Origin of the sequence: Streptomyces sp. NPDC052023, assembly GCF_044548465.1 — a bacterium.
Classification (GTDB): domain Bacteria; phylum Actinomycetota; class Actinomycetes; order Streptomycetales; family Streptomycetaceae; genus Streptomyces.
This window is the reverse complement of sequence record NZ_JBIUBW010000002.1, coordinates 589,458-647,128: the sequence shown is the minus strand read 5'-3', so window position 1 is coordinate 647,128 and position 57,671 is coordinate 589,458. Positions and strand designations below refer to the sequence as shown.

Genomic DNA, 57,671 nt, shown 5'->3' with positions numbered 1-57,671 from the left:
CGGCGGGCTTCCTCCTCGGCCTTGCGGCGCGCCTCCTCCCGGGCCTTCACCTCGGCCTCGGACAGCGGCAGCAGCTGGTCGAGCCGGTGCCGGATCACGGTGGTGACGGCCTCGGGCTCCTGCCCGGCGTCCACCACCAGATACCGCCCGGCGTCGGCCGCGGCCAGCGTGAGGAAACCGGACCGTACGCGCGCGTGGAACTCGGCCGGCTCCGACTCCAGCCGGTCCGGCGCCTCCGTGAACCGCTCGCGCGCGGCCTCCGGCGAGACGTCCAGCAGGACGGTCAGGTTCGGTACGAGGCCGTGGGTCGCCCAGCGGTTGATACGGGCGATCTCGGTCGGGGACAGGTCGCGACCCGCCCCCTGGTAGGCCACCGAGGAGTCGATGTAGCGGTCGGAGATCACGACCGCGCCGCGCTCGAGCGCGGGCCGCACCACGGTGTCCACGTGCTCGGCGCGGTCCGCCGCGTACAGCAGCGCCTCGGCGCGGTGCGACAGACCGGCGCTGGAGACGTCGAGGAGGATCGAGCGCAGCCGCTTGCCCACCGGCGTGGCCCCCGGCTCTCGGGTCAGCACGACCTCGTGGCCCTTGGCCCTGATCCACTCGGCGAGCGCCTCGGCCTGGGTGGACTTGCCGGCGCCGTCGCCGCCCTCCAGGGCGATGAAGAACCCGCTGGTGGCGGGCGTCGGCTCCGGGTCGTCGCCGCCGAGCAACGCGTGGCGCACGTCCTGCCGCAGCGGCACCCCGGAGCGGTCGTCGAGCTTGGCCAGCACCAGCGCGGCCACCGGCAGCAGCAGCGCACCGACCAGCATCAGCGTGAACGCGGCACCGCCGTGCGCGAACACGAACTTGCCGTTCTCCAGCCGGTGCGGCCCGATCAGCGCCGCGACCAGGGGCGCGATCAGCACGCCGAGCGCCACGAAGACCCGCACCACCGCGTGCAGGTGCTCGGTCGTGCGGGCCCGCCGGGAGTCCTCGGCCTCCTGGTCGAGCAGCGTGTGCCCCGTGTTGGCGGCCACACCCGCGCCCGCGCCCGCCAGCGCGACGATCAGCAGCACGGTGGCGACGTCCGGGACGAGCCCGGCGGCCAGCAGCGCGACGCCGGTGAAGGCGATCGCAAGCGCCAGCAGCCGGCGCCGCGACAGCGACACCATCACCTTCGGCGCCGTACGGATACCGGCGGCGACACCGCCGGTCAGCACGCACACCAGCAGCCCGTACGTCACCGGGCCGCCGCCCAGGTCCTTGGCATGCAGGACGGACACCGCCACGACAGCGGCGACCGCGCCGGCGACGGCCGCGCAGGCGAGCACGAGCAGCGGCATGGCGCCCGTACGGCCGTTGTCGGCGCCCCCGGCCGTGCGAGGACGGCGCAGCCCCTCCAGCGGGGACCGCGCGCGCGGCGTGCGCGTGCCGGGCACCTCCAGGAAGGTCAGGACCGACAGGGACGCGGCGAACAGGCCCGCCGCGACGTACGAGGCGAGGGCCGCCTGGTGCTCGCCGAACCAGTCGATCCCGGCACCGAGCAGGTTGTTGAACAATCCGGCGACGACCAGGGCGGCGGCCGCGAGGGGCACGGCCACGAAGGTCGTACGCAGGGACAGGCGGCGCAGCGCGTCCATGTGGTCCGGCAGCGGCCGTACCGTCGCGCCCTCCGGCGGTGGCTCGGGCAGCAGCGCGGGCGCCGCGCTCTCGCGGCACACCGTCCAGAACCGCTCGGCGACGCCCGTGACGAACACGGTCACCAGCAACAGGGCGAGCGCGTCGTCGGGCGTCCAGTCGATCCACAGCGGCGCGATGATCAGCAGCGCGGCACGCAGCCCGTCCGCCCCGACCATGGTCCAGCGGCGGTCGAGCGGGCCGTCCTGCGAGGTCAGCGAGGAGAGCGGGCCGAGAAGTACGGCGCCGAAGAGCAGGGTCGCGAGAACGCGCACCCCGAAGACGGCCGCCACCGCGAAGGCCACGCCCCGGTATCCGCCGCCGAACGACCCGTCGGCGATCGCCGCCTGGAGGACGAGGAGGACCAGCACCAGGAGCGCGAGCACGTCGCCGACGCCGCTGACCAGCTGCGCGCTCCACAACCTCTTCAGCTGTGGGCGGCGCAGCAGGGCGCGCACGGCCCGCTCGCGGGAGTCCGCGACCAGTGCTTCGTCGGGGGCCGGGTGATGGGCCGTTGGCTGCTCGGCTCGCGTCATGCGTTCAGCCTATCGGGCCGCACCGACACTCCAGTGCGTCCGCCCGAACGTCCGCACGCCCCGGCACCGATGTGGTGCCGGGGCGTGCGTCGCGCGAACGTCGTGTGAAGAAAAGGCCGTTGCCGAACGGGTGCGCCGACCCGCCCGGTACACCGACCCGGCCGGAAAAGGAGACGGCCGGGAGAACCGGAAAAGGAGACAGCCGGGAGAAGAGGCGTCCGCCTCAGTCCTCCGACGTGGTCTTGGAAGCGGTCGTCGTCTTCGCGGCCGTCTTCTTCGCGGCCGTCTTCTTCGCGGCCGTCGTCTTCTTCGCCGCCGTGGCCTTCTTGGCCGCGGTCTTCTTCGTGGCTGTCGCCTTCTTCGCCGGGGCCTTCTTGGCGGGGGCCTTCTTCGCCGTCTTCTTGGCGGGCCCCTTCGCGCGCTTCTCGGCGAGCAGTTCGAAGCCGCGCTCCGGCGTGATCGTCTCGACGCTGTCGCCGGACCTCAGGGTCGCGTTGGTCTCGCCGTCGGTGACGTACGGACCGAAGCGGCCGTCCTTGACGACCACCGGCTTGGCGCTGACCGGGTCCTCGCCCAGCTCCTTCAGCGGCGGCTTGGCGGCGGCGCGGCCACGCTGCTTCGGCTGGGCGTAGATCGCCTGCGCCTCCTCCAGCGTGATCGTGAAGAGCTGGTCCTCGGACTGCAACGACCGCGAGTCCGTCCCCTTCTTCAGGTACGGCCCGTAGCGCCCGTTCTGCGCGGTGATCTCGACACCCTCCGCGTCCGTGCCGACGACACGTGGCAGCGACATCAGCTTGAGGGCTTCCTCCAGCGTCACCGTGTCCAGCGACATCGTCTTGAACAGCGAGGCCGTCCGCGGCTTCACGGCGTTCTTGCCGGTCTTCGGCGTCCCCTCGGGCAGCACCTCGGTGACGTACGGACCGTAGCGGCCGTCCTTGGCGACGATCGTGTGGCCGGTCGACGGGTCGGTGCCCAGCTCGAAGTCGCCGCTCGGCTTGGCGAGAAGTTCCTCGGCGAGCTCGACGGACAGCTCGTCCGGCGCCAGATCGGCCGGGATGTCGGCACGCTGGTGCTGCTCGGTGTCCTTCTCACCACGCTCGATGTACGGGCCGTAACGCCCGACGCGCAGCACGATGTCGCTGCCCACCGGGAACGAGGACACCTCGCGCGCGTCGATCGCGCCCAGGTCGGTGACCAGTTCCTTGAGGCCGCCGAGGTGGTCCCCGTCGCCGTTGCCGGCGTCCGCGGCGACGCCCGCGCCGGTGCCCTCGCCGAAGTAGAACCGCTTCAGCCACGGCACCGCCTGCGCCTCACCGCGCGCGATGCGGTCGAGGTCGTCCTCCATCTTGGCGGTGAAGTCGTAGTCGACGAGCCGGCCGAAGTGCTTCTCCAGGAGGTTGACCACGGCGAAGCTCAGGAAGGACGGGACGAGTGCCGTGCCCTTCTTGAACACATAGCCGCGGTCGAGGATCGTGCCGATGATCGACGCGTACGTCGACGGGCGGCCGATCTCGCGCTCCTCGAGCTCCTTGACCAGCGAGGCCTCGGTGTAGCGGGCCGGGGGCTTGGTGGCGTGGCCGTCGACCGTGATCTCCTCGGCGGACAGCGGGTCACCCTCGCCGACCTGCGGCAGCCGGCGCTCGCGGTCGTCCAGCTCGGCGTTCGGGTCGTCGGCGCCCTCGACGTAGGCCTTGAGGAAGCCGTGGAACGTGATCGTCTTGCCGGACGCGCTGAACTCGACGTCCCGGCCGTCGGCCGCGGTGCCGCCGATCTTCACCGTCACGCTGTTTCCGGTGGCGTCCTTCATCTGGGAGGCGACGGTCCGCTTCCAGATCAGCTCGTAGAGCTTGAACTGGTCGCCGGTCAGGCCCGTCTCTGCGGGCGTGCGGAAACGATCACCCGAGGGCCGGATCGCCTCGTGCGCCTCCTGCGCGTTCTTGACCTTCCCGGCGTAGGTCCTGGGCTGCGGCGGCAGGTAGTCGGCGCCGTACAGCTGCGTGACCTGGGCGCGGGCGGCGGCGACCGCCGTGTCGCTCAGCGTCGTCGAGTCCGTACGCATGTAGGTGATGTAGCCGTTCTCGTACAGCTTCTGCGCGATCTGCATGGTCGCCTTGGCGCCGAAGCCGAGCTTGCGGCTGGCCTCCTGCTGCAGTGTCGTCGTACGGAACGGCGCGTACGGCGAGCGGCGGTACGGCTTGGACTCGACCGACCGGACGGAGAACCGGGTGTCCTCCAGGGCCGCGGCGAGGGCGCGGGCGTTCGCCTCGTCGAGGTGGAGGGTGTTCGCGCTCTTCAGTTGTCCCAGGGAGTCGAAGTCGCGGCCCTGCGCGACCCGCCTGCCGTCGACGGTCTGCAGGCGGGCGACCAGCGACGACGGGTCCGACGAGTCCCCCGCGCGGCCGGTCGCGAAGGTGCCCGTCAGGTCCCAGTACTCAGCCGAACGAAACGCGATGCGCTCGCGTTCCCGCTCGACCACGAGCCGGGTGGCGACCGACTGGACACGGCCCGCCGACAGCCGCGGCATGACCTTCTTCCACAGCACCGGCGAGACCTCGTAGCCGTACAGGCGGTCGAGGATGCGGCGGGTCTCCTGGGCGTCGACGAGCTTCTGGTTGAGCTGGCGCGGGTTGGCCACGGCGGCCTGGATCGCGGCCTTGGTGATCTCGTGGAAGACCATCCGCTTGACCGGGACCTTGGGCTTGAGCACCTCCTGGAGGTGCCAGGCGATCGCCTCGCCCTCCCGGTCCTCATCGGTGGCGAGGAAGAGCTCGTCGGAATCCTTCAGCAGGTCCTTGAGCTTCTTGACCTGCGCCTTCTTGTCGGCGTTGATCACATAGATGGGCTGGAAGTCGTGTTCGACGTCCACGCCGAGGCGGCGGACCTCGCCGGTGTACTTCTCCGGCACCTCCGCCGCGCCGTTGGGGAGGTCGCGGATGTGCCCGACGCTCGCTTCGACGACGTAGCCGGGGCCGAGGTAGCCCTTGATCGTCTTCGCCTTGGCAGGCGACTCGACGATGACGAGTCGGCGGCCGCCCTGTGCGGTCTCGCTGGTCGGGGACAACTTCGCTCTTCTCTCCGGTCGACGCTGGGGCCTCCCCAGGCCTTGCACTCCCGGGGTCAGGGCACCTTTCATGGCTCACTCGCTGGTGACGCTGCGGAGTGTGACGGTACATCCCGCCCCCGTGTCAAACGGGAAAAGCCCGCAACGGCCACTCGAACGGTAACCCGACTACCGCCATTCCTGCCGCCCGGCGTGTCCGCCGGGACGACCGGTTCTATCCGGAGCGTGTCATGCCGATTACCCCAGGTGGAACGCCTTCCTGGTCGTCAGAGCCGGCTGAAGCACCCCGCTCCGAGGGCCAGCGCGATCACCGCGGCGACGCTCGCGAGGGTCGCCGATGCGACCGGGTTCACACCGTGGGCGACCGGTTCACGACGGCGCACCCGAGTCGCCGTCCACACCAGCAGGCCGCCTCCGAACAGGGCGAACACCGCTCCCGCGAAGATCGCCGGTCCACTCTCCATGGCTCCGCGTGCCCCTTCTTGCCGTCGGCGGGTGTCCATTTACCCGGAGGTTGACACGCACGGGCTGCGCCCAGGCGAACCTGACGTGAACGGGGGGTCGACGGGACTGTGCGTCTACTTTCGGCCAGAGTCCGGATTCGACCCGACAGGATCTTCGAAAGTTTTTTCAGCCGTTCTTGTCCACCGCTTCCGCAGACTCCGCCCAGCCATGATCACGACGCACGACGCCGCGCGGCGTGCGACGCCTCGCGGTGTGCGACGCCTCGCGGTGTGGGCATGCCTCGCGGTGTGGGCATGCCTCGCACGGGCGGGCCACCGTCGCTGGGGCCTCGCGGGGAGGCGGGCTACGCCTCGCACCGGATGGGCTACGCCTCGCAGGCGGTGGGCCGCGCCCTCGCGGGCGCCGGGCGGCGCGCTGGTAGCGGCCGGCACCTGGAGCTCGGCTCAGCCGGCACTCACAGCACACGAACCCCTCGCAGGCGTGGCCTCCCCGGCGCCTGCACCCCCTGCAGGTGGCCCGCCCGGCACCGGCGTCCCCGCCGGACGCACCCGCCCGGCGCACGATCCCTCGCGATCACGCCGGCTCCGGCACACGAACCCCCGCAAACCCCCGCCGCCCCGGCGCACGGCCCTCCACAAAGCCCCGCCGCCCCGGCGCACGACCCCTCGCGATCACGCCCGCCCCCGGCACACGCTCCCCACGGACGCCCCGGCGCACCCCCGCGCGCCCCCACCGGGACCGCGGACTCGGCTCACCCCGCCGGCTCCAGAAACCCCTGCTCCACCAGCAACCGGATCTGCGCCGGCGTCCGGTCCCGCAGCAACACCGGGTCCTCCCCGACCAGTTGGGCGATGGCGTCCAGAATCCGCCCCGCGGTCAGCGAGCCGTCGCACACGCCCGCGAACCCGGCGCCCACCGTGTCCACCTTGGCGGCCCGCCGCATGCCGCGGTTCTGCCGCAGCACGACATGCTCCGGATCCTCCGCGCCGGGCAGCCCGACCTGCTCCTGCACCACCTCGGCGGCCAGCCGGAAACGCTCCTCCAGCAGGGCCGCGTCGTCCCGCGACCGCAGATAGTCGAGCCGCTCGAAATGCGCGCGGACCGCCTCACCGAGCGGCTGCTCGACCGGATGCGGCCACTCCTCCACCGTGATCGAAGGCACCGCGGTCCCCCGCTTCCGCAGGGTGATCCACCCGAACCCGACCGCACGCACCTTGCGCGCCTCGAACTCGTCCAGCCAGGCGTCGTACCGCGCCTGGTACTCCGCCACGTCACCCCGGTGGTCCCCCGCGTCACGCAGCCACAGCTCGGCGTACTGCGTGACGTCCTGCACCTCCCGCTGCACGATCCACGCGTCGCAGCCACGCGGCACCCAGGACTGCAGCCGCTCCTGCCAGTCCTCGCCCTCGACGTGCTGCCAGTTGGCCAGGAACTGCGCGAACCCGCCCTCGTTCAGCCGCTCCCCCGCCCGCTGAACGAGCGTGCGGCACAGATCGTCCCCGCCCATCCCGCCGTCGCGGTACGTCAGCCGGGCACCGGGAGAGATCACGAAGGGCGGGTTCGACACGATCAGGTCGAACGTCGCGTCGTCCGCGAGCGGCTCGAAGAGGGAGCCCTCGTGCAGGTCCGCGGCGGGCGCGCCGGACAGGGCGAGGGTGAGCGCGGTGATGTGCAGCGCACGCGGGTTGACGTCGGTGGCCGTCACGCGCGTGGCGTGCTGTGCGGCGTGCAGCGCCTGGATGCCGGACCCGGTGCCCAGATCGAGGGCCGCGGAGACGGGCGTACGGACCGTGATCCCGGCGAGCGTCGTCGACGCGCCCCCGACGCCCAGGACGACGCCCTCGTCCCGGCGCCCGATGCCACCGGCACCGCCGACCGCGCAGCCCAGGTCGGACACGATGAACCAGTCCTCGCCGTCCAGCCCGCCGTACGGCCGGACGTCCACGGTCGCCGCGACCTCGTCACCGCCGACCCGCGTCAGCCACCCGCTCTCCAGGCACGCGTCGACGGGCAGCACCCCCTCCACGCGCGCGTGCGGCACGGGCTGCTGCAACAGGAACAGCCGTACGAGCACTTCCAGTGGTGTGTCCCCGCGCGTGGCCCGCAGCGCGGGGACGACCTCGCTGCGCGCCAGCGCCGCGTAGGCGGGGGCGCCGAGCAGTTCGAGCAGTCCGTCGGCGGTGAAGGCGGCCCCCAGGAGGGCGTCGCGCAGTCGTGCGGTGACGTCGGGGCGGTCGGTGGCGGGCAGGGCGGAGAGGCTGGCGTTGCTCACGCCCTCCATTGTGACCGTGCGGCAGGGCCGCCGCGAACGTCAGCCCTGGGTGGACGACGGCGCGGACGACGCGCTCTTGCAGGTCTCCTGCTTGGCCATCGCCTGGCCGACCTCGCCCTCCTCCAGGGTCGTCAGCGCGTTGCTGCCGCTCTGGCTGAGCTTGTCCAGCTCGGTGGCGATGTCCTTGAGACCGTCGGCGAACTTCGCCTGGTCCTTGGTGTCGAGGGCGTCGACCTGCTTCTTCAGGGACGCGTAGGACGAGGAGATGGTGTTGAGCTCCTTGACGGCGTCCTGCTGCTTCTTGTCGCCGTTCTCGACATCGGGCGCGCCGGCCTTGCTGACGGCCGCGCCGATCGCCTTGTAGGCGTCGGACATGTCCTGGAAGGCGGCTGCGTCGGTCTTCTGGACCTCTTCCGGCGTGCTGCTGTCCGAGGTCTCCTTCTGGATGGCGGAATTGGCAGCCGCGATCTTCTTGGCCTGCGGCTGCACCGCGTCACAGACCTGCTTGGCCCACGCGTCCAGCTTCTCGTCGCCGTCGTCGCTGGTGCATCCCGACAGCGCCAGCACCAGTACCGCACCGCCGGACAGTGCGGCCGCGAGCTTCTTGTTCACCGGTTTGGCCCCTTCCATGGCTCTCGGCCCCGGAACATACACGCCAAGCGCACAGCAAACGCATGACCGAGGTCCGATATTCACCTTATTGCAGCCATTTACACCAAGGGAGAGAAGGCTCACGGTGGAGGCGTCCACGACGGAGCGGGCGGGTGACGCGCCAATGCGCGCCTCCCGCCCGCTCCTTGGGCCGAGCCGGGTGCGACGAGCTACGAAACCACCGCCGGATCCGCCGACTTCGCGGTCGGCTCGGGGTCGTCGTCGCCCATGGCGATGCCGCGCCGCTTGGAGACGAACACCGCTGCGACGATCACGGCCAGGGAGAGTACGGCGACCAGGATCCGTATGCCGAGACTCGCGTCGTCGCCGTAGCTGAACTTGATCACCGCGGGCGCGATGAGCAGCGCCACCAGGTTCATCACCTTCAGCAGCGGGTTGATCGCCGGGCCGGCGGTGTCCTTGAAGGGGTCACCGACCGTGTCGCCGATCACCGTCGCCGCGTGCGCCTCGCTGCCCTTGCCGCCGTGGTGACCGTCCTCCACGAGCTTCTTGGCGTTGTCCCAGGCGCCGCCGGAGTTGGCGAGGAACACCGCCATCAAGGTGCCGGCCCCGATCGCGCCCGCCAGATACGCGCCGAGCGCGCCGACGCCGAGCGTGAACCCGATGAAGATCGGCGCCATGACCGCGAGCAGACCTGGCGTGGCCAGTTCCCGGAGCGCGTCTCTCGTACAGATGTCGACGACTTTCCCGTACTCCGGTTTCTCGGTGTAGTCCATGATCCCGGGCCGCTCGCGGAACTGCCGCCGCACCTCGAACACCACCGAACCCGCCGACCGCGAGACCGCGTTGATCGCCAGTCCGGAGAAGAGGAAGACGACCGCCGCGCCCGCGATGAGGCCGACGAGGTTGTTGGGCTGCGAGATGTCCATCGCCAGCGTCATCGGCGAACCCTCACCGCTGAGCTTCTCTCCCACGTCCCGTGCGCCGGTGGTGATCGCGTCACGGTACGAGCCGAAGAGCGCCGACGCCGCGAGGACGGCGGTGGCGATGGCGATGCCCTTGGTGATGGCCTTGGTGGTGTTGCCGACGGCGTCCAGGTTGGTGAGCACCTGCGCGCCGGCGCCCTGGACGTCGCCGGACATCTCGGCGATGCCCTGCGCGTTGTCGGAGACCGGCCCGAAGGTGTCCATGGCGACGATCACACCGACCGTGGTGAGCAGACCGGTACCGGCCAGCGCGACCGCGAAGAGCGCCAGCATGATCGACGTACCGCCGAGGAGGAAGGCCCCGTAGACGCCGAGGCCGATCAACAGGGCGGTGTAGACGGCCGATTCGAGGCCGACGGAGATACCGGCGAGGACGACGGTGGCCGGGCCGGTGAGCGAGGTCTTGCCGATGTCCCTCACGGGGCGCCGGTTGGTCTCGGTGAAGTAGCCGGTGAGCTGCTGGATCACGGCGGCGAGCAGGATGCCGATGGCCACCGCGACGAGCGCGAGGATCCGCGGGTCGCCGTCCCTCGCCAGGATCGCCGCATCGGTGACGCCGTCGAGCTCGGCGTACGACGACGGCAGGTAGACGAAGACGGCCACGGCCACCAGGGCGAGCGAGATCACCGCGGAGATGAAGAACCCCCGGTTGATCGCGCTCATCCCGCTGCGGTCGGCACGCCGCGGGGCCACGGCGAAGATGCCGATCATCGCGGTGACCACGCCGATCGCGGGCACCAGCAGCGGGAACGCCAGTCCGAAGTCGCCGAAGGCCGCCGTGCCCAGGATCAGCGCGGCGACCAGGGTCACGGCGTACGACTCGAACAGGTCGGCGGCCATGCCCGCGCAGTCGCCGACGTTGTCGCCCACGTTGTCGGCGATGGTCGCGGCATTGCGCGGATCGTCCTCCGGAATGCCCTGCTCGACCTTGCCGACCAGGTCGGCGCCGACGTCGGCGGCCTTGGTGAAGATGCCGCCGCCCACCCTCATGAACATCGCGATGAGGGCGGCCCCGAGGCCGAAGCCCTCCAGCACCTTCGGCGCGTCGGCCGTGTAGACCAGCACCACGCAGGAGGCGCCCAGCAGACCGAGGCCCACCGTGAACATGCCGACGACGCCGCCCGTGCGGAAAGCGATCTTCATGGCTTTGTGCGAGACGAGAGTGAGATCCTTTTCCGGCTCACCCTCTGCCGGAGTCGCTTCACGGGCAGCCGCGGCGACCCGGACATTGCTGCGCACGGCGAGCCACATGCCGATATAGCCGGTGGCCGCCGAGAACGCCGCACCGATCAAGAAGAACACCGATCGTCCGGCGCGCTGATTCCAGTCGTCCGCGGGCAGCAACATGAGCAGGAAGAACACGACGACGGCGAATACGCCGAGCGTCCGCAACTGCCGGGCCAGATAGGCGTTGGCGCCTTCCTGCACGGCCGCCGCGATCTTCTTCATGCTGTCGGTGCCCTCGCCTGCCGCGAGCACCTGGCGCAGCAGCACGCCGGCGACGACCAGAGCGGCCAGGGCGACGGCCGCGATGACCATCACCATGACGCGGTTGCCGTCGGTCAGCACTGCGGCTGCGAAGGTTGTGGAGTGGTCCAGATGGTCCAACCGATGAGGGGTAGAAAGCCCCGCCATTCGTCCTCCTTGACGCTTGGGCTGAGCTCAAGATGTGGACGGATTGTAGGGAGCCGGTCCTGATCAAAACAGGGCGCGGCAAGCGGAATTAGTCGTCCCGTGCTTCACCGCAAATGATCGCAGGAAGCCTACGAACCCGAAAGTAGTAATGCCCCAGAAGTGTGGGAGCTTGATCGAATTGCGGCGCCGCCGATCAGTCAATTGATCGCCCGCTGATCGTGAATTCCTTCACGAATCCCGGGCCGGTTCCCGCGCAAGAACAACGAGGGCCCTGCTGAGCAGGGCCCTCGTTGTGCTTACTCCGATGGAGTGACGACGTCAGGGGAGCACCGCGGTCGGCGGCGGCGTGGTCGGCCAGGTCATACGGATCAGGCCGCCGTGCTCCCCCGCGGTCACCTCGACGTCGTCGACGAGACCGCTGATCACCGCGAGGCCCATCTCGTCCTCCTCGGCCTCCACGTCGGGGTCGTCGGCGGCTGCGCCGGACATCCGGACCCCGGTCGGCGCGTGCGGTGCCTCGTCGCCGACCTCGATGGAGAACTGTTTCTCCTCCTCGATCAGCGCCACCTTCACCGGCGCCGTGATCCCGATGAGCTGGTGCAGCCCCACTGCGCGGGAACAGGCCTCGCCGACGGCGAGCCGCACCTCGTCGAGGACGGCCTCGTCCACCCCGGCCCTGCGTGCCACCGCCGCCGCCACCAGCCGGGCGGTCCTTACGTGCTCGGGCAGCGCGCTGAAGCGGAGTTCGACGGTGGCCATGCATCCCCCTCGGAGCTACGGGCGTGCTCGGGGTCCGGGCCGCCGAAAGCCCGGACCCCCTGTGCGAATCTGCCGCCCCGGGCCCACGGCCCGGGCCGGTGATCAGTCGGTGGCCGCCACCGCTTCCTCGACCGAGGTGTGAATCGGGAACACCTTGGTGAGGCCGGTAATGCGGAAGATCTTCAGAATGCGCTCCTGGTTGCAGACCAGGCGCAGTGAGCCCTCATGGGCACGCACCCGCTTCAGGCCGCCGACCAGCACGCCGAGCCCGGTGGAGTCGAGGAAGTCCACGCCCTCCATGTCGACGACGAGGTGGAAACTGCCGTCGTTCACCAGCTCGACCAGCTGCTCGCGCAGCTTGGGCGCGGTATATACGTCGATTTCGCCACCGACCCTGACGATCGTGCGATCGCCGATGGTCTCGGTCGACAGGGACAGGTCCACGGATCCTCCAGCACCTTGCTATCGAGCGGTCGTCCTTGGGACATCTCGGCAGATCCCCCTGGACGGTTCGCCAGCCGCGATGGCATTCAATCACTTACCGGCAGGCGTGCACGACGCCTTGGTCCCATTGTCCGTCAAGCCGGTGACACACTCGGTGCCGATGGCCAAGAATCACCGATCCGATCGATCCCCGACGGACACCGCGTCCCGCCCCGCCCCGGGCACGGTCCTGGACCGGCTCGCCTCGGGACCGAACAGGGCTTCGCGCATCACTCATACGGAGCACTTGCCCCCGCGTGCGGGTCGGCATGCAGCCTGGCCGGACCGGATCCGATCCGAGGTGATCGCCGCGGTACGGGCCGCGGGCATCGAACACCCCTGGGCCCACCAGGCGCAGGCGGCCGAACACGCGCTGGACGGCCAGTCGGTGGTCGTCGCCACCGGCACCGCGTCCGGCAAGTCCCTGGCGTACCTGGTCCCGGTCTTCTCCACACTCCTGGACGGCGCCGAGGCCCCCAACGGCCGTGGCGCCACCGCCCTCTACCTGGCCCCCACCAAGGCCCTGGCGGCGGACCAGTGCCGAGCCGTGAAAGAACTTTCACATCCGCTGGGCCAATCGGTGCGGCCGGCCGTCTACGACGGCGACACCCCGTTCGAGGAACGTGAGTGGATCCGCCAGTACGCCACGTACGTCCTGACCAACCCCGACATGCTGCACCGGGGCATCCTGCCGTCCCATCCCCGCTGGGCCTCCTTCCTGAAGTCGCTGAAGTACGTCGTCATCGACGAGTGCCACACCTACCGCGGCGTCTTCGGCTCGCACGTCGCCCAGGTACTGCGCCGACTGCGCCGCCTCTGCGCCCGTTACGGCTCCTCCCCCGTGTTCCTGCTCGCCTCCGCGACCGCCGCCGAGCCGGCCGTCGCCGCCCGCCGCCTCACCGGCCTCCCGGTCGTGGAGGTCGCCGACGACGCCTCCCCGCGCGGGGAACTGGTCTTCGCCCTCTGGGAGCCCCCGCTCACCGAACTCCAGGGCGAGAAGGGCGCACCCGTCCGCCGTACCGCCACCGCAGAGACCGCCGACCTCCTCACCGACCTCACCCTCCAGAACGTCCGCACCGTCGCCTTCGTACGCTCCCGGCGCGGCGCCGAGCTGATCTCGGTGATCACCCAGGAGCGGCTCGCGGAGATCGACCGCTCCCTGCCCCGGCGTGTCGCGGCGTACCGGGGCGGCTACCTCCCCGAGGAGCGCCGCGCCCTGGAACGCGCCCTGCACTCCGGCGAACTCCTCGCCCTCGCCGCCACCACCGCCCTGGAACTGGGCGTCGACGTCTCCGGCCTGGATGCCGTCGTCATCGCCGGCTACCCGGGTACGCGCGCCTCCCTGTGGCAGCAGGCGGGCCGGGCCGGCCGCTCGGGGCAGGGCGCGCTGGCCGTGCTGGTGGCCCGCGACGACCCGCTGGACACGTTCCTGGTCCACCATCCGGAGGCCCTGTTCGACCAGCCCGTGGAGTCGACCGTCCTCGATCCCGACAACCCCTACGTCCTCGCGCCCCACCTCTGCGCCGCCGCCGAGGAGCTTCCCCTGGTCGAGGAGGACCTGGAGCTGTTCGGCCCGGCCGGCGCGGAGCTGCTCCCGCAGCTGGAGGCCGCGAAACTGCTCCGCCGGCGCACGAAGGCCTGGCACTGGACCCGCCGGGAGCGGGCCGCCGATCTGGCCGACATCCGGGGTGAGGGCGGCCGGCCGGTCCAGATCGTCGAGGCGGGCACCGGCCGTCTGCTGGGCACGGTCGACGCGGGCGCGGCGCACACGACCGTCCACGAAGGCGCGGTCCACCTCCACCAGGGCCGCACGTACCTCGTGCGCTCCCTCGACCTGGACGACTCGGTCGCCCTGGTCGAGGAGGCCGACCCGCCGTACTCCACGGTCGCCCGCGACACCACGACGATCTCCGTCCTGGAGACGGACGTCGAGGTGCCGTGGGGCCACGGCCGCCTCTGCTACGGCTCCGTCGAGGTGACCAACCAGGTCGTCTCCTTCCTGCGCCGCCGTCTCATCACCGGCGAAGTGCTGGGCGAGAGCAAACTGGACCTTCCGCCCCGAACGCTCCGCACGCGCGCGGTGTGGTGGACGGTCACCGAGGACCAGCTCGACGAGGCCCGCATCAGCCCGGAGATCCTCGGCGGCGCCCTGCATGCCGCCGAGCACGCGTCGATCGGCATGCTGCCCCTCTTCGCTACCTGCGACCGCTGGGACATCGGTGGCGTGTCGGTCCCGCTCCACCCCGACACGCTCTTGCCGACGGTCTTCGTCTACGACGGCCACCCGGGCGGCGCCGGCTTCGCGGAACGCGCCTTCCACACCGCCAAGGCCTGGCTCTCCGCCACGCGCGAGGCCATCGCCTCCTGCGAGTGCGACAGCGGCTGCCCGTCCTGCATCCAGTCCCCCAAGTGCGGCAACGGCAACGATCCGCTGCACAAGCGGGGGGCCGTGCGTCTTCTCACGGTGCTGTTGCGGGGGGCGCCGGCGGAGGAGCAGGCGGATGCGGCTGGGGAAGCGGAGGGAGCCCGGGAGGCTCCTGCGGGAGCCCGGCCGGCACCGGAGCACCCCGGGGAACCGGCGTCACCGCCTCCGCAGGGCCCGCCCGTGCCCTGACCTCCACGGTGAACGGCCCCCTTCCCGACGCCGCCGTCACGTCCGAGATCTCGCCCACCAGCGCGCACCGCACCAGCCGCGTGCCCTGGTCGCCGGCCGCCCGTTCCGCCCGTGCGCAGGCCGCCTCGGAGCCCTGCGCCCAGTGGTCCGCCGCCGCGAGAGCGGCGAGGTCCGCGCCACCGGCCGCGCGGTGCCGGGTCACGGCGGCCTGCCCCAGGGCGAGCAGGACGCCGAACACGACACACAGGACGGCGATCGCACCGACGCTCCAGACGGTGGCGGATCCCCGGTCCCCGTCACCGCCCCTGGGCCCGCCGCCACCGCCCCTGACGGACCGGCGACCGCCCCAGCTGGACACGCCTCCGCCTCTCATGGACCCGCCTCCGCCACTCGTGTAGCCGCCACCGCCCCTCAACGACCCGCCTCCCGTCCCGCCACCGCCGTCCCCTCCACGACCGCGACCGCCTCCTCCCGCAGCTCGTAGGACAGTCGTCCCAGCACCGGCGACCTGGCCACGACCACGACCCGGACCCGGTCGCCCTCCCGGCTCAGCGCGACCTCCGCCCCGCGCGGTGCCACCTCGCGGGCGACCTGGACGACCGCGTCCTGCGGGTCCTGCCGGGCCGCCGCGCGGGCGCCTGTCCGGGCGGCGTCCACGCACTGGATCTGCGCGGCCGCCACGAGCAGCGCCCAGACCAGCCCCATCGCGAACATCACCAGCACGGGCAGCACCAGCGCAGCCTCCGCCGTCACGAACCCCCGGTCCGCGCCCCGCCCCCGCCACCTACATCCGCGCATCGAGGGCCTCTTTGACGATGTTCTGCAGCTCCGCGCTGACCTGACCGCTCGTCACGACCTTGTAGAGCAGCACCGCGAAGGCCGCCGCCGCGACGATTCCCACCGCGTACTCGGAGGTGACCATCCCGGCCTCCTTCCGCATGCCGCGCATCCGCCACACCAGGGCACGCACGCGTGCCCGTACCGCCTTGCACATCTCAACCCCCGTGAGGTTCCGTTCCATCTGTCCGTCCGCCAGTAGCCGTTCGTCCCTGCGCGAGCCGCTCTCGCGCGCGGTCAGGCGCCCATCAGCCGCAGCCCGTCAGCCGCCACCCCCTCCCAGCACCCCACCCGCCAGCCCGATCACGACGGGCAGCACACCGACCGCGATGAAGGCGGGCAGAAAGCACAGCCCCACCGGCGCCGTGACCATGACCGCCGCCCGCCGCGCCCGTGCCGTGGCACCGCGGGCCCAGTCGGCGCGGGCGTCCGCGGCGATCCGCGCGACCGGTGCGGCCGCGGGGAGACCGGACACGCCGGCCCGTTCCAGCAGCCGCGCCAGCGGCGCCGCGCCCGGTGCGGCGGCCAGCCGGCGCCACGCCTCCGCCGGTTCACCGCCGAGCCGTACTTCCGCCGCCCCACGCGCCAGCGCCTCCCCCACCGGGCCGCCCAAGGCTTCGCCCACGGCCTGCGCGGCGATCACCGGACCGGCGCCGGCCGCGATGCACGCGGCGACGAGGTCGGCGGCCAGCGGGAGTTGCCGGGCCGCCTCGCGCGGGTCGACAGCCTCCTTCGCGGCGGCGCCGGCTGTCTGCCGGCCACGCCATCGCCACACCCCGAGGGCGGCGGCCAGGCCCACGAGGACCCCCAGGCCCCCGCCGACCAGCGCCCACCCGGCACCGACCACCGCGGCCGTCGGCCACCAGCGCCGTACCGCGTCCCCGACCTCCCGACGCGGCCGTGGGGCAGCGGCCTCACAGCCCAGCAGCCCGGCCACCCGCCTCCGCGCCCGGCGTTCCCGCCGTGCGCCGACCGCCCAGTGCGTGACACACGCCAGGGCCGACACGACCCCCAGGGCCACCCCCAGCCTGTGGACAACTTCCGTACTCACGACGCCTCGGCTCCCCTCACGATGCGCAGCGCCCACCACAGCCCCACGCCCTCCAGCACCGCGCCCACCAGCAGGCACCCGAGCCCCGCGCCGGTGTGCAGCAGCACGCGCAGCGGGTCGGCGCCCAGCGCGGTGCCCAGGAGGATGCCAAGGGCCGGCAGCGCCGCGAGCATCACCGCCGTGGAGCGCGAACCCGCCAGTTGAGCGCGGAACTCGGCACGCTGGTCCCGCTCCGCCCGCAGGGCGGCCTCCAGCCGGTCGAGTCCCGACGCGAGACCCGCGCCCCGGTCGACCGCGACCCGCCAGCACGCAGCGAGTCCCAGCAGCCCCTCGGCCCCGGGCTGCCGTGCCGCCGTCGCCAGCGCTCCCGGCACGTCCCCGCCGAACCGCGCCGCCGCCAGTACCGCCGGCTGCGCCTCACCGAGCCCTGCGGAGTCGCGCGCGGCCCGTAACAGGGCCTCGCCCGGCTGCCGTCCGGCCCGCACCTCGCCCGCCAGTGCCGAGCACAGCGCGATCACCGCGGCGCCTCGCCGCTCCCGCGCGCGCCGCGCCTCCCCGGCCAGCCGTACCCGCCTCAGCACTGGCATCCCGGCCGCCCCGGCGACGGCCGGCAGCACCGACGACCCCAGCACCGCGAGCACCAGCCCGGCCACCGGCGCCCACCACTCGGCCCGCAGCCGCCCGCGGATCCGCCGCAACTCCTGCGCCCGGCGCCGCCACGCGGGAGGCCCGCTGCCCACCACCCCGCCACCGGCCAGCAGCAGTTGCGCCCGCCGGGCCGCCCCCGAATGCCACCCGCCCATCAGCCACGCGGCCGCCCCGGCACACACCAGCGCCGCACTCATCGCCATCTCACCCATGCCGTTCGCCCCTCATCCCGTCACTCGCGCACGGCAGTCGCGCCTCGTCCTCGACCGGCCCCGGCCCTGACCCGCCACCACACAGCAGCTCCCGCAACCGCCCCCACCCCCGCTCCCGTACGAACGCCTCCGGTCCCCACCGCAAGGCCGGCAGGGTCCGCACCAGTCCCGAGGGGTCACGCTCCAGCACGTGCACCTCAGCGATCCGCCGCCTCCCGTTCCGGTCCCGCACCAGGTGCAGTACGACCGACAGCGCGGCCGCCAACTGGCTGTGCAGCGCGGCGCGGTCGAGACCGGCCGCCGTGCCGAGGGCCTCGAGGCGGGCGGGGACGTCGGCTGCGGCATTGGCATGTACGGTCCCGCAGCCGCCCTCGTGGCCGGTGTTCAGAGCGGCCAGCAGATGCACCACCTCGGCCCCGCGCACCTCACCGACCACCAGCCGGTCGGGCCGCATCCGCAACGCCTGCCGGACCAGGTCCTCCAGAGTCACGAGCCCGGCGCCCTCCTGGTTCGCGGGCCGGGTCTCCAGGCGCACCACGTGCGGATGGTCGGGGCGCAACTCCGCCGAGTCCTCCGCGAGCACGATCCGCTCGTCCGGCCCCACCAGCCCCAGCAGCGCACTCAGCAAGGTCGTCTTGCCGGTGCCCGTGCCCCCGCTGATCAGGAAGGACAACCTCGCTTGCAGCAGCGCCCGCAGGACCCGGTCACCACCCGGCGGGATCGTGCCCGCCCCCACCAGTTCGTCGAGTGTGAACGCGCGCGGGCGTACCACTCGCAAGGACAGGCTGGTGCTTCCGACGGCGACCGGCGCGAGCACGGCATGCAGCCTCGTGCCGTCCGGCAGCCGGGCGTCGACCCAGGGCCGGGCGTCGTCCAGGCGCCGGCCCGCCACCGCGGCCAGCCGCTGCGCGAGGCGTCGTACGGCCGCCGCGTCGGGGAAGGTGACGGATGTCAGCTCCAGGCCGCCGCCCCGGTCGACCCACACCCGGTCGGGCGCCGGGACCAGCACGTCGGTCACCGACGGATCGGCGAGCAGTGGCTCCAGGGGCCCGCTGCCGACCAGCTCGGACCGCAACTGCTCGGCGGCGCCGAGGACTTCCGCGTCGCCCAGCACCCGGCCCTGTTCCCGCAGTGCCTGCGCCACGCGCGCGGGTGTGGGCTCGGCGCCGCTCTCGGCGAGCCACTGGCGCACGCCGTCCAGCAGGGGCCCCGTGAAAGTGCTCATGCCGCACCCGCCTCGACCAGCGCCCGCTCCCAGAACTGGGTGCAGAACCGGGCCAGGGGACCGCGCCCGCCGGCGCCGGGCGGCGTCCTGCCCTCGGCCGGTCGCAGCAAGCCGGACTCCACGGGCACCTCGCCGGCCAGCGGCAGCCCGAGCAGCCGGGCCACCTCGCGGTCGTCGAGGCCGGGCGCGTACGGTCCGCGTACCGCCACCCGCAGATCGCGCACGACCATGCCGGCCGCGGAGGCCACCCGTCCGGCGGCCGCGACCGCGCGCAGTTCGGCGGGGACCACCAGGAGCCCGATGTCGAGCTGGGCCAGGGCCTCAGCGCTCCCGTCATCGATCCGGCGCGGCAGGTCCACCACGACCGCGCCGCCCCTACGGCGGGCCGCAGCCAGCACCGCCCGTACGGCCTGGGGCGGGATGGCGACACAGTCGCCGCGGTCCCAGCTGAGCACCCTCAGGCTGTGCAGCTCGGGGAGTGACTCCTCCAGGGCGCCACTGCCGACCCGCCCACGGGAGGCGGCGAAGGCCGGCCAGCGCAGGCCCTCGGCGGTCTCGCCGCCGAGGAGCACGTCGAGTCCGCCGCCCAGCGGATCGGCGTCCACGAGCAGAGTGCGCAGTCCCTCACGCGCGGAGGTCACGGCGAGCGCGCAGGCCAGCGTGGACGCACCGGCGCCACCCCGGCCGCCGATCACGCCGACGGTGAGCGCGGGCCGGCCGACGCCTTCGGCGACATCGGCGATCCGGTCGACCAGCCACTGCTCGCCGTCGGGCAGCATCAGGACGTGGTCGGCGCCGATCTGGACGGCGCGCTTCCACACGCCGGGGTCGTCCTGGTCGCGGCCGACCAGCACCACCCCTCTTCTGCGCGCGGCCCCGCGCGCCCGCCTGGCCGCGTCGTCCCCGACCAGGACCAACGGCGCTGCCTCCCAGCCGCCGCAGCGGTCCGGCACGGTGTGGTGGACCTCCGGGGTGGCTCCGGCCGCCGCGCACAGGCGCAGCAGGTCGTCGAGCAGTTCGGCGTCCTCGGTGACGATCAGCGGTCGGCTCTGCCGCCCTCCGGCGGCGGACGGCGGATCGTGTGTGACGGTTCCGGCCACGGTTTGTTTCCCCCTTCGCTGCTTCTCCGCTTCGCTCGCGCAGCCCCTGCGGCCCCGCGATTCGCATACATGTGAAGAACCGGCAACCGGCCTCCATATGAACGGCCGACGCAATCCGGCCACGCGCACCCGGCAATCCGAACCGGCCAGGAACTCGCCGCGAGCGGGCCGCGCAGGAATCACGGTGCAGCGATCCAGAAAATCGTGTGGATCTTGGTCGATAACTGTGGACAACTCGTTGGTTGTGAATATCGCTGTCACCCATACCGGTGACTCCGCGCCATCTCCTGTGCGACTTCCGCAGAGCAGTCCGACGACTACGCACCGTGACCGGTTATGGGCATGCCGAAGAGGCGGCCGCAGCCGCCTCGATACGGCCCGGCGGCCGCGGAGAGAGGAGAAAAACCCACCCGGACATGCGACGACCCCCGCCGGGGGGGAGAGCGGGGGTCGTCCCCACGGCCGACTCGGGGGGGGAGGAGTCGGACCGGGTTAGCACGGTCGCGAACGATCCGTGACTTCCATGGTGTACCCGAGAGCCCTCTCAGGCAAACCCACACGCCCCACCTTACGCCGAATGGGCTGCCCCTATGCTCTGGGTCGTGGAAAACCACTCGATGCCCCGCACAGCGGCCTTCTTTGACCTGGACAAGACGGTCATTGCGAAGTCGAGCACGCTCACCTTCAGCAAGTCGTTCTACCAGGGCGGCCTGATCAACCGCCGGGCCGTACTGCGCACCGCATATGCCCAGTTCGTCTTCCTGGCAGGGGGCTCCGACCACGAGCAGATCGAGCGCATGCGCGCGTACCTGTCCGCGCTGTGCCGAGGCTGGAACGTCCAGCAGGTCAAGGAGATCGTCGCCGAGACGCTGCACGACATCGTCGATCCGATCATCTACGACGAGGCCGCGTCCCTGATCGAGGAGCACCACAGCGCCGGCCGCGACGTGGTGATCGTGTCCACGTCGGGTGCCGAGGTGGTCGAGCCGATCGGCGAGCTGCTCGGCGCCGACCGCGTGGTCGCCACCCGCATGGTGGTGGGGGACGACGGCTGCTTCACGGGCGAGGTGGAGTACTACGCCTACGGCCCCACGAAGGCGGAGGCGGTCCGGGAGCTCGCGGAGTCCGAGGGGTACGACCTTTCACGCTGCTACGCATACAGCGATTCGGCGACGGATCTACCGATGCTGGAGTCGGTGGGGAATCCGCACGCGGTGAATCCCGATCGCGCCCTGCGCCGTGAGGCACTCGCGCGCGAGTGGCCGATTCTCGATTTCCACCGCCCGGTCAGACTCAAGCAGCGACTGCCCGCGTTCTCCGTACCGCCGCGTCCCGCTCTGGTCGCGGCGGCCGCCATAGGTGCGGCGGCGGCCACCGCCGGCCTTGTCTGGTACGCGAGTCGCCGCCGGGCAGCCACGGCCTGACCTGCCGGTTCACCCCGCCGGTGGCCGCGGAAACACGGCGTACATCAATCGCGTCATTGAAGCCGAAAGTATTGAATCCACAAGTAAAGAAGCAAGGCGAGCACTTCCGCTTGCCACTCGCCAGGAGTACAAAGGAGACACGGCCCGCGAGACCAAGGACATCCGAGAGGATCACCCTTCACAACGCATTTGGCCCACGGACCGCGCATGAACACTGGGCACCCACGCGACGTCGACCCGTCGATTACGGGCCAGCCGCACCAGGTGACGGGCAAAGATCCCCACCTGATGGGCACATATCGAGGACGCTTGGTAACCCGGTGCTCATGCCAGCGGCGGTACGAGAACTCGTACCGCCGCAACCCTGTTCAGGGCATGTTCAGGGCACCTGGCCGCGGGCGTCCTCGGCGAGCATCACGTCGCGGGTTACCCCGCGCGCACCATCCGGCCCGCGTCAGATCTCCCGGCGGCCTACGCCGCCCCGCGCTGGAGCGCCTCGCACACCGCCGTCGACTCGCGGGCGCCCAGCTCGACCGCCCGGCCGCAGTGCGCGATCCACGCCGCCATGCCCTCGGGAGTTCCCGAGACATATCCCTCGAACGCCGCCACATAGGCCGCACGGCCCAGCTCGGCGTGTCCTACTTCCGCCGGGCAGACCGACTTCGGGTCGAGTCCGCTGCCGACCAGGACGATCCGCTCGGCCGTGCGCGCCACCAAGCCGTTGTGGGAGACGAAGGGGCGCAGGGCGAGCAGCTCGCCGTGCACGACGGCCGCCATCACCAGGGCGGGCGCCGAACTCCCCGCGATGATCAGCTCGGACAGCCCTTCCAGACGCCCGGACACCTCGTCGGCGCCGGGGAGCGGCTGCTCGATCAGCGGCTCGTCGACCGGTTCGCCCTGCTGCCGGGGCCGCCCCACCTGGTCGGCCTTGTCCGCCGCCGCCACCAGGTGCAGCCGGGCCAGCACCCGCAGCGGCGACTGCCGCCAGATGGACAGCAGCTGCCCCGCCTCGGCGGTCAGCCGGAGCGCCCCGCCCATCATCCGGGCCTCGTCGTCGCCGCTGAAGTCGGTACGCCGGCGCACCTCCTCGAGGGCCCAGTCCGCACCGGACAGCGCGGCGGAGCCGCGGGCCCCGCGCAGTGCCGCCTCGGAGGTGATCTCGTTGCTGCGCCTGCGCATGATCCGGTGCCCGTAGACCCGGTCCACGGCCTTGCGCACGGATTCCACGGACTCGGCCACTCCGGGGAGCGAGCCCAGGGCGGCTAGCGGATCGGCGGTCGCGCCTGTCGTACTCATGAGTACGACCCTACGCACCCCCCGTGGAAACCCCACGAAGGAGTGGTCTTCTTCACGCAACGCCGGTCCCTGTCTCCCGGCGCCACTACGCTTGATGAACATGAAAATTGCTTTCGTTGGCAAGGGTGGCAGCGGAAAGACGACCCTGTCCTCCCTTTTCATCCGCCACCTCGCGGCCGTCGGCGCTCCCGTCGTCGCGATCGACGCCGACATCAACCAGCACCTGGGGCCCGCGCTCGGCCTCGACGAGTCGGAGTCCGCCGGACTGCCCGCCATGGGCGACCGGCTGGCACTCATCAAGAACTACCTGCGCGGCACCAACCCGCGCATCGCCTCAGCCGAGTCGATGATCAAGACCACACCGCCCGGCGAGGGCTCGCGGCTGCTGCGGGTGCGCGAGGACAACCCGGTCTACGACGCCTGCGCCCGGCCGGTGGAACTCGACGGCGGGGCCGTCCGTTTGATGGTCACCGGCCCCTTCACGGACGCCGACCTCGGGGTCGCGTGTTACCACTCCAAGACCGGAGCGGTGGAGCTGTGCCTGAACCACCTGGTGGACGGACCCGACGAGTACGTCGTGGTGGACATGACGGCGGGTTCGGACTCCTTCGCCTCGGGCATGTTCACCCGCTTCGACATCACGTTCCTCGTCGCCGAGCCGACCCGGAAGGGGGTCTCCGTCTATCGCCAGTACAAGGAGTACGCCCGCGACTTCGGCATCGAGCTGAAGGTCGTCGGCAACAAGGTGCAGGGCCAGGACGACCTCGACTACCTCCGCGCCGAAGTCGGGGACGACCTGCTCGTGACGGTCGGGCACTCCGACTGGGTGCGCGCCATGGAAAAGGGCCGGCCGCCCCGGTTCGAGCACCTGGAGGACGTCAACCGCCGCGCCCTGGACACGCTGCGGGCGACGGCCGACGCGACGTACGAACGGCGCGACTGGGAGCGCTACACCCGGCAGATGGTGCACTTCCACCTGAAGAACGCCCAGTCCTGGGCCAACGAACGGCACGGGGCCGACCTGGCGGCCCAGGTCGACCCCGACTTCGTGCTGGGCGAAGGCGTCGTCGAACCCGCCTGACGACGCCTGACGCCTACAGTCGGTCCGCCGACGCCCCGGGCGCACCCTTCGGGGCCGGGGCGGGGCGGGCGGACAGGAAGGACTCCCACCCCTTCTTCGGGGCCTCGCCGACCTTCAGCGTGCGCATCTTCGCGAGCGTCTTCGGGTCCTGGGCGTCCAGCCAGTCGACGAGCTGACGGAACGACACGCAGCGCACCTCGGGCTTGGTGCACACCTGCTCGACGACGTCCTCGATGGCGCGCATGTAGGTGCCGCCGTTCCATGACTCGAAGTGGTTGCCGATGATCAGGGGCGCGCGGTTGCCGTCGTACGCGCGCTGGAAGCCCTGGAGCAGTCCGTCGCGCATCTGGTTGCCCCAGTACTCGTACTTGGCGGGATCACCCTGGGTGGTGGTGCCCGACTGGTTGACCATGAAGTTGTAGTCCATGGTCAACTGCTCGTAGTCGTGCCCGGGGAAGGGCACCAACTGCATGGACAGGTCCCACAGCCCCTCCTTCTTGCCGGGCCACACCTGGTTGTTGACGCCGCTGGTGTCGTAGCGGAAGCCCAGTGCACGGGCGGCCTTGCGGAAGTTGGCCTGGCCCTCCAGGCACGGGGTGCGCGCGCCGATGAGTTCCCGGTCGTAGTCGAAGGGCAGCGGTGCGGCCTTGGTCATGCCGCTGTTGGTCTTCCAGGACTTCACGAACTGCTTGGCCTGGGCGATCTCGTCCTTCCACTCCTCCACCGACCACTGGCCGACACCGCCCTCGGTGCCACAGAAGTGGCCGTTGAAGTGGGTGCCGATCTCGTTGCCCTCCAGCCACGCCAGCCGCAACTGCTTCACGGTGTCGGCGATGCCCTGCCGGTCGTTGAACCCGATGTCGGAGCGGCCCGGTGAGTGCTGCGGGGGCTTGTAGAGGTCACGCTTGTCCTCGGGCAGCAGATACACACCGCTGAGGAAGTACGTCATCGTGGCGTTGTTGGCCTTGGCCACCTCGCGGAAGTGCGAGAACAGCCGCTGGCTGTCCTCGCCGGCGCCGTCCCAGGAGAAGACCACGAACTGGGGCGGCTTCTGACCGGGCTTCAGCCGTTCCGGGCGGGACAGATGGGGCTGCGCACCGGTGAACGCGGTGGAGCCGTCCCCGATCAGCCGGACCGCGCTCTTGGGCGCAGGCGCGCCCTGCGGCCCGGACGTCCCTCCCTCCGCACGCTCGGAGCCGGTCCCGCAGCCGGCGAGTGACAGGGCACAGACCGCGGCGCCCATGGCGCCCGCGGCGATCCTCCGGGTGGCGGCCATCCCGCCCACCTTCCTTCTCCAGTCGATGAGTCGGCAGCGCCGTCACGGTGGCACGGCACGGAGAAGGAATTAGTACGACAAGCCGATGAAATGCTCACATCACTCACCAGAGTGATTGATTAACCCATTTGCCCGGAAAATCCATGCTTTACCTTTACTCTGGATTACGATTCGTTTACTGAAAGTTGCTGATCCCGCCACTGCACGCCGTGACCCACGGCCGCGACCCACCCCGCCCCGGCGGGGACCACCAGTTTCCGCGACCGCGCTGCCCCGGAGGAGACGGGAAAATGTCAGCCTGCGTCCCCACTCGAGCCCCCGACCCGCACCGACCGAACGAAGCCCATCAAAGCCACAGTCCGCCACCGGCCCGGCGTCGCCGGTTCCGCATCGCCGGAGCCGACGTGTCGGCGTCCATCTCCGTCTTCCTGATCGCGCTGCCGTTGTCCCTGGGCATCGCCCTCGCCACCGGCGCGCCGCTCCAGGCCGGGCTCGTCGCCGCGGCGGTGGGCGGTCTGGTCGCCGGACGGCTCGGCGGCTCCCCGCTCCAGGTGAGCGGCCCGGCGGCCGGTCTCACGGTCGTCACCGCCGACCTCATCCACCGCTACGGATGGCGTACGACCTGCGCCATCACCGTCCTGGCCGGGCTCGCCCAACTCGGCCTGGGCTGCCTGCGCGTGGCCCGCTCCGCGCTGGCCGTCAGCCCCGCGATCGTGCACGGCATGCTGGCCGGCATCGGCGTGACCATCGCCGTCGCCCAGCTGCACATCGTCCTCGGCGGCACCCCGCAGAGCGCCGTCCTGGACAATCTGCGCGCACTGCCCGCACAGCTCGCCCAGCTGCATCCGGCGGCCGTCACGACAAGCGCGCTCACGCTGGCGCTGCTGCTGGCCTGGCCCCGGCTGCCCGGCCGGGCGGGCCGCCTGCTGCGCAAGGCACCGGCGGCGCTCGTCGCCGTCGCCGGGGCCACCGCGGCCGCCTCGCTGGCCGGCCTCACCCTGCCCAAGGTGGAGCTGCCCAACTGGAGCAGCCACGCCCTGGCCGGACTGCCCGAGGGCCCGGTGCTGGGCCTGGTCGCCGCGGTGCTCAGCACCACGCTGGTGTGCAGCGTGCAGTCACTGCTCGGCGCGGTCGCCGTCGACAAGCTGGCCGCCGCCCGGCCCGGCCGTGCCGCCCGTGTCCCACGCTCCGACCTGGACCGCGAACTGCTCGGTCAGGGCGCGGCCAACATCGTCTCCGGCGGACTAGGCGGGCTGCCGGTAGCGGGCGTGGCCGTGCGCAGTACCGCGAATGTGCACGCCGGTGCCGTGAGCCGGAACTCCACGATGCTGCACGGCGTTTTCGTAGTGATCGCCACCCTGCTGATGGTCCCGATGCTGGAGCTCATCCCGCTCGCCGCGCTCGCGGCCCTGGTGATGGCCGTCGGCATCCAGATGGTGTCGCTGAACCACATCCGCACGGTGACCCGCCACCGTGAGGTGCTGGTGTACGTGGTCACCACCCTCGGCGTGGTGCTCATGGGCGTCCTGGAGGGCGTCGCGCTCGGGATCGCCGTCGCCGTCGGCGTCGCCCTGCACCGCCTCACCCGCACCCGGATCACCCATGAAGTGACGGAAGGAGTCCATCACGTACAAGTCAGAGGGCAGCTGACCTTCCTGGCCGTGCCGCGGCTCAGCCGGGCCCTGCATCTCGTACCTCAAGGGGCCGACGTCCTCGTCGAGCTGGACGGTTCCTTCATGGACCACGCGGCGTACGAGACCCTGCAGGACTGGCAGAACACCCACACCGCGACGGACGGCACCGTCGAGCTGATCGGCCGCCGCGCCGGTGTCCGCATCGCCGAGCCCATGAGCTTCCCCGGCCACTCGGGGGCGACCGGGACCGACGAGCCGGACGCGTCCGCCGGTTGCCGCTGCAGTCCATGGACGCCATGGCGCAACCACCAGTGCGAGGTGCAGCAGACGCCGCGCCCGACGGCAACGGGAGCTGCGGGGCGGTACGCAGAGCCGGGTGAATCCGGTGCCTCGGGGAGCGCTCCGGGCGCCGGGGGCTCGGTGGAGTCGACGGTCTCAGGGGGCTCACCGGGGACCATGGGCTCGGCGGGCGCTACGGGCTCAGTGAGCACTGTGGACGTGAAGAGCTTCATGGCCCTCCAGGTGTCCGCCGGCTCGGAAAGCCCCAAGCGCTTCGTGGGCTGGAAGGAGTCCGACGGCACGAAGGGCTTGGTGGACCCCCTGGGCTCCGCCGGCTCCCGGAGCCCCAAGAGCTTCATGGGCTGGAAGGCTTCCGCGAGCCTGGAGCGCCTGAAGGTCTCCGTGGGGTGGAACGCGTCCGCCAGCCCGGCGAACTCCGCAAGCCCAGGCGGCTCCCGTGGGCCGACGGGCCCGCATGCCTCGCAGGGCCACGCAAGGCCGTTCGGATCCAAGGGCACGAAGAGCCCGGCGGACCGGCTGAGCCTCGCAAGCTCGCAGGGTTCGTATGACACAGCCGAATCGAACGACGTCACCGGTGACGGCCGTTCGGACGGCTCCGCCTACCGCGAGCCCCCCGGCCGTGGGAACGCCCTGGGCCACCCGACCGGCTCCGGTGATTCGGGCGCCCCCGACCACCCGGTGGGCCACGAACACCTGAACGACCGCCTGGGCGGCCACGGCCAACCGAACGCGACCGGCCGCCGCACCGACCCCACCACCTCGTTCGCCCCTCTCACTCCCCACCCCATCACCACAGCCAACCCCCAGGCCCCCACCACCTCCTGTACCGCCACCTCGGCGCTCACCGCCTGGGACGCCATCACCACCACCCCCCACCCCAGCAACCCCCACACCCCCACCGGCACCCCCAACCCCACGCCCGATCTCAACCCCAACCCCACCGACACCGCCGGCAACCACCAACTGGCCCGGGGCATCAGCGCCTTCCAGCGCAACACGGCCCCGCTGGTCAGAGGCGAACTCGCGCGGCTGGCCCGCGAGGGGCAGCGTCCCGATCAGCTGTTCCTCACCTGCGCCGACTCCCGCCTTGTCACCTCGATGATCACTTCCAGTGGTCCGGGCGACCTGTTCGTGGTGCGCAACGTCGGCAACCTGGTGCCCCGGCCCGGCGAGGAGAGCGGCGACGACTCGGTGGCGGCGGCGATCGAGTACGCGGTGGAAGTGCTGAAGGTGCGCTCCATCACGGTGTGCGGCCACTCGGGCTGTGGAGCCATGCAGGCGCTGCTCAACTCCGAGCCCGGCGGTGCCCGCACGCCGCTGAGGCGCTGGCTGCGGCACGGCCTGCCCAGCCTGGAGCGCATCGCCGGCGACGGCCGGCCACGTCCGCGGCTGGCCGGACGGCCACCCGCGGACGTGGCCGAGCAGCTGTGCCTGACCAACGTCGTGCAGCAGCTGGAGCACCTGCGCGCTCACGAGTCGGTCTCCCGGGCGCTGCGCGAAGGCGCGTTGGAGCTGCACGGCATGTACTTCCATGTCGGCGAGGCACAGTCGTACCTGCTCAACGAGACGGCTGAGGAGCTCGTGTTCGACACGGTCCGTGCGGCGGGCCTGTCCGCGTGAATCGGCATCCGGACCGCCCGTTCGTGACACGTTCACGGACGGGCGGTCCGGGACGTGAGGGGAGTTACACGGCTGAACCTGCTTCGGCTGCCGTCCGTGGGAACGGATGAGCGGACGTCGGGACGGCACGGCCGGACGCCGGTACGGCACGACCGGACGCCGGGTCGGGACGACCGGGCGTGACACACTCGCCCACAGGTCTAAACCAATATTCCGTCGACCCTTGTCATCGGGCCACCAGGTCTGATGAGCTGTGGCCTGGGACACAACGGACACCCTTCGAGAGGGAGATGTCGTGAGCAACGAGAGCCTGGCCAACCTGCTCAAAGAGGAGCGCAGGTTCGCGCCACCCGCCGACCTGGCCGCCCACGCCAATGTCACGGCGGAGGCGTACGAACAGGCCAAGGCTGACAGGCTCGGCTTCTGGGCCGAGCAGGCCCGCCGGCTGACCTGGGCCAAGGAGCCGACGGAGACGCTGGACTGGTCGAACCCGCCGTTCGCCAAGTGGTTCAAGGACGGCGAGCTCAACGTCGCGTACAACTGCGTGGACCGGCACGTCGAGGCCGGACACGGCGACCGCGTGGCCATCCACTTCGAGGGCGAGCCCGGTGACAGCCGTGCCCTCACCTACGCCGAGCTCAAGGACGAGGTCTCCAAGGCCGCCAACGCCCTGCTGGAACTGGGCGTACAGAAGGGCGACCGGGTCGCCGTCTACATGCCGATGATCCCCGAGACCGCGGTCGCGATGCTGGCCTGCGCCCGGATCGGCGCCGCGCACTCCGTGGTCTTCGGCGGCTTCTCGGCCGACGCGCTCGCGACCCGTATCCAGGACGCGGACGCCAAGGTCGTCATCACCTCCGACGGCGGCTACCGGCGCGGCAAGCCGTCCGCGCTGAAGCCGGCCGTGGACGAGGCGGCCGAGAAGGCGGGCAACGTCGAGCACGTCCTCGTCGTGCGCCGCACCGGCCAGGAGGTCGCCTGGACCGAGGGCCGGGACGTGTGGTGGCACGAGCTCGTCGAGCGTCAGTCCGCCGAGCACACGCCGGAGGCGTTCGAGGCGGAGCACCCGCTGTTCATCCTCTACACCTCGGGCACCACGGGTAAGCCCAAGGGCATCCTGCACACCTCCGGCGGCTACCTCACCCAGACGTCGTACACCCATCACGCGGTCTTCGACCTCAAGCCGGAGACGGACGTGTACTGGTGCACGGCCGACGTCGGCTGGGTGACCGGGCACTCCTACATCGTGTACGGGCCGCTCGCCAACGGCGCGACCCAGGTGATGTACGAGGGCACCCCGGACACGCCGCACCAGGGCCGCTTCTGGGAGATCGTGCAGAAGTACAAGGTCACGATCCTCTACACCGCGCCCACCGCGATCCGGACGTTCATGAAGTGGGGCGACGACATCCCCGCGAAGTTCGACCTCTCCAGCCTGCGGGTGCTGGGCTCGGTCGGTGAGCCGATCAACCCCGAGGCCTGGATCTGGTACCGCAAGCACATCGGCGGCGACCGCACCCCGATCGTGGACACCTGGTGGCAGACCGAGACCGGCGCGATGATGATCTCGCCGCTGCCCGGCGTCACCGAGACCAAGCCCGGGTCGGCGCAGACCCAGCTGCCCGGTATCTCCGCGACGGTCGTCGACGACGAGGCGAACGAGGTGCCCGACGGCGGCGGTGGCTACCTGGTCCTCACCGAGCCGTGGCCGTCGATGCTGCGCACGATCTGGGGCGACGACCAGCGGTTCCTCGACACCTACTGGTCGCGTTTCGAGGGCAAGTACTTCGCCGGTGACGGGGCGAAGAAGGACGACGACGGCGACATCTGGCTGCTGGGCCGTGTCGACGACGTGATGCTCGTCTCCGGGCACAACATCTCCACCACCGAGGTCGAGTCCGCGCTCGTCTCCCACCCCGCCGTCGCCGAGGCGGCCGTGGTGGGCGCGGCGGACGAGACGACCGGCCAGGCGATCGTCGCCTTCGTGATCCTGCGGGGTACGGCGGCGGAGACCGAGGGCCTGGTCGCCGAGCTGCGGGGCCATGTCGGCGCCGCCCTCGGCCCGATCGCCAAGCCCCAGCGGATCCTGCCGGTGGCGGAGCTGCCGAAGACCCGCTCCGGCAAGATCATGCGCCGCCTGCTGCGCGACGTCGCGGAGAACCGTCAGCTCGGTGACGTCACCACACTGACCGACTCCACGGTCATGGACCTCATCCAGGCCAAGCTCCCGGCGGCGTCCAGCGAGGACTGAGTCCGGCCGGAAAGGGGCACCCGGCACGACCGACGCCAGAGGCGGGCGGCAGTCGTGCCGGGTGCCCCTTTTGCCCGTAGCGTGAAGATCACCTGACCGGCCCGCCGCATCTTAGGTAAGCTAAGGAACGCGTCAACAACGCGACAATGGTCAAAGGTGCGCCGGGAAGTCTGGTCGGCATGTCGTTCGTGCTGCCCACCGACCGGAGGTCTTCCCGTGACTGTCCCCCGCCCCGCCCGCAAGGTTTTCGCCCGGCTGTCCCTGCCCGAGCGGAACTTCGTCGCGGACGCGCTGCGCACCGAGACGGTCGGCGGTGTGCTGCTGCTCGTCGCCGCGGTCATCGCCCTGATCTGGGCGAACCTCCCCGTGCTCGGGAACAGCTACGAGACCGTCTCGGACTTCCACATAGGCCCGGCCGCCCTCGGCCTCGATCTCTCGATCGCGCACTGGGCCGCCGACGGCCTGCTCGCGATCTTCTTCTTCGTCGCCGGCATCGAACTCAAGCGTGAGCTGGTCGCCGGCGATCTGCGGGACCCCAGGGCGGCCGTCCTGCCGGTGGTCGCCGCCCTGTGCGGGATGGCCGCACCGGCGCTGGTCTACAGCCTCACCAACGTCCTCGGCGGCGGCTCCCTGGCCGGCTGGGCGGTGCCCACCGCCACGGACATCGCCTTCGCGCTCGCCGTGCTCGCGGTCATCGGTACGTCGCTGCCGAGCGCCCTGCGTGCCTTCCTGCTGACGCTCGCCGTCGTGGACGACCTGTTCGCGATCCTGATCATCGCGATCTTCTTCACCAGCTCGATCAACTTCGCCGCCCTCGGCGGCGCCGTCGTCGGACTCGGGGTCTTCTGGCTGCTGCTGCACAAGGGCGTACGCGGCTGGTACATCTACGTCCCGCTGGCCCTGGTCGTCTGGGCGCTGATGTACAACAGCGGCGTGCACGCCACGATCGCCGGCGTCGCCATGGGCCTGATGCTGCGCTGCTCCACCCGCAAAGGTGAGGAGCACTCCCCCGGCGAGCACATCGAGCACCTCGTGCGCCCGCTGTCCGCCGGCCTCGCCGTGCCGCTGTTCGCCCTGTTCAGCGCGGGTGTCGTGGTCTCCGGCAGCGTCCTCGGGGACGTGTTCACCAAACCGGAGACGCTGGGCGTGGTCCTCGGTCTCGTCGTCGGCAAGATGGTCGGCATCTTCGGCGGCACCTGGCTGACCGCCCGCTTCACCCGGGCCTCCCTCAGCGATGACCTGGAGTGGGCGGACGTCTTCGCGGTCGCCTCGCTGGCCGGCATCGGCTTCACCGTGTCGCTGCTCATCGGCGAGCTGGCGTTCGAGGGCGACGCGGCGATGACGGACGAGATCAAGGCGGCCGTACTGGCCGGCTCGCTGACGGCGGCCCTGATCGCGACAGTGCTGCTGAAGATACGGAACGCCAAGTACCGCAGGCTGTGCGAGGCCGAGGACCGCGACGACGACCTCGACGGCATCCCCGACATCTACGAGGACGACGACCCGGCGTACCACCTGCGGATGGCGGAGATCTACGACCGCAAGGCCGCCGAGCACCGCCGGCTCGCCGAAGTCAGGGCGGCCGAGCTTGCCGAAGTGGGCGGCGGGGCAGGCGATGAGGGCGACGGTCCGGCATGATCTGACGGGACGGTACAAAAGACGGGACCGTACACAGTCAGACACGGACGGACCCCGTACGCAGCAGTACGCAGAAGAGGGAGACCGCGATGAGCGCACCCGACGGCAGCCCGGTCGGCGCCGAACGCAGCATCGGCCAGCTGTTCGCCTCGGCGACGGCCGACATGTCGGCACTGGTGCACGACGAGATCGCGCTGGCCAAGGCCCAGCTGCGGCAGGACGTCAAGCGCGGTGCAACGAGCGGCGGCGCGTTCATGGCGGCGGGCGGGCTGCTCCTGTTCTCCCTGCCGATGCTCAACTTCGCCCTGGCGTACGGCATCCGGACCTGGAGCGGGTGGAACCTCGCGGTCTGCTTCCTGCTGTCCTTCGCCGCGAACGTTCTGATCGCCCTCGTGCTGGCGCTGATCGGCGTGGTCTTCGCGAAGAAGGCCAAGAAGAGCAAGGGCCCGCAGAAGGTGGCCGCGTCGGTGAAGGAGTCGGCGGGCGTCCTGCAGAAGGCCAAGCCGCACCCGCGCCCCGAGCGGCCCGCCCTGACCGAGCTTCCGCGGGACCGCGCACCGGAGGCCATCGAGGCTGTGGCACGCTCGTCGTCATGACGGAACCCGACATCCCTTCGGCGCAGCCCGGCTCGGTGGTCCGGCCCGACGGCCCCTGGACGCACCGGGACGTGGCGGCCAACGGCGCACGCTTCCACATCGCGGAGCTGGGCGACGGGCCGCTGGTGATGCTGGTGCACGGCTTCCCGCAGTTCTGGTGGACCTGGCGGCACCAGCTGGTCGCGCTCGCCGACGCCGGATTCCGGGCCGTAGCCATGGACCTGCGGGGCGTCGGCGGCAGCGACCGCACGCCCCGCGGCTACGACCCGGCCAACCTCGCCCTCGACATCACCGGCGTGATCCGCTCGCTCGGCGAGCCGGACGCGGCGCTCGTGGGGCACGACCTCGGCGGTTATCTGGCGTGGACGGCGGCCGTGATGCGGCCCAAGCTGGTGCGCCGCCTGGCGGTGGCGTCGATGCCGCACCCCCGGCGCTGGCGCTCGGCGATGCTCGCCGATGTGCGCCAGACGGCGGCCAGTTCGCACATCTGGGGATTCCAGCGGCCGTGGATCCCGGAGCGGCAGCTCGTCGCGGACGACGGTGCCCTGGTGGGCCAGCTCATCCGGGACTGGGCCGGGCCCCGGCTGCCGGAGGACGAGGCGGTGGAGACGTACCGGCGTGCGATGTGCATTCCGTCGACGGCGCACTGTTCCGTCGAGCCGTACCGCTGGCTGGTCCGCTCCCTGGCCCGCCCCGACGGCATCCAGTTCAACCGCCGGATGAAGCGGCCCGTCCGCGTGCCGACCCTGCATCTGCACGGCTCCCTGGACCCGGTGATGCGCACCCGCAGCGCGGCGGGCTCCGGCGAGTACGTCGAAGCGCCCTACCGCTGGCGCCTGTTCGACGGCCTCGGCCACTTCCCGCACGAGGAGGACCCGGCGGCCTTCTCCCACGAGCTGATCAGCTGGTTGAAGGACCCCGAGCCGGACCGCTGAACCCCGCGCGCGGGCACCCGCCCCCGGAACCCGGACCACGGCCGGGCCGCGGATCCCACGCCCCGAGCCGGCACGTGGAACGGGGCCTGGGCGCACCCGGGCTGAGCCCTGATCGGACCCCGGGGCTCGGCCATCCGGCCGAAGGCTCCGGTCGCCGGCCGGATGGCCGAGACAGTGCGCCCGGAACACAGCGCGGTACGCATGTACGACGAACTGCCAATTGCCTGGCGCATAAGCCAATTGGGCGCTCCGGACGCGGTTATCGACCTTGGGACGGGGCACACGTCGAGGTATGGGCTGGACGCACGACTACAGTGACGCAGCACGCACTCGCCGCTCTGGCAGCGGCCTGAGCTCACACCGCAGGGGCACCCCGCAGCTGGCGGGCACGGCCGATCCGAGGGTGGGCATTCCGCGCATTCTGCGCCGCCGGGCCCGTTGGGTCTCGGTGCGGCTGCGTCACCCGCGCGGCTGACCCTCGTACGGCCTCAAGGGCCGCACCGCCGGACCTCTTCACCCCTCACAGGGCGCAGCTGTCGCTGTCCACCTGCTGGTTCGCCGTACGACCCTTGGTGATGTCCTCGCGGATCTCGTCGACGGTCAGCGCGTAACCCGTCTCGGCGTCGTCGAGCGACTTCGCGAACACGACACCATAGACCTCGCCGTCGGGCGTGAGCAGCGGGCCGCCGGAGTTGCCCTGGCGGACGGTCGCGTACAGGGAGTAGACGTCGCGGCCGACCGTGCCCCGGTGGTAGATGTCCGGGCCGTTCGCCGTGATGCGGCCCCGCACGCGCGCGGAGCGCACGTCGTACGCCCCGTTCTCCGGGAAGCCCGCGACGATGGCGTCGTCCCCGCCCCCCGCGTCCTCGGCGCTGAACTTCAGGACGGGCGCGTCCAGCTCGGGTACGTCGAGTACGGCGATGTCGCGCTTCCAGTCGTACAGGACGACCGTCGCGTCGTACCGCCGGCCCTCCCCGCCTATCTGGACGGTGGGTTCGTCGACACCGCCGACGACGTGCGCGTTGGTCATCACGCGGCGCTCGCCGAAGACGAAGCCGGTGCCCTCCAGGACCTTGCCGCAGCTCGGCGCTGTCCCCATCACCTTGACGATGGAACGCTGGGCACGGGCGGCGACCGGGCTGCCCGCGAGCGCCGGGTCCGGCGGCCGCACGTCGGTGATCGGCTCGTTGGCGAACGGGCTGAAGACCTGCGGGAAGCCGTTCTGTGCGAGTACGGCGGAGAAGTCGGCGAACCACGTGTCGGCCTGCGTGGGCAGCGCCCGGGAGACGCCGAGCAGCACCTTGGAGCTGCGCACCTCCTTGCCGAGCGTCGGCAGAGTCGTGCCGGCCAGCGCCGAGCCGATCAGCCACGCCACGAGGAGCATCGCGACGACGTTGACGAGGGCGCCGCCGGTCGCGTCCAGGGCGCGGGCCGGGGACCACGTGATGTGGCGGCGCAGCTTACTGCCCAGATGGGTCGTCAGGGCCTGGCCGACGGAGGCGCAGACGATCACGACGACCACCGCGACGACGGCGGCGGTGGTGCTCACCTCCGCGTTGGCGGTCAGCGCGTCCCAGATGACGGGCAGTGAGTAGACGGCGACGAGCCCGCCGCCCAGAAAGCCGATCACCGACAGGATGCCGACGACGAATCCCTGGCGGTAGCCCACGATCGCGAACCACACGGCGGCGACAAGCAACAGGATGTCCAGCACGTTCACCGCTTCGAGCCTCGCCTCATCACTTCGCGATCACACCTGGTCGGCCGGGGGGCCCGGCAACAGCACGAGGTCACCCTGTCATGACCGCCAGTCGAGCGGGACCTGCTTGTCGCGGTCCCACGGTCTTTCCCAGCCCGCGTAGTGCATCAGCCGGTCGATGATCCCGGCCGTGAAGCCCCAGACGAGGGCGGATTCGACCAGAAACGCCGGACCTCGGTGGCCGCTGGGGTGGAGGGCCGTGGCACGGTTGGCGGGGTCCGTGAGATCGGCCACGGGGACCGTGAAGACACGGGCCGTCTCGTTCGGGTCGACGACTCCCACGGGGCTCGGCTCCCGCCACCAGCCGAGCACCGGGGTCACGACGAAGCCGCTGACCGGGATGTAGAGCTTGGGCAGCACACCGAACAGCTGCACGCCGGCCGGGTCCAGGCCGGTCTCCTCCTCCGCCTCACGCAGCGCGGCCCGCAGTGGCCCGTCGGCCTCGGGGTCGCCGTCCTCGGGGTCGAGGGCGCCGCCGGGGAAGGAGGGCTGCCCGGCGTGCGAGCGCAGCGAACTCGCCCGCTCCATCAGCAGCAGCTCGGGGCCGCGCTCACCCTCGCCGAACAGGATGAGAACGGCGGACTGGCGGCCGGCGCCGTCCTTGGGGGGCAGGAAACGGCTGAGCTGGCGCGGCTGGACCGTCTCCACCGCGCGCACCACGGGATCCAGCCACTGGGGCAGCCCCTCCCTGCTCAGCATCACCGGGCCGCCCTGTGTCCCACTCGCCCGTGTCATCGCCACCCCCGTCGTCCTGATGGGTCCAACGCCGCACCGCCCCGGGATCGTTCCTGGCCGGGCGGGCGCGTCACCGTGCCCGTCATCCGGCGCCCAGGGGCGGGGCCGGCTTGCCACCCGCGTCCAGATAGGCCTGCGGGGGCTTCAGACGCTGGCCGGGGAAGCCGCCCTTCTCGTACTTGAGCAGCTTCTTCGCCTTCTCCGGGTCCGTCTCGCCCTCGCCGTACGCCGGGCAGAGCGGGGCGATGGGGCAGGCGCCGCAGGCGGGTTTACGGGCGTGGCAGATGCGGCGGCCGTGCCAGATCACATGGTGCGACAGGTCCGTCCAGTCGCTCTTCGGGAAGAGCGTGCCGACGGCCGCCTCGATCTTGTCCGGGTCGCCCTCGTCGGTCCACTTCCAGCGCCGGACCAGCCGCTGGAAGTGCGTGTCCACCGTGATGCCGGGCCGGCCGAAGGCGTTGCCGAGCACGACGAAGGCGGTCTTGCGGCCTACGCCGGGCAGCTTGACGAGGTCTTCGAGCCTGCCCGGGACCTCACCGCCGAAGTCCTCCGTGAGGGCCTTGGACAGCCCCATCACCGACTTGGTCTTGGCCCGGAAGAAGCCGCACGGCCGGAGGATCTCCTCGACCACCTCGGCGTCGGCGGCGGCCAGGTCCTCCGGGGTCGGGTACTTCGCGAACAGGGCCGGGGTGGTCTGGTTGACGCGCAGGTCGGTGGTCTGGGCGGACAGGACCGTGGCGACCAGGAGCTGGAAGGGGTTCTCGAAGTCGAGCTCCGGGTGGGCGTACGGGTAGACCTCGGCGAGTTCGCGGTTGATCCGGCGGGCCCGGCGGACCAGGGCGGTACGGGACTCGCCGCTCGGCGCCGGCGCGGTGGTGACCGTCTTGGCGGGCGCCGCCTTCTGCACGGGAGCGGAGGTCTTCCCGGGCGCGACGGCGGGCTTCTTACGGCCGAGGGTGGCCTTCTTGACGGGGCCGGCGCTCTTGGCGGTCGCCTTCTTGGCCGGGGCGGCGCTCTTGGCGGTCGCCTTCTCGGCAGCTGCCGGCTGCGCGGCAGCCTTCTTCGACGCCGCCCGCTTCGTCACCTTTGCCGCTTTTTCTCCGCCGCCGGAATCCTGTTCGCCCACAGCGGAATCTCGACGTACAACCACCCGCGCAGCCCCCTAGGCGTGTGCTCTCACCGGCGTTTTGGACACCCGGCCAGCCTAAGCCCCGGCACCGACATCCGCCCCGGACCCTGAAGATCAGCGCCCAATTGGACCCCTGCCGCTTAACACCGGACACCGGTGCGGCATCCTTGTGACAGATCACACTGTTTGGACCGTCCGGCAAAATGGGCACCAGGGTGCCTTGGTACACCGGGGGAAGAAGCTCCCCTGAGCAGGTCGACAAGGAGAGAACTCGTGGACGACGTTCTGCGGCGCAATCCGCTCTTCGCGGCGCTCGACGACGAGCAGTCCGCGGAGCTGCGTGCCTCCATGAGTGAGGTGACCCTCGCGCGGGGTGACTCCCTGTTCCACGAGGGCGACCCGGGCGACCGGCTCTACGTCGTCACCGAGGGCAAGGTGAAGCTGCACCGCACTTCGCCGGACGGCCGCGAGAACATGCTGGCCGTGGTCGGCCCCAGCGAGCTCATCGGCGAGCTGTCGCTCTTCGACCCGGGCCCACGTACGGCGACCGCCACCGCGCTGACCGAGGTCAAGCTGCTCGGGCTCGGCCACGGTGACCTCCAGCCGTGGCTCAACGTCCGGCCCGAGGTCGCCACCGCGCTGCTGCGTGCCGTCGCCCGGCGACTGCGCAAGACCAACGACGCGATGTCCGACCTCGTCTTCTCGGACGTCCCCGGCCGTGTCGCACGTGCCCTGCTGGACCTGTCCCGCCGGTTCGGCGTGCAGTCCGAGGAGGGCATCCACGTCGTCCACGACCTCACGCAGGAGGAGCTGGCCCAGTTGGTCGGCGCGTCCCGCGAGACGGTCAACAAGGCACTGGCCGACTTCGCCCAGCGTGGCTGGCTGCGGCTGGAGGCACGCGCGGTGATCCTGCTGGACGTCGAGCGCCTCGCGAAGCGCTCGCGCTGACGCCGGGTCGCGCCCGTACGCGGCCGGGCAGCACCCGGATCAGGGCGCCGAGGCCCTGCTGAGCGGGCGCCGGCCCTCGCGTACCGCGATGCGGGCCAGCTTCGTCAGCATCATGCCGTTGCGGACCTTGACGACATAGTCCACGGGGAGCCCGTGCATCCGGATGCCTGGGCCGCGCAGGGGATGCCAGTCGAGGGTGAACAGGGTGGCGTCGCCCCAGGGGAGCAGGGTCATGGCGATCCGGGCCGCGCCGAACGGGTCGGCCCGCGCCTCCAGTTCGAGGCGGCGCTCCGGTTCGCAGATCCGGACGACGCAGGTGTCCTCGAGGGTCAGGGGACCGGCGCCGACGCGCACCTTGAGACGGGCGCCCACCTCGGGCCAGTGCGGGTCCACCCCGAGGACCTGCTGGGTACCCGTCACCCACTCCCCGTAGCGCCGGCCGTCGGACAGCAGGCCCCAGACCTCCGACGGCGGAGTGAGGATCAGACGGCGGTTACGGGCCACGCCGATCACGCTCCTTGCGGGGAGGGCAGCACATGCCCCCAGCGTGAGCGCGCCGCGGCGGGGACGCACCTCGGGCTGGAGGGCCCGTGGTTCGGATCCCGCGTGCGCGGCGTGATCCGAACGACGGGCCCTAGATGAGCCCGTGCTCCACCAGGTAGTCCAGCTGGGCCCGTACCGACAGCTCCGCCGCCGGCCACAGCGTGCGGTCCACGTCGGCGTACACATGGGCGACGATCTCGGACGCCGTGCGGTAGCCGTCCTCGACGGCCGTCTCGACCTGGGCGAGCCGGTGGGCGCGATGGGCGAGGTAGTACTCCACGGCGCCCTGGGCGTCCTCCAGGACCGGCCCGTGGCCCGGGAGGACCGTGTGGACGCCGTCGTCGACCGTGAGGGACCTCAAGCGCCGCAGGGAGTCCAGATAGTCGCCCAGACGGCCGTCCGGGTGCGCCACGACCGTCGTACCGCGCCCCAGGACCGTGTCGCCCGTCAGCACCGCCCGATCGGCCGGGAGGTGGAAGCTGAGCGAGTCGGCGGTGTGGCCCGGGGTCGGTACGACGCGCAGCTCCAGGCCGCCGGCCTTGACCACGTCCCCGGCGCCCAGCCCTTCGTCGCCCAGCCGCAGCGCCGGGTCCAGCGCCCGCACCTTGGTGCCGGTGAGCTCGGCGAAGCGGGCCGCGCCGGCCGCGTGGTCCGGGTGACCGTGGGTCAGCAGGGTCAGGGCGACGCGCTTGCCCGACCGTTCGGCGGTGTCGACGACGTTGCGCAGGTGCCCCTCGTCCAGCGGGCCCGGGTCGACCACGACGGCCACCGCCGAGCCGGGCTCGGACAGGAGCCAGGTGTTCGTGCCGTCCAGGGTCATCGCGGACGGGTTGGGCGCGAGGACGTTGACCGCGCGCGGGGTGGCCGGTCCGTTCAGGGCCCCGCCGCGGGGCTGGCCGGGCAGGGCGCTTGCGTCCGTCATGCGGGAGCTCCACCGGTCGGGATGTGCTTGGTGAACTCGTCGTGGCCCGGCCAGGAGAGGACGATCTCGTCGCCCTCCAGACGGGCCTGTGCCAGGACGGGGGTGAGATCGCGGCCCGGTGCCCCCGCGAGCGCGTCCGCGGCCGTCCCGTACGCCGTGAGCTGCCGCAGTGTCGCGATCGTGGGCGGCATCATCAGCAGCTCACCCTTGTCGTACGACGCCGCCGCCTCGGCCGGCCGGATCCACACCGTGCGGTCGGCTTCCGTCGAGGTGTTGCGGGTGCGCTGTCCCTCGGGGAGGCAGGCGACGAAGAACCAGGTGTCGTAGCGGCGTGCCTCGAACTCGGGGGTGATCCAGCGCGTCCAGGCACTCAGCAGGTCGGAGCGCAGCAGCAGACCGCGGCGGTCCAGGAACTCCGCGAAGGAGAAATCGCGCGCGACGAGGGCGGCGCGGTCGGCCTCCCAGTCCGGCCCGGTGGTGTCACCGACGACCGAGCCGGGGTCCGGCCCGGCCAGCAGCACGCCCGCCTCCTCGTACGTCTCCCGTACGGCCGCGCAGACGATCGCCTGGGCGGCCGTCTCGTCGACGCCGAGCCGGTTCGCCCACCACGCGCGCGTGGGGCCCGCCCAGCCGACGTGACGCTCGTCGTCGCGTGGGTCGACACCGCCGCCCGGGTACGCGTAGGCGCCCGCCGCGAAGGCCATGGAGGCACGGCGGCGCAGCATGTGGACGGCGGGGCCGGTGCCCGTGTCCTTGAGCAGCATGACCGTGGCCGCGCGCCGCGGGGTCACCGGGGTGAGGGAGCCCGCCGCCAGCGCGCGGATCCGGTCCGGCCACTCCGGGGGATACCACTGACCGTTCGCCATGGGCGCGAGGCTATCCCGTGGTGAGCGGATGTTCGAGAGGCAGTGATCGGCTCGCGGATCGCCTCGCCGCTACGGCTGGGCCAGCTCCACCTGGATCTCGACCTCCACGGGCGCGTCCAGCGGCAGCACCGCCACGCCCACCGCGCTGCGCGCGTGCACGCCCTTCTCTCCGAGGACCTCTCCGAGGAGCTCGCTCGCCCCGTTCACGACACCGGGCTGGCCGGTGAAGTCGGCGGCGGAGGCGACGAAGCCCACGACCTTCACCACGCGCGCGACGCGGTCCAGGTCGCCGGCGACGGACTTCACGGCCGCCAGCGCGTTCAGGGCGCAGACGCGGGCGAGGTCCTTGGCCTCCTCCGCGGTGACCTCCGCGCCCACCTTGCCGGTGACCGGGAGCTTGCCCTCCACCATCGGCAGCTGGCCGGCGGTGTAGACATAGGACCCGCTCTGCACGGCCGGCTGGTAGGCGGCCAGCGGCGGTACGACCTCCGGCAGCGTCAGGCCCAGCTCCGCGAGCCTCGCCTCGACCGCGCTCACGCCTGCTTCTCCCGCTTCAGGTAGGCCACCAGCTGCTCGGGGTTGTTCGGGCCGGGCACGACCTGGACGAGCTCCCAGCCGTCCTCGCCCCAGGTGTCCAGAATCTGCTTCGTGGCATGGACGAGCAGCGGCACGGTTGCGTATTCCCACTTGGTCATGGGCCGACTGTATCCGCTGGCGGAGGCGGTCATCACGGCCGACCGGAGTCACCGTTGTCCACAGGCCGCCGGTTGCTTTCCGCGCGAACTGGTTACGCTCGAAGACGTGAGCAGGCTCCAGGTCGTCAGCGGCAAGGGCGGGACCGGCAAGACGACGGTCGCCGCCGCCCTAGCGTTGGCTCTGGCCACCGAGGGGAAGCGGACGCTTCTCGTCGAGGTCGAGGGCCGACAGGGCATCGCACAGCTCTTCGAAACGGAGGCGCTGCCCTATGAGGAACGGAAGATCGCCGTCGCCCCGGGCGGTGGCGAGGTGTTCGCCCTCGCCATAGACCCCGAACTGGCCCTTCTGGAGTACCTCCAGATGTTCTACAAACTGGGGAGCGCCGGACGGGCCCTGAAGAAGCTCGGCGCGATCGACTTCGCCACCACCATCGCGCCCGGACTGCGCGACGTCCTGCTGACCGGCAAGGCGTGCGAGGCGGTCCGCCGCAAGGACCGGGCCGGCCGGTTCGTGTACGACTACGTCGTCATGGACGCCCCGCCCACGGGCCGGATCACGCGCTTCCTGAACGTCAACGACGAGGTCGCCGGCCTCGCGAAGATCGGCCCGATACACAATCAGGCGCAGGCCGTGATGCGGGTGCTGAAGTCCCGGGAGACGGCCGTCCACCTGGTGGCCCTCCTGGAGGAGATGCCCGTCCAGGAGACCGCGGACGGCATCGCCGAGCTGCGGTCGGCCAAGCTGCCGGTCGGCCGGGTGATCGTGAACATGGTGCGGCCGGAGGAGCTGGACGCCACCGACCTGGAACGTGTGCGGACGATGTCGCGCGCCGATCTGGCGCGGTCGCTGTCGGCCGCCGGGCTCGGCGGGGCCCGCCGCGGGCAGAACGCCGAGAAGCTGGTGGACCCGTTGCTCGCGCAGGCCGAGGAGTACGGCGAGCGGTATCTGCTGGAGCACGAACAGCGGGCCGTCCTGGCCGAGCTGGGCCTGCCGCTGCACGAACTGCCGCTGCTCGCGGAGGGCATGGACCTGGCGGGACTGTACGAACTGGCCACCGAGCTGCGGAAGCAGGGGATCTCATGAGTCCGGATGCCACGTCGGCGCACCACCGTCTCGCCCCTTCACGCGTGCTCGACATCGACCCGCTGCTGGACGACCCGAAGACCCGCATCGTGGTGTGCTGCGGCTCGGGCGGGGTCGGCAAGACCACCACGGCGGCGGCGCTGGGCCTGCGGGCCGCCGAGCGCGGCCGCAAGGTCGTCGTCCTCACCATCGACCCGGCGCGCCGGCTGGCGCAGTCCATGGGCATCGACTCGCTGGACAACACCCCGCGCCGGGTGAAGGGCGTCGAGGGCGACGGCGAGCTGCACGCCATGATGCTCGACATGAAGCGCACCTTCGACGAGATCGTCGAGGCGCACGCGGACCCCGAGCGGGCCGCCACGATCCTGGGCAACCCCTTCTACCAGTCGCTGTCCGCGGGCTTCGCCGGCACGCAGGAGTACATGGCGATGGAGAAGCTGGGCCAGCTGCGGGCCCGGGACGAGTGGGACCTGATCGTCGTGGACACGCCGCCCTCGCGGTCGGCACTGGACTTCCTGGACGCCCCCAAGCGGCTCGGGTCGTTCCTGGACGGCCGGCTGATCCGGCTGCTGACGGCACCGGCGAAGCTGGGCGGCCGGGCCGGGATGAAGTTTTTGAACGTCGGGATGTCGATGATGACCGGCACGCTGGGCAAGCTGCTCGGCGGTCAGTTGCTGAAGGACGTCCAGACGTTCGTGGCCGCGATGGACACCACGTTCGGTGGGTTCCGCACGCGCGCGGACGCGACGTACAAGCTGCTCCAGGCCCCCGGGACGGCGTTCCTGGTCGTGGCGGCCCCGGAGCGGGACGCGCTGCGGGAGGCCGCGTACTTCGTGAAGCGGCTGGCCGCGGAGGACATGCCGCTGGCGGGTCTGGTGCTCAACCGCGTCCACGGCAGCGGCGCCGACCGGCTGTCGGCCGAGCGCGCGCTCGCCGCCGCGGAAAATCTTGAAGAGCCCCGCATTGTGGATCAGGGGGACGGGAAAGCTGGACTTCGTAACTCTCCCGAAACGTATGGCAGTTCAGATGCACCTGCTTCCGAGGCACCGGCTCGCACCGAGGACTCCCCCGCCGCCACGGACCCTTCGGCCGCCACGGACGAGGACGACTCCCCCGTCGTCACGGACGAGGACACCTCGCAGCGCCACGTCGACCAGCTCACCGCGGGCCTGCTGAGGCTGCACGCGGAACGTATGCACCTCATCGCCCGCGAGCAGCGCACGCGTGACCGCTTCACCTCGCTGCACCCGGAGGTCGCGGTCGTCGAAGTGGCCGCACTGCCGGGCGATGTGCACGACCTGGTGGGACTGCGGGACATCGGGGACCGGCTCGCGGCCCACCGGCCGGAGCTGCCCGTCGACACCGTCTGAGGGCGGACCCTACGGGGACGTCCGTGGGCGGGCCCCCTCTCCGGGGGCGCCCGCGGCCTTCATCCCCGAAGCCCTCAGCTCACCGCCGCGAAGTTCTCGTACACCTCGTCGTCGTCGAGGGGCACCAGGCCGGCACCCCGCTCGTACTCCGTCCGCGCGGTCTCCAGGAGCCGGCGCCAGGAGGTGACGGTCGGGCGCCGGCGCAGCAGTGCGCGGCGTTCCCGCTCGGTCATTCCTCCCCACACGCCGAACTCGACGCGGTTGTCCAGCGCGTCGGCCAGGCATTCCGTGCGTACCGGACATCCGGTGCACACCGCCTTGGCCCTGTTCTGCGCTGCTCCTTGAACGAACAGTTCATCCGGATCGGTAGTGCGGCAGGCCGCCTGCGCACTCCAGTCGGTTACCCAGCCCATACCGGCGCCGTCCTCTCCCGAATCGAGGCTCCCCCACGGCGGCAGCGGCATATTCACCGCCGCCAGTTGAGGACGTTACGGAAGGTGGGCACAGCGCAACACCCCCAGCGGGCCCAATCTTGAATGGCCCGAACGGACTATGCGTAAGCGGCAGATCACCCGGGGGAGTGAGCCCGCGACATGCGCGGCCTTCCCGGCAATTCGGGACGGTTCAGTTGCGTCACAACGGACGCCCGGTGACACACAAGGCGGATTCGGGCACGCGTCCAACACGCCTCGGGGAAAAAGACCGAGAGGATCCGGAACGATTCGGGGTCGCCGGACGTATTGATACGTAGCCGCACTGCTGTGACAGTTGAGAGCAGCTTAGGCCAAGGCATATACGCGTGTCCGGCGAATGAGAACGTAGGCTGCCCTCATGCCAAAGAAGCGCTCGGGCGGTGGTCTGTCGCCAACGCAACAGGCCGCCAAGTTCCTCGGTGTCAGTGTGCTCGCGGGAGCCGTCATGGCCGGCATCGCGCTGCCCGCCGTCGGCGCGCTGGGCCTCGCCGCGAAGGGCTCGGTGGAGAGCTTCGACGAGCTCCCCGCCAACATGCGGACGCCACCGCTGAGCCAGCGGACCACCATCCTCGACTCGCGCGGCGACGACATCGCGACGGTCTACTCGCGCGACCGCACGGTGGTCGAGCTGAAGGACATCTCGCCGTTCATGCAGAAGGCGATCGTCGCGATCGAGGACTCGCGCTTCTACCAGCACGGCGCGGTCGACCTCAAGGGCGTCCTGCGCGCGCTGAACCGCAACGCGCAGAGCGGCGGCGTCGCCGAGGGCGCGTCCACGCTCACCCAGCAGTACGTCAAGAACGTCTTCGTGGAGGAGGCCGGCGACGACCCGACGAAGGTCGCCCAGGCCACCCAGCAGACCCTCGGCCGCAAGATCCGCGAACTGAAGTACGCGATCCAGGTCGAGGAGGAGCTCGGCAAGAAGAAGATCCTCGAGAACTACCTGAACATCACCTTCTTCGGCCAGCAGGCGTACGGCGTCGAGGCCGCCTCGCAGCGCTACTTCTCCAAGTCCGCCAAGGACCTCACCCTCCCGGAGGCGGCGCTCCTCGCGGGCATCGTCCAGTCCCCCAGCCGGTACGACCCGGTCAACGACGAGGCCGAGGCCACCAAGCGGCGCAACATCGTCCTGCAGCGCATGGTCGAGACCGGCGACATCTCCCAGGAGGACGCCGACCGGGCGATGCGGGTCCCGCTGGAGCTGAAGGTCAGCCGGCCGCAGAACGGCTGCATCACCTCCGTGCGGGGTGCCGCCTTCTTCTGCAAGTACGTCGAGAAGGTCTTCCTCAACGACCCGGTCTTCGGCAAGACCAAGGAGGAGCGGGCGAAGCTCTGGAACCAGGGCGGCCTGACCATCAAGACCACCCTCGACCCGCAGGCCCAGGAGTCGGTCCAGACCTCGCTCGCCGACCACGTCAACAAGGACGACCAGGTCGCCGCCGCGACCACCCTGGTCGAACCCGGCACCGGCAAGATCCTCGCCATGGGCCAGTCGAAGCCCTACGGCTACAACAAGAACGAGACGGAGTACAACTACTCGGTCGACTCCGCCTGGGGCGGCTCGAACTACGGCTTCCCGACCGGCTCGACGTTCAAGCCGTTCGTCGCGGCGGCCGCGCTGGAAGAGGGCAGGCCGCCCACGCAGGAGTACTCCTCGCCGTACGAGATGGACTACCCGAGCCCGGTACAGACGTGTTCCGGCAAGCCGTGGGTGAACGTCGGCGCGAAGAAGGAGACGGTCGAGAACGAGGACGAGTCCGAGGTCGGGCCGTACCGGCTGAAGGAGGCGACGGCCAAGTCGGTCAACACCTACTTCGTGCAGATGATCTCCGACATCGGCCTCTGCCCGGTCGCCAAGATGACCGACAAGCTGCACGTGGTGCAGGGCAACGGCGACAAGCTGCCCGAGGTGCCCTCGATCGCCCTGGGCTCCAAGGGCATCTCCCCGCTGACCATGGCGAGCGCCTACGCCGCCTTCGCCTCGCGCGGGATGTACTGCTCGCCGGTCGCCATCGAGTCGATCTCGCAGAAGATCGGCAACCAGGAGAAGTCGCTCCAGGTGCCGAAGTCGACCTGCTCACGGGCCATGTCCGAGAAGACCGCCGACACCATCAACGAACTGCTGGGCGGTGTGATCGACTCCGGTACGGGCCAGGAGGCGGGCCTCACCGACCGTGACAGCGCCGGCAAGACGGGTACGACGGACGAGCGCAGGAACGCCTGGTTCGTCGGCTACACGCCCAACCTGGCGGGCGCCGTCTGGGTCGGCAGCGCCACCCAGCAGGTCAAGATGGAGGCCATCAGCATCGGCGGCGTCTGGCACGACAAGGTCTACGGCGGCCGCGTGCCCGGCCCGATCTGGCGCGACGCCATGACCGGCGCCCTGTCGGGCAAGGAGGCGGCGTCCTTCAACCCCGTGCACATCCCGGACCCCGAGGACCGCGACCGCGAGGACGGCGGCCGTGACCGCGGCGGCAACAACGACAACGGCAACGGCGACGACAACGGCGGCCTGATCGAGGGGCTGATCGGCGGGAACCGCGGTGGCAACGACGGCGGGACGTTCCCGGACCCCTCGTTCTCGATCCCCGAGGGCTGGATCCGCGGCGGTGACAACGGCGGCGGCAACGGGAACGGGAACGGCGGGAACTTCCCGTAGGCGCAGCCGTACGTAACGGTGGTACGCCGATGGGGGCGCCCTTCTGAGGAAGGGCGCCCCCATCGGCGTACGGGTCGGCCGTGGGAGGCGGCCGTTCGGCTGGGTGCGGCCTCAATCTGCGAGGAGCCTCAGCCCGGTGAGGAGCTTCAGCTCGCGAGGAGCTTCTTCACCGCCGCGGCGACGCGGCCGCCCTCCGCCTGGCCGGCGACCTTGGGGTTCACGATCTTCATGACCGCGCCCATGGCCCGCGGCCCCTCCGCACCGGCCGCCCTGGCCTCTTCGACGGCCTGGGCGACGATCGCGTCCAGCTCCTCGTCGGACATCTGCTTCGGCAGGTACGTCGCCAGCACCTCGCCCTCCGCCTTCTCCCGCTCGGCCGACTCGGCACGACCACCCTGCGCGAAGGCGTCCGCGGCCTCGCGCCGCTTCTTGGCCTCCTTGGTGATCACCTTCAGGACCTCGTCGTCGGAGAGCTCGCGCTTCTCCTTGCCCGCGACCTCCTCCTTCTGGATCGCGGCGAGCGTCAGCCGGAGCGTCGAGGAGCGGAGCTCGTCGCGCTCCTTGATCGCGGCGTTGAGGTCTTCCTGCAGCTTCGACTTGAGCGTGGTCATGACGTCGATTGTCGCAGGTGTGCACGGCCGGACGCCCGTTGATTTAAGGGGCGGTCGGCCGCGGGGGTGCGAGGGGGTCTGACACGATGGGCGTATGCGCGCGCGATACGGAGTACCCCTCGGCATCACGGCGGTCGCGGCCGCCGGTCTCCTCTACTCGGCCGGGTTCGAGGCCCGTTCCTTCCGCCTGCGACGGATCACCGTCCCCGTGCTGCCCCCGGGCATGCACCCGATGCGTGTGCTGCACGTCTCCGACATCCACATGGTCGGCGGCCAGCGCAAGAAGCAGCGCTGGCTGCGCTCGCTGGCGGGCCTGCGCCCCGACTTCGTGATCAACACGGGTGACAACCTCTCCGACCCGGAAGGCGTGCCGGAGGTGCTGGACGCCCTGGGCCCCCTGATGGAGTTCCCGGGCGCGTACGTCTTCGGCTCCAACGACTACTACGGCCCCAAGCTGCGCAACCCCGCCCGCTACCTGTTCGAGAAGGCCCAGGGCCGCCACGGCCTGAACGGCAACGCGCCCGCGGTCGACGTCGTCCACAACCCGTGGGAGGACCTGCGGGACGGTTTCGACGCCGCGGGCTGGCTGAACCTCACGAACACCCGGGGCCTGCTCAAGATCGACGGCGCCTCGGTGGAGATGACGGGCGTGGACGACCCGCACATCAAGCGGGACCGCTACGTGCGGGTGGCGGGCGGCCCGTCGGCCGACGCGGACTTCTCGATGGGCGTGGTGCACGCGCCGTACCTGCGCAGCCTCGACGCCTTCACGGCCGACGGCTACCCCCTGATCCTGGCCGGCCACACCCACGGCGGGCAGCTCTGCGTCCCCTTCTACGGTGCCCTCGTCACCAACTGCGACCTGGACACGGAGCGGGTGAAGGGCCTGTCGACGCACACATCCGAGGGCCGGACGTCCTACATGCACGTGTCGGCGGGCTGCGGCACGAACCGGTACACCCCGCTACGGTTCGCCTGTCCGCCGGAGGCTACGTTGCTGACGCTGGTGGCGCGGGAGCAGTGAGTACGTCGCTGCCGGGGGCCACGTAGGGGTGGCCCCCGCGGCCGGGTGAACGAGCAGAACACCAGGTCGGCGCACGGGTCGACGCGCATGGTGACGCACCGGGCGACCCACCCCGCCGACCCGAATCGGGATGGGCGCGCCGTCACCCGCACAGCCCACCCGCAATGCCCCATTTGCCCGACATGCTTAGCGTGAGGGCATGACCGCCCCGATACCGAGGGACATCCCGGACCTCCCCGCGATCCCGGGCATGCCCGCGCTGCTGCCCTCGCCGGTCCCCGCCACCGCGGTGGTACCCCCCGTACGCCGCCCCCTGACCGCCGTCTTCCGCCTCCTCACCGCGCTGACGGCGGCGGCCGGCGTCACGATCTTCCTGCTCCTCGGCAGCCCCCTGCGGGTACTGAGCTACTTCACGATCCAGAGCAGCGTCCTGCTCGCCCTCGTCCTCACCGCCTCGGCCCGCCGCGCCTGGACGGCCCGCCGCCCGCTGCGCTCCTCACTGACGGGCGCCGCGCTCCTGTACGTGGTGGTCGCGGCCCTGGTCCACCACCTGCTCCTGGCGAACGCGTCGAGCCCCTACGCGATGACCAGCACGATGACGGGTGACGCGACCCCGGCGCTGCTCCAGACCATCGCCGATCACGCCCTCCACACGGCGGTCCCGATCGCGGCCGTCCTCGACTGGCTGCTCCTCACCCCCTCCGGCCGCCTGCACCTCCGCCAGGCCAGCGGCTGGCTCCTGTACCCCATGGCCTACCTGGCCTTCTCCTTCATCCGGGGCGAGTACCTGCTCCCCGGCACGCCGGGCCACTACCTCTACCCCTTCCTCGACGTCGACCAGCACGGCTACAAGAGTGTCCTGGGCAACGCCCTCCTCCTGGGCCTGTCCATCTACGCCCTGGCCGTCCTCCTGGTCGCCCTCGACCACGCCCGCCCGAACCCCGTCCGCCGCCACGGGAAAACCGGATTTCGTCTCCGGCCACCAGTGGGCTAAAGTAAACGTCGTCGCCGCGACAGCAGCGGCATCGGGGTGTAGCGCAGCTTGGCAGCGCGCTTCGTTCGGGACGAAGAGGTCGTGGGTTCAAATCCCGCCACCCCGACAGCCAAGTACCAGGTCAGGGGCCTGATCCGCTTAGCGGGTCGGGCCCCTGAGTGGTTCCTGGAGATCGCTTGGGAGAAATCTGGGAGAAGATCTTGGTCGGCTTCTCCCAGGAGCAGTCTCCAGTGCCGCAGGAAGAGCGGCGCCTACGCGCCCTCGAACCTGCGCGTTCGCGAATCCAGGGCTCGTAGCTGACCAGGAACACCGCGGCGGGCCGCCCCAACGGTCGTTAGGAACACCGCACATGGCAGGTCATCGCTCAGCGCCTCCCCACGACCACGCCCGTGCGCTCGCCCAGCGGGTACGTGCGTTGCGGGAGGACCGCGGGTGGACACGTGAACGGCTGGCCAAGGAGGCAGGCATCGCCGTCGGGACGCTGGGCCGCCTGGAGAGCGAGGGAGCGATCCAGTCAGGCTTCTTCACCGTCGGCGCGGTGGCCAAGGCTCTTGCGGTCTCCCTTGATGATCTGTTCCAGGCAGCCCAGGTCCCGCCCGTCACACCCGGTCTCTGGTCAGCCGGATACGAAGGGCGGGACATCGACTCGTTCGTCGCCTCGCTCGTCGACAGCCGCATCGGTGTCGTGGCGGACGTACGGCTCACCCCGATCAGCCGTAAGAAGGGCTTCAGCAAGACCCGCCTCGGGGAGGCTCTGACCGAAGCCGGCATCGAGTACACGCACCTGCGTGGCCTGGGCAATCCGAAGGACAACCGGGAGCCCTTCTGGGACGGCCGCGTCGAGGTGGGACGGGCGCGCTTCCGTGGCCTGCTGCAGTCCGAAGAGGCCCAGGCGGATCTTGACCGCCTCGCAGAGCATGCCCGAGCGTCGCGGGTCGCGGTGCTGTGTTTCGAGAAGGACGAGAGCCGCTGTCACCGGCAGGTCGTCCTGGAGACGGTCCGAGGCCGGGTCTCGGTCCCGGTGAATCCTCTGGCCTGACTTCGCCCCGGCTTTCACACGCGCCCTTGCCAGCGGTGCATGCCTCTCTTCCCATCAGATCGGGGAGACCGATGGAGGGGGCACGCCATGGCGTCGTCGGCATTCGGGAAACGGCAGCGCGCACGGATCATGATCACTGTCAAGACGTATCCGGAGCTGTCCAACAAGTACCGCGAGACCAGCTGTGTGGCCGGCATACGCCTGGACCAGGGCGAGCCGCGGCACGTACGGCTCTTCCCGGTGCCCTTCCGGCTCCTGAGCGAGGACGCCCAGTTCTCCAAGTACTCGATCATCGAAGTCGACGTCGAACCGCACCGCTCCGAGCGGGACTCCCGCCCGGAGAGTCTCCGGGCCGATCTCGACACGTTGGAGATCGTGGGTGAGGTGCCGTCCGACGGCGGCTGGACGAAGCGGTATCGGCATGTGGAGCCGCTGGTCGCCCCGTCGCTCTGTGCCATCAAGCGCGATCAGGAGAAACGAGGAACATCCCTCGGCGTCTTCCAGCCCGCCGAGATCACCCGCTTCCGACTGGAGCCTGCCGAGCCCTGGTCCGTCTCCAAGGCCTCCCTGGCCGACCAACTCGACCTGTTCGAGCAGGAACTGAATCCGCTGGAGTGGGTGCCGCTCGACCTCCGCTACAGCTTCCGCTGCGCCGACGACGGCTGTCCGACCCACGACATGGGGCTGAAGGACTGGGAGGCCGGCCAGTCGTACCGCAAGTTCCTGCGGAAGTACGGAGAGCGCGGTGTCCGTGAGGCACTGCGCGAGACTTGGTACGACCGGATGTGCGCCCCGAACCGCGCCGTCCACTTCTTCGTCGGCAACATCGCGGCCCATCCCAAGACCTTCATGCTGCTGGCCGTCTTCTACCCGGAGCGGAAGGTCGTCGAGTATGTGCAGGGCAGTCTGTTCGGTGAGTGACGCGCTCCTGCCCGAGATTCAGGCGGACTTCAGGAGCCCCGTCGGCAACTGCTGACACGGCGCACCCTCGGCCGCTGACCACGGACCATGCGGACCCGTTCCAAGCGACGTCCCTCGTCCCCGCGTAGGTACCAGTGCGCGACAACAGACGTGGCAGTGATCACACGTACAGACTCGGTCAACTTGCCTTATACGCATACGAGTCGAAGAAGGATCACCTGTAGGTTCCCTGTGACCATTCCTGACCGTTTCTAGGGGGAACCTTGTCGCGTTCGCGCGCGAGATTCTTGGCTTCGGCGTGCGCCGGGGTCACCGCACTCACTGTTCTCGGCACCGCTCCTTCGGCGAGTGCCGCCGCACCCAAGGAAGCCTGCACCGGCCTCTACAACGCCCGCATCACCTTCTGGGCGATGACGTGCAGCCAGCCGGGCGAGCCGATGATCGGCGGCTTCGCCACCTGGCGCAACATACCGATCACCTTCGATCAGGTCGACACCGGCTCGGCGACCGTGCAGGTGGCCAACTACCTGCGTGTCAGCCCGAACACGTCGAGCAGTCCGCTGGCTCCCAACATCGAGATCGGCCTGTACGCGGAGAAGACGGGGAAGACCACCCACACCTACGGGCCGCGCTGGTCGGAGCTGACCACCAGCGGCGGTCGCACGACAGCCATCAAGGCCGGGGTCAACCCAACCAAGCCGGACAAGCGCAACCACACCTACATGACCGTCCGTCAGGACAGCGGTAACCAGTGGGACGTGCTCTACGACTTCAACAAGGTCGGCTCCACCACCAAGCAGCTCAAAGTGATCGGCGGCAATACCAACCGCATCGACGTGGGTCTTGAGGTGACCGGGCCGAAGTACATCAACGTCCCCTCGATCGCGAACCGTATGCAGTTCATGACCGGGAACAAGGCGTGGCAGCAGGTGGCGACGGGGAATGTGGCCAAGTCCGTCACGCTTCCCGTGTGCAGCACGACCCACAAGCCGCCGAGTTGCTTCACCACCAAGCTGACCGACAACAGCAAGTTCACCCAGTGGACGGTGAGCAAGCCGCGCCGACAGGCCGCCGCCGTAGCCTCCCCGGCTTCCGCGCTCGCTGCCCCGGCGCGCGCCCAGGGCGCGCCCGATCAGCCCGTCACGTTCAACGGCGTGGACCAGCAGGCGCTCCAAGCCTGCCTGGAGAACGACCCCGACAGCTGCCTGGCCACCGTGCCCGGCCTGTCGGAGTGCGTCGTCACCGTGCGGGTCTGCAACGCCGCCGCTCTGCCGTCCGGCGGGGCATCGGAAGACGCCGCAGCCGACGCAGACGTGTCGGCCTCCGACATCCGCGCCCAGGCCGCAGCCGCCTTCGACGTCCCAGGCGACGCCCTCGCTGTCGAGCCGCCCGCTTCACCCGCTGCGCTGAAGACTCGCTCGAACGCCGCCGTCGGCAGCGGGGACGCCGCCTGGACGGTGACCTCCACCAGCTCCACTCCCGGGCTGCAGCGCACCGACCGCCGCTTCGACGGGTTCACCGCCCGCTACTCCGCACACACCGGCGCACTGCAGGAGGCGTGCTGGGGCGATCTCTGCGACGCCTCGTGACCACCGACATCACGACATGCCGCAGACAGCCCACCGCTTCCTCACGCCCGCAAGGAATCCACTGGTGAACATACGCACCGTACTCATACGTCTCGCCGGCGCCACCGCCACCACGGCGGCCCTGACCTTGCTCACCGCGGCCACGACCACCGCCACGCACGCAGCCTCAGCCCTCAACGACCCGGCCCCCGAGGGCACGGTGTTCGTTGACGCCGCCTCACTCCCCGCCGACGAGCTGCACGGCCTCGACCAGCCCGTCCCGTACGCCGAATACGCCGGATCCCACGGATCGAAGTCCGTGACGCGGCAGGCGGCGGCCGACCCGACTCCCGGCGATCAACAGGATCTGCGTCAGCAGTGCGCGAGCCACGCGGCGCAGGCCAAGGCCGCCACCGGATGGATCAAGTCCCGCTTCGAAAGCTGCCAGAAGCGCCCCTTCGACCTGGTCCTGCGGGACGTCAGGGGCACCACCACGCTCGGCCGCCTCTGGTTCGACCAATGGGTCCTCGGCTTCGCCTACGACGGCAGCCGACGCGTCGACTACGTCGCCAGCATCGAGAACATACGCGTCCAGCCAATACCCACCGAAGACGCCACCAAGTGGCGCCTCGGCCAGCACTTCCACCACAGTGTCAACGCATCCACCAGCGACCCGGACCCCCAGGTGCCCGCGCCGCAGACCACGGACCGCGACGAACTTCTCGGCGTATGGGACACCAAGCCCCACTGGAGCCTCACCTACACCTCCCCGGACAAGGGCGCCCTGTTCGACCAGGGCAATCAGCAGCGCGTCTTCTCGACCGTCGCGATGGACCTGAGCGCCAGCTCCCCCAACTCCGCGCCCTTCACCGGAGGGAGCAACGTCTACAACTCCAGTGTCCGCTACGACTACGCAGGAAAGATCGCGGGCAAGTTCAAGGGCACGGTCTTCACCAAGGCCCGCGTGGAACTCGTGATGAGCCAGAAGGACCCGGCGGTCAACGAAAGCGCCCTGCACATCTACGACGCCTTGAACCGCCCCGAGCGGACCTTCCCCTCCTGGCCCGGCAAGAGCGTTCCAGGGGCGAAGGAACCGCTGCACCGTCTGGTCGACAAGGAGAAACAGAAGAAGAACCGCGCCCGTTCGATCAAGGAATGCGAGAAGGTGTGGGGCGACTACAAGGGAACCGACCTGCAGTGCGACGAGTACCCCTTCGCCTCCACGAAGGAAGGTTCCACCAAGGGCGACAACCGCTTCTCCGTCCGGCTGATCGACGGCGACGACAATGAGACCGGCGGTCGCAGGCTCGACCAGATGTACACCCTCAACCGGATCCTCGACGGTGACGCCTTCTACATGAAGATCGCCAACTAGCAGAAGGGCAGCGGCTCATGGCGCTCCTCGCCGAATACAGCTGCAAGGCCACACCGGCCCGCCGTGTCGTGGAGGTGTACGACGCCGACGCCTACCTGAGCGACGACGAGGCCATGGCTGCTGCCCGCAGACAGGTGGTGGCCGGGAATGGCTACCACCTGTACATCCGCAGTCTGCAACCCGACATCGACGTCGAGGTCACCATCCGTGTCTGGGACACCCCGCCAGCCTCGCCCGCCGACGCGGAAGGCCAAGTCCCCGTGAGTATCGAGTCCGAAACCGGCATCCTCGTCGTCAACCAGCTCGAGTACGGGCCTGCGGGAGAAATGACCCTGCCCCGCCCCGGCGTGTACGAAGGCCACGCCTGGTGGGAAGGCCGCCAGGCGACCGCCGATTACTACGAGAGCAGCCTCGACCACCCCACGGACGACACCTTCGAAGACCACCTCACCCAGGCATGGAACAACTGCCCTGTCACCGAACGCTACGTCCTCGACCTCGCCTACATCCGCGAACCCGAACCCGTCGATGAAGACGACCTCTGAAATCCGTCCGTGCCGGCGTGACAGCCGCATCGAAAGACCCGCCTCGATGTCTGCGAACGCTGGCATGATGCGCGCGCATGGGAACCAGAGACGACAGTGACGAGGCATACGTAGTCGGCTTGTGCAACCAGTTGCTCGGCGAGACGGCCTTGACCCAGCACAAGTTCGACTGGCTGCAGGGCGACCCCGGGACGGGCGGCCGACGGGCCAAACTGCCGGTCGACGCCTACTGGCCCGGCCACCAACTCGTGGTCGAGTACCGGGAACTCCAGCACGACCAGCCCATATCCCACTTCGACAAGCCCGACAGGCTCACCATCAGCGGCGTCCATCGGGGCGAGCAGCGGGCGCTGTACGACGCCCGGCGTGATACGGAGATTCCCGCGCACGGACTGCGGCTGATCGTGATCCGTCCGGCCGACCTCGACGCGGACAGTCGCGGACGGCTCCGCCGTAACCGAAAGACGGACCTGGCTGCGCTGAAGAAGATCCTGGTTGAGCAGCGCGAAGAAGCTCTCGGCGGCAGCATTGTCATAGCACGAGCCGGTTCGGCCCATGCTCTGCCGTAGCCCCAACCGGCTTATCTCACGGCGGAGTTCGTCGGAGGTGTACTCCGATCCGCGGTCCGAGGGCACGATGCAGCCGGAATCGAGCCGGTCGCGCCCGGCGGCCATCGTCAGCGCGTTGACGACCAGGGAGGCGCGGTGGTGGTCGGCCATCGAGTAGCCGACGATCTCGCGGGTGGCCAGGTCCAGCCAGGTCGCCAGATACAGCCAGCCCTCGTCGGTGGCGATGAAGGTGATGTCCCCGACGAGTTTCCGGCCCGGCGCGTCGGCCGTGAAGTCGCGGCCGATCAGGTCCGCGGCAGGCACCGCCCTCTTCGCCGGACGGGTCAGCGACTGGCGCTTGCGCCGGGTGACCCCGGTGATGCCGCGCTCACGCATGATCCGCTCCACCCGCTTGCGGTTGACCCGCCGGTCCAGCCTGCGCAGCTCGGCATGGATGCGCGGCACTCCGTAGGTGTGCCTGGAGGCGATGTGCAAGACGGTGATCTCGTGGGCCAGGGCGTCGTCGGCGGCCCGGCGGGCGGCGCGAGCCTGCTCGCCGGCCAGCCAGGAATAGAACGAGGACCGCGCGATCTTCAGCAGCCGGCACAGCAGAGCGACTCCATGGGTGGTCTTCTCCGCCTCGATGAACGCGTACACGTCGTTCATCGATCGCTCTCCTTCGCGAAGAAGACCGCCGCTTTTCGCAGCACCTCGATCGTCTCGGCCTGCTCACGGTTCTGCCGCCGCAGCCGGCGCAGTTCTTCCCGCTCCGCGCTCGTCAGCTCGCCCGGTGCCCCCTGACCGCGCTCGATCGCGTCCCGCTTGACCCAGTTCCGCAGGCCCTCGGCACTGACCCCGATCTCCCGGGCCACCTCGGTGACGGTCCTGCCAGAGGACCGGACCAGCGCGACCGCGTCGCGCTTGAACTCCTCCGTATACCGCCTGCTGCGGTTGCTCTTGCTTCCCACCCGGCCACTACTTCCTCTGGAACCTCAGGTCCCAGTCTCCAGGTGTCCGCGATCAAGGGGAAGCTTCAACCGCAGGCTTACCGAGTAGCGGGGCGCTGACCTAGCATCGGCCGTCATGATCGCAGTGGTCGTCACCGTCGGGCTGGCCTTCGCCGGGTATGCCGTCACCTATCTCAACGGCCTGCGTCTGGCGCAGCGGCAGGAGCGTCTTGCTCGGGTGAATCGGCAGCTCAGCGACTTCTACGGGCCCCTGTTCGCGCTCACGGAGGCCAACAGCCGTACCTTCGCCGCGTTCATGCAGCGCAACGCCCGCCCCGACGGCAGGTCGCCCTTCGTTCATGAGATACCGCCCAGCGAGGAGGAACTCGCCGAGTGGCGGCTGTGGATCACCACCGTCTTTCTCCCGAACGTCCGGGCCATGCGCGACCTCGTCGTCAAGCACGCCGACCTCCTGAGCGAACCCGAGATGCCGCCGCTCCTGCTGCAGCTGTGCGCGCACGTGTCGGGCTACGAGATCACGGCCGCCCGGTGGGCGCAGGGGAGCTACGAACAGCACCTTTCGGTGGTGCCGTTCCCGAGTGAGGAGATCGCCGCGTACGCGCGGCTGGGGTTCGGGCGGCTGAAGGCGGAGCAGGCCCGGCTGCTGGGGCAGCGGCGGAACAGCTGACCAGACGCGAGCCGACCACGCC

Annotated in this window: 49 protein-coding genes, 1 tRNA gene and 1 pseudogene (1 of these 51 only partly in view); 22 read left to right on the top strand and 29 right to left on the bottom strand. The window is 70.7% G+C overall.

What is annotated here, in order from left to right; genetic code table 11:
- From tmk to bldG, 8 genes are all read right to left on the bottom strand, one after another.
- Positions 1-2,195, bottom strand: partial view of a dTMP kinase gene (gene tmk / locus ACIHCM_RS07055; protein WP_399890284.1) — the 5' portion only. 1,054 nt of this gene lie to the left of the window's left edge; the window shows 2,195 of its 3,249 coding nt (coding positions 1-2,195); the start codon lies at positions 2,193-2,195; the stop codon falls past the left edge of the window.
- Positions 2,196-2,418: 223 nt separating this feature from the next.
- Complete coding sequence (gene topA / locus ACIHCM_RS07050; protein ID WP_399890281.1) at positions 2,419-5,256, bottom strand: type I DNA topoisomerase; 2,838 nt, start codon at positions 5,254-5,256, stop codon at positions 2,419-2,421.
- Between the two features lie 266 nt (positions 5,257-5,522).
- Positions 5,523-5,720 (bottom strand): hypothetical protein, encoded by a 198-nt coding sequence (locus ACIHCM_RS07045; RefSeq protein ID WP_399890278.1) that lies wholly within the window; start codon positions 5,718-5,720, stop codon positions 5,523-5,525.
- A 752-nt stretch (positions 5,721-6,472) separates the two neighbouring features.
- Positions 6,473-8,002: a methyltransferase gene (locus ACIHCM_RS07040; protein WP_399890275.1), complete on the bottom strand. Its 1,530-nt coding sequence runs from the start codon at positions 8,000-8,002 to the stop codon at positions 6,473-6,475.
- A gap of 30 nt (positions 8,003-8,032) precedes the next feature.
- Positions 8,033-8,623 (bottom strand): small secreted protein, encoded by a 591-nt coding sequence (locus ACIHCM_RS07035; protein ID WP_399890272.1) that lies wholly within the window; start codon positions 8,621-8,623, stop codon positions 8,033-8,035.
- Positions 8,624-8,814: 191 nt separating this feature from the next.
- Positions 8,815-11,226 (bottom strand): sodium-translocating pyrophosphatase, encoded by a 2,412-nt coding sequence (locus ACIHCM_RS07030; RefSeq protein WP_399890269.1) that lies wholly within the window; start codon positions 11,224-11,226, stop codon positions 8,815-8,817.
- Positions 11,227-11,544: 318 nt separating this feature from the next.
- Positions 11,545-11,985 carry an ATP-binding protein gene (locus tag ACIHCM_RS07025; protein ID WP_399890266.1) on the bottom strand — a complete coding sequence of 147 codons (441 nt, stop codon included), beginning with the start codon at positions 11,983-11,985 and terminating at the stop codon, positions 11,545-11,547.
- Between the two features lie 102 nt (positions 11,986-12,087).
- Positions 12,088-12,429 (bottom strand): anti-sigma factor antagonist BldG, encoded by a 342-nt coding sequence (gene bldG / locus ACIHCM_RS07020; protein ID WP_024885807.1) that lies wholly within the window; start codon positions 12,427-12,429, stop codon positions 12,088-12,090.
- A gap of 79 nt (positions 12,430-12,508) precedes the next feature.
- Between bldG and ACIHCM_RS07015 the strand changes: the two genes are divergently transcribed.
- Positions 12,509-15,082, top strand: coding sequence for a DEAD/DEAH box helicase (locus ACIHCM_RS07015; protein WP_399890262.1), 2,574 nt, complete (start codon positions 12,509-12,511; stop codon positions 15,080-15,082).
- On the opposite strand, the pseudogene ACIHCM_RS07010 reads toward ACIHCM_RS07015, so the two are convergent.
- The 7 genes and pseudogenes from ACIHCM_RS07010 to ssd form a co-directional block, all read right to left on the bottom strand.
- A pseudogene (locus ACIHCM_RS07010) lies at positions 14,973-15,455 on the bottom strand (Rv3654c family TadE-like protein); the annotation flags it as partial. The gene ACIHCM_RS07015 and the pseudogene ACIHCM_RS07010 sit on opposite strands and share 110 nt — an antisense overlap.
- A gap of 38 nt (positions 15,456-15,493) precedes the next feature.
- Positions 15,494-15,880 (bottom strand): TadE family type IV pilus minor pilin, encoded by a 387-nt coding sequence (locus ACIHCM_RS07005; protein WP_399890259.1) that lies wholly within the window; start codon positions 15,878-15,880, stop codon positions 15,494-15,496.
- Positions 15,867-16,076: a DUF4244 domain-containing protein gene (locus ACIHCM_RS07000; protein WP_399890586.1), complete on the bottom strand. Its 210-nt coding sequence runs from the start codon at positions 16,074-16,076 to the stop codon at positions 15,867-15,869. Before ACIHCM_RS07000 ends, ACIHCM_RS07005 begins: the two co-directional genes overlap by 14 nt.
- Positions 16,077-16,181: 105 nt before the next feature.
- Complete coding sequence (locus tag ACIHCM_RS06995; RefSeq protein WP_399890256.1) at positions 16,182-16,970, bottom strand: type II secretion system F family protein; 789 nt, start codon at positions 16,968-16,970, stop codon at positions 16,182-16,184.
- Entirely contained in the window at positions 16,967-17,830 is an 864-nt protein-coding gene (locus ACIHCM_RS06990) for a type II secretion system F family protein (RefSeq protein WP_399890253.1), read from the bottom strand. The genes ACIHCM_RS06995 and ACIHCM_RS06990 overlap by 4 nt, the downstream gene beginning before the upstream one ends.
- Positions 17,823-19,055 carry a TadA family conjugal transfer-associated ATPase gene (locus tag ACIHCM_RS06985; RefSeq protein ID WP_399890250.1) on the bottom strand — a complete coding sequence of 411 codons (1,233 nt, stop codon included), beginning with the start codon at positions 19,053-19,055 and terminating at the stop codon, positions 17,823-17,825. The genes ACIHCM_RS06990 and ACIHCM_RS06985 overlap by 8 nt, the downstream gene beginning before the upstream one ends.
- Complete coding sequence (gene ssd / locus ACIHCM_RS06980) at positions 19,052-20,155, bottom strand: septum site-determining protein Ssd (protein WP_399890247.1); 1,104 nt, start codon at positions 20,153-20,155, stop codon at positions 19,052-19,054. Before ssd ends, ACIHCM_RS06985 begins: the two co-directional genes overlap by 4 nt.
- Positions 20,156-20,745: 590 nt before the next feature.
- Here ssd and ACIHCM_RS06975 point away from each other — a divergent pair.
- Positions 20,746-21,579 carry an HAD family hydrolase gene (locus ACIHCM_RS06975; RefSeq protein WP_399890244.1) on the top strand — a complete coding sequence of 278 codons (834 nt, stop codon included), beginning with the start codon at positions 20,746-20,748 and terminating at the stop codon, positions 21,577-21,579.
- A gap of 471 nt (positions 21,580-22,050) precedes the next feature.
- Here the strand turns inward: ACIHCM_RS06975 and ACIHCM_RS06970 are convergent, their stop codons facing one another.
- Positions 22,051-22,875 (bottom strand): oxidoreductase, encoded by an 825-nt coding sequence (locus ACIHCM_RS06970; protein ID WP_399890241.1) that lies wholly within the window; start codon positions 22,873-22,875, stop codon positions 22,051-22,053.
- Between the two features lie 94 nt (positions 22,876-22,969).
- Here ACIHCM_RS06970 and ACIHCM_RS06965 point away from each other — a divergent pair, with 94 nt between their 5' ends.
- Positions 22,970-23,956 carry an ATP-binding protein gene (locus tag ACIHCM_RS06965; protein ID WP_399890238.1) on the top strand — a complete coding sequence of 329 codons (987 nt, stop codon included), beginning with the start codon at positions 22,970-22,972 and terminating at the stop codon, positions 23,954-23,956.
- Positions 23,957-23,969: 13 nt separating this feature from the next.
- Here the strand turns inward: ACIHCM_RS06965 and ACIHCM_RS06960 are convergent, their stop codons facing one another.
- Entirely contained in the window at positions 23,970-25,232 is a 1,263-nt protein-coding gene (locus ACIHCM_RS06960; RefSeq protein ID WP_399890236.1) for a hypothetical protein, read from the bottom strand.
- Between the two features lie 404 nt (positions 25,233-25,636).
- Here ACIHCM_RS06960 and ACIHCM_RS06955 point away from each other — a divergent pair, with 404 nt between their 5' ends.
- From ACIHCM_RS06955 to ACIHCM_RS06930, 6 genes are all read left to right on the top strand, one after another.
- Positions 25,637-28,786, top strand: coding sequence for a SulP family inorganic anion transporter (locus ACIHCM_RS06955; RefSeq protein ID WP_399890233.1), 3,150 nt, complete (start codon positions 25,637-25,639; stop codon positions 28,784-28,786).
- 295 nt (positions 28,787-29,081) lie between these two features.
- Positions 29,082-31,037: an acetate--CoA ligase gene (acs, locus tag ACIHCM_RS06950; RefSeq protein ID WP_399890230.1), complete on the top strand. Its 1,956-nt coding sequence runs from the start codon at positions 29,082-29,084 to the stop codon at positions 31,035-31,037.
- A 216-nt stretch (positions 31,038-31,253) separates the two neighbouring features.
- A complete protein-coding gene (nhaA, locus tag ACIHCM_RS06945) occupies positions 31,254-32,675 on the top strand; it encodes a Na+/H+ antiporter NhaA (RefSeq protein ID WP_399890227.1) in 1,422 nt (473 codons plus the stop codon).
- Between the two features lie 89 nt (positions 32,676-32,764).
- Entirely contained in the window at positions 32,765-33,271 is a 507-nt protein-coding gene (locus tag ACIHCM_RS06940) for a phage holin family protein (protein ID WP_399890224.1), read from the top strand.
- Positions 33,268-34,206, top strand: coding sequence for an alpha/beta fold hydrolase (locus tag ACIHCM_RS06935; RefSeq protein ID WP_399890221.1), 939 nt, complete (start codon positions 33,268-33,270; stop codon positions 34,204-34,206). Before ACIHCM_RS06940 ends, ACIHCM_RS06935 begins: the two co-directional genes overlap by 4 nt.
- 292 nt (positions 34,207-34,498) lie before the next feature.
- Entirely contained in the window at positions 34,499-34,681 is a 183-nt protein-coding gene (locus tag ACIHCM_RS06930) for a hypothetical protein (protein ID WP_399890218.1), read from the top strand.
- A 45-nt stretch (positions 34,682-34,726) separates the two neighbouring features.
- Here the strand turns inward: ACIHCM_RS06930 and ACIHCM_RS06925 are convergent, their stop codons facing one another.
- The 3 genes from ACIHCM_RS06925 to nth all read right to left on the bottom strand — a co-directional run bounded on the left by ACIHCM_RS06925 (position 34,727) and on the right by nth (position 37,784).
- A complete protein-coding gene (locus tag ACIHCM_RS06925) occupies positions 34,727-35,926 on the bottom strand; it encodes a MarP family serine protease (RefSeq protein WP_399890214.1) in 1,200 nt (399 codons plus the stop codon).
- Between the two features lie 78 nt (positions 35,927-36,004).
- Complete coding sequence (locus tag ACIHCM_RS06920; protein ID WP_399890211.1) at positions 36,005-36,700, bottom strand: NUDIX hydrolase; 696 nt, start codon at positions 36,698-36,700, stop codon at positions 36,005-36,007.
- Positions 36,701-36,782: 82 nt separating this feature from the next.
- Positions 36,783-37,784 (bottom strand): endonuclease III, encoded by a 1,002-nt coding sequence (gene nth / locus ACIHCM_RS06915; protein WP_399890208.1) that lies wholly within the window; start codon positions 37,782-37,784, stop codon positions 36,783-36,785.
- Positions 37,785-38,102: 318 nt separating this feature from the next.
- Between nth and ACIHCM_RS06910 the strand changes: the two genes are divergently transcribed.
- A complete protein-coding gene (locus ACIHCM_RS06910; protein ID WP_393103765.1) occupies positions 38,103-38,777 on the top strand; it encodes a Crp/Fnr family transcriptional regulator in 675 nt (224 codons plus the stop codon).
- Between the two features lie 39 nt (positions 38,778-38,816).
- Here ACIHCM_RS06910 and ACIHCM_RS06905 read toward each other — a convergent pair whose 3' ends face one another.
- The 5 genes from ACIHCM_RS06905 to ACIHCM_RS06885 all read right to left on the bottom strand — a co-directional run bounded on the left by ACIHCM_RS06905 (position 38,817) and on the right by ACIHCM_RS06885 (position 41,803).
- Complete coding sequence (locus tag ACIHCM_RS06905; RefSeq protein ID WP_399890205.1) at positions 38,817-39,281, bottom strand: SRPBCC family protein; 465 nt, start codon at positions 39,279-39,281, stop codon at positions 38,817-38,819.
- A 130-nt stretch (positions 39,282-39,411) separates the two neighbouring features.
- Positions 39,412-40,242 carry an MBL fold metallo-hydrolase gene (locus ACIHCM_RS06900; RefSeq protein ID WP_399890202.1) on the bottom strand — a complete coding sequence of 277 codons (831 nt, stop codon included), beginning with the start codon at positions 40,240-40,242 and terminating at the stop codon, positions 39,412-39,414.
- Positions 40,239-41,108, bottom strand: coding sequence for an NUDIX hydrolase (locus ACIHCM_RS06895; RefSeq protein ID WP_399890199.1), 870 nt, complete (start codon positions 41,106-41,108; stop codon positions 40,239-40,241). The genes ACIHCM_RS06900 and ACIHCM_RS06895 overlap by 4 nt, the downstream gene beginning before the upstream one ends.
- Positions 41,109-41,177: 69 nt before the next feature.
- Entirely contained in the window at positions 41,178-41,645 is a 468-nt protein-coding gene (locus tag ACIHCM_RS06890) for a RidA family protein (RefSeq protein ID WP_399890196.1), read from the bottom strand.
- Positions 41,642-41,803, bottom strand: coding sequence for a DUF4177 domain-containing protein (locus tag ACIHCM_RS06885; RefSeq protein ID WP_003975360.1), 162 nt, complete (start codon positions 41,801-41,803; stop codon positions 41,642-41,644). The genes ACIHCM_RS06890 and ACIHCM_RS06885 overlap by 4 nt, the downstream gene beginning before the upstream one ends.
- Positions 41,804-41,909: 106 nt before the next feature.
- On the opposite strand from ACIHCM_RS06885, the gene ACIHCM_RS06880 reads away from it, so the two are divergent.
- Positions 41,910-42,887, top strand: a complete 978-nt coding sequence (locus ACIHCM_RS06880) for an ArsA family ATPase (RefSeq protein ID WP_399890193.1) — start codon at positions 41,910-41,912, stop codon at positions 42,885-42,887.
- Positions 42,884-44,257: an ArsA family ATPase gene (locus tag ACIHCM_RS06875; protein ID WP_399890191.1), complete on the top strand. Its 1,374-nt coding sequence runs from the start codon at positions 42,884-42,886 to the stop codon at positions 44,255-44,257. The genes ACIHCM_RS06880 and ACIHCM_RS06875 overlap by 4 nt, the downstream gene beginning before the upstream one ends.
- Before the next feature lie 74 nt (positions 44,258-44,331).
- Here the strand turns inward: ACIHCM_RS06875 and wblA are convergent, their stop codons facing one another.
- The gene (gene wblA / locus ACIHCM_RS06870; protein WP_196460922.1) at positions 44,332-44,670 is read right to left on the bottom strand and encodes a transcriptional regulator WblA; all 339 of its coding nucleotides are present in this window, start codon (positions 44,668-44,670) and stop codon (positions 44,332-44,334) included.
- Positions 44,671-45,088: 418 nt separating this feature from the next.
- Between wblA and ACIHCM_RS06865 the strand changes: the two genes are divergently transcribed.
- Positions 45,089-47,389 (top strand): transglycosylase domain-containing protein, encoded by a 2,301-nt coding sequence (locus ACIHCM_RS06865; RefSeq protein ID WP_399890187.1) that lies wholly within the window; start codon positions 45,089-45,091, stop codon positions 47,387-47,389.
- Between the two features lie 146 nt (positions 47,390-47,535).
- On the opposite strand, the gene ACIHCM_RS06860 is transcribed toward ACIHCM_RS06865, so the two are convergent.
- Positions 47,536-48,000, bottom strand: coding sequence for a GatB/YqeY domain-containing protein (locus tag ACIHCM_RS06860; RefSeq protein ID WP_399890184.1), 465 nt, complete (start codon positions 47,998-48,000; stop codon positions 47,536-47,538).
- A gap of 94 nt (positions 48,001-48,094) precedes the next feature.
- Here ACIHCM_RS06860 and ACIHCM_RS06855 point away from each other — a divergent pair, with 94 nt between their 5' ends.
- From ACIHCM_RS06855 to ACIHCM_RS06820, 8 genes are all read left to right on the top strand, one after another.
- Positions 48,095-49,024: a metallophosphoesterase gene (locus ACIHCM_RS06855; RefSeq protein WP_399890181.1), complete on the top strand. Its 930-nt coding sequence runs from the start codon at positions 48,095-48,097 to the stop codon at positions 49,022-49,024.
- 199 nt (positions 49,025-49,223) lie between these two features.
- Entirely contained in the window at positions 49,224-50,018 is a 795-nt protein-coding gene (locus ACIHCM_RS06850; protein WP_399890178.1) for a Pr6Pr family membrane protein, read from the top strand.
- 32 nt (positions 50,019-50,050) lie between these two features.
- Positions 50,051-50,124: transfer RNA gene (locus ACIHCM_RS06845), tRNA-Pro, on the top strand.
- A gap of 243 nt (positions 50,125-50,367) precedes the next feature.
- Positions 50,368-51,057, top strand: coding sequence for a DUF488 family protein (locus ACIHCM_RS06840; RefSeq protein ID WP_399890175.1), 690 nt, complete (start codon positions 50,368-50,370; stop codon positions 51,055-51,057).
- 87 nt (positions 51,058-51,144) lie between these two features.
- Positions 51,145-51,978 (top strand): hypothetical protein, encoded by an 834-nt coding sequence (locus ACIHCM_RS06835; protein WP_399890173.1) that lies wholly within the window; start codon positions 51,145-51,147, stop codon positions 51,976-51,978.
- 287 nt (positions 51,979-52,265) lie between these two features.
- Complete coding sequence (locus ACIHCM_RS06830; RefSeq protein ID WP_399890170.1) at positions 52,266-53,567, top strand: hypothetical protein; 1,302 nt, start codon at positions 52,266-52,268, stop codon at positions 53,565-53,567.
- A 64-nt stretch (positions 53,568-53,631) separates the two neighbouring features.
- Positions 53,632-54,921 carry a NucA/NucB deoxyribonuclease domain-containing protein gene (locus ACIHCM_RS06825; RefSeq protein ID WP_399890167.1) on the top strand — a complete coding sequence of 430 codons (1,290 nt, stop codon included), beginning with the start codon at positions 53,632-53,634 and terminating at the stop codon, positions 54,919-54,921.
- Positions 54,922-54,938: 17 nt separating this feature from the next.
- Entirely contained in the window at positions 54,939-55,466 is a 528-nt protein-coding gene (locus ACIHCM_RS06820; RefSeq protein WP_399890163.1) for a hypothetical protein, read from the top strand.
- On the opposite strand, the gene ACIHCM_RS06815 is transcribed toward ACIHCM_RS06820, so the two are convergent.
- Together ACIHCM_RS06815 and ACIHCM_RS06810 are read right to left on the bottom strand one after the other, a co-directional pair.
- Positions 55,424-56,680 (bottom strand): IS3 family transposase, encoded by a 1,257-nt coding sequence (locus ACIHCM_RS06815; RefSeq protein WP_399890161.1) that lies wholly within the window; start codon positions 56,678-56,680, stop codon positions 55,424-55,426. The genes ACIHCM_RS06820 and ACIHCM_RS06815 overlap by 43 nt on opposite strands.
- Complete coding sequence (locus ACIHCM_RS06810; RefSeq protein WP_399890158.1) at positions 56,677-56,982, bottom strand: transposase; 306 nt, start codon at positions 56,980-56,982, stop codon at positions 56,677-56,679. The genes ACIHCM_RS06815 and ACIHCM_RS06810 overlap by 4 nt, the downstream gene beginning before the upstream one ends.
- 115 nt (positions 56,983-57,097) lie before the next feature.
- On the opposite strand from ACIHCM_RS06810, the gene ACIHCM_RS06805 reads away from it, so the two are divergent.
- Positions 57,098-57,649 carry a hypothetical protein gene (locus ACIHCM_RS06805; protein ID WP_399890155.1) on the top strand — a complete coding sequence of 184 codons (552 nt, stop codon included), beginning with the start codon at positions 57,098-57,100 and terminating at the stop codon, positions 57,647-57,649.
- The last annotated feature ends 22 nt before the right edge of the window (positions 57,650-57,671 follow it).

Excerpts from the sequence above, each read along its gene's own strand:
- ACIHCM_RS07045 (WP_399890278.1), bottom strand. The coding sequence starts at position 5,720 with ATGGAGAGTGGACCGGCGATCTTCGCGGGAGCGGTGTTCGCCCTGTTC.
- ACIHCM_RS07040 (WP_399890275.1), bottom strand. The coding sequence starts at position 8,002 with ATGGAGGGCGTGAGCAACGCCAGCCTCTCCGCCCTGCCCGCCACCGAC.
- ACIHCM_RS07035 (WP_399890272.1), bottom strand. The coding sequence starts at position 8,623 with ATGGAAGGGGCCAAACCGGTGAACAAGAAGCTCGCGGCCGCACTGTCC.
- ACIHCM_RS07030 (WP_399890269.1), bottom strand. The coding sequence starts at position 11,226 with ATGGCGGGGCTTTCTACCCCTCATCGGTTGGACCATCTGGACCACTCC.
- ACIHCM_RS07025 (WP_399890266.1), bottom strand. The coding sequence starts at position 11,985 with ATGGCCACCGTCGAACTCCGCTTCAGCGCGCTGCCCGAGCACGTAAGG.
- ACIHCM_RS07015 (WP_399890262.1), top strand. The coding sequence starts at position 12,509 with ATGGCATTCAATCACTTACCGGCAGGCGTGCACGACGCCTTGGTCCCA.
- ACIHCM_RS07005 (WP_399890259.1), bottom strand. The coding sequence starts at position 15,880 with ATGCGCGGATGTAGGTGGCGGGGGCGGGGCGCGGACCGGGGGTTCGTG.
- ACIHCM_RS07000 (WP_399890586.1), bottom strand. The coding sequence starts at position 16,076 with ATGTGCAAGGCGGTACGGGCACGCGTGCGTGCCCTGGTGTGGCGGATG.
- ACIHCM_RS06990 (WP_399890253.1), bottom strand. The coding sequence starts at position 17,830 with ATGGGTGAGATGGCGATGAGTGCGGCGCTGGTGTGTGCCGGGGCGGCC.
- ACIHCM_RS06985 (WP_399890250.1), bottom strand. The coding sequence starts at position 19,055 with ATGAGCACTTTCACGGGGCCCCTGCTGGACGGCGTGCGCCAGTGGCTC.
- ACIHCM_RS06975 (WP_399890244.1), top strand. The coding sequence starts at position 20,746 with ATGCTCTGGGTCGTGGAAAACCACTCGATGCCCCGCACAGCGGCCTTC.
- ACIHCM_RS06970 (WP_399890241.1), bottom strand. The coding sequence starts at position 22,875 with ATGAGTACGACAGGCGCGACCGCCGATCCGCTAGCCGCCCTGGGCTCG.
- ACIHCM_RS06965 (WP_399890238.1), top strand. The coding sequence starts at position 22,970 with ATGAACATGAAAATTGCTTTCGTTGGCAAGGGTGGCAGCGGAAAGACG.
- ACIHCM_RS06960 (WP_399890236.1), bottom strand. The coding sequence starts at position 25,232 with ATGGCCGCCACCCGGAGGATCGCCGCGGGCGCCATGGGCGCCGCGGTC.
- ACIHCM_RS06940 (WP_399890224.1), top strand. The coding sequence starts at position 32,765 with ATGAGCGCACCCGACGGCAGCCCGGTCGGCGCCGAACGCAGCATCGGC.
- ACIHCM_RS06935 (WP_399890221.1), top strand. The coding sequence starts at position 33,268 with ATGACGGAACCCGACATCCCTTCGGCGCAGCCCGGCTCGGTGGTCCGG.
- ACIHCM_RS06930 (WP_399890218.1), top strand. The coding sequence starts at position 34,499 with ATGGGCTGGACGCACGACTACAGTGACGCAGCACGCACTCGCCGCTCT.
- ACIHCM_RS06920 (WP_399890211.1), bottom strand. The coding sequence starts at position 36,700 with ATGACACGGGCGAGTGGGACACAGGGCGGCCCGGTGATGCTGAGCAGG.
- ACIHCM_RS06900 (WP_399890202.1), bottom strand. The coding sequence starts at position 40,242 with ATGACGGACGCAAGCGCCCTGCCCGGCCAGCCCCGCGGCGGGGCCCTG.
- ACIHCM_RS06895 (WP_399890199.1), bottom strand. The coding sequence starts at position 41,108 with ATGGCGAACGGTCAGTGGTATCCCCCGGAGTGGCCGGACCGGATCCGC.
- ACIHCM_RS06885 (WP_003975360.1), bottom strand. The coding sequence starts at position 41,803 with ATGACCAAGTGGGAATACGCAACCGTGCCGCTGCTCGTCCATGCCACG.
- ACIHCM_RS06875 (WP_399890191.1), top strand. The coding sequence starts at position 42,884 with ATGAGTCCGGATGCCACGTCGGCGCACCACCGTCTCGCCCCTTCACGC.
- wblA (WP_196460922.1), bottom strand. The coding sequence starts at position 44,670 with ATGGGCTGGGTAACCGACTGGAGTGCGCAGGCGGCCTGCCGCACTACC.
- ACIHCM_RS06865 (WP_399890187.1), top strand. The coding sequence starts at position 45,089 with ATGCCAAAGAAGCGCTCGGGCGGTGGTCTGTCGCCAACGCAACAGGCC.
- ACIHCM_RS06860 (WP_399890184.1), bottom strand. The coding sequence starts at position 48,000 with ATGACCACGCTCAAGTCGAAGCTGCAGGAAGACCTCAACGCCGCGATC.
- ACIHCM_RS06855 (WP_399890181.1), top strand. The coding sequence starts at position 48,095 with ATGCGCGCGCGATACGGAGTACCCCTCGGCATCACGGCGGTCGCGGCC.
- ACIHCM_RS06850 (WP_399890178.1), top strand. The coding sequence starts at position 49,224 with ATGACCGCCCCGATACCGAGGGACATCCCGGACCTCCCCGCGATCCCG.
- ACIHCM_RS06840 (WP_399890175.1), top strand. The coding sequence starts at position 50,368 with ATGGCAGGTCATCGCTCAGCGCCTCCCCACGACCACGCCCGTGCGCTC.
- ACIHCM_RS06835 (WP_399890173.1), top strand. The coding sequence starts at position 51,145 with ATGGCGTCGTCGGCATTCGGGAAACGGCAGCGCGCACGGATCATGATC.
- ACIHCM_RS06820 (WP_399890163.1), top strand. The coding sequence starts at position 54,939 with ATGGCGCTCCTCGCCGAATACAGCTGCAAGGCCACACCGGCCCGCCGT.
- ACIHCM_RS06815 (WP_399890161.1), bottom strand. The coding sequence starts at position 56,680 with ATGAACGACGTGTACGCGTTCATCGAGGCGGAGAAGACCACCCATGGA.
- ACIHCM_RS06805 (WP_399890155.1), top strand. The coding sequence starts at position 57,098 with ATGATCGCAGTGGTCGTCACCGTCGGGCTGGCCTTCGCCGGGTATGCC.